Below are 50,892 nucleotides of genomic sequence, written 5' to 3'. Positions count from 1 at the left end.
TTGGTGATTGGTGATTGGTGATTGGTGATTGGTGATTGGTGATTGGTGATTGGTGATTGGTGATTGGTAAAGGCAGGGTTGGGGAAGTAGTGAGTTGTAAACCGTGACGGAGAAATTGGATAAAATCGGGTTGATTAATTAGTAAGCGGTTAAGAACTTGTTGAGTGAGAGAAATAAAACTCTTGCCTGTTTCCTAATTAACTTTTTCCAACACAACACAGCTAACAGAAATATCTTTGAACAACCATAATGCGTATTTTAGAGAATCGAACCACCTCAGAGGTTGATAAATGGGTAACATAAGTCGAATGACCATTGCAAGTGTATATAATACAGGTGTAATGGTAGTTGATTGCACTAAATAACCTCCTGCGAGAATTTCTCCATTGACAATTTTGAAATCGGGAAATAGGCTACTCAATTCCTGGATATCAGGTCGGAACATGGTATCTATAGGATCGCGGTGGTAGGGATATTTATAAGGAACTGTAACGAAAATATAGCCAGATTTAGGGATAATAGAGCTAATTATTTGACATATTTCTTCTCTATTCGTTACGTGTTCCAATAAGTTAGAACACAATACAGATTGAATATTCATTTCTGAAAGTTTCTGTAAAAAATCAAGGTCGCATAAATCCCCCACTAGATCAACACCTGTATCGTTTTTCATGTCCGCATGAATTACTGAGTAGCCCTTTATTCTAGCTGGTTTGAATAATAGTTCATCAATCCAAGGTTGTTCATGTTCTCTAAATTTTTGGTTTGAACTACCAATATTGAGTATAGGGAATACAGTGTTTGGGTCGAGAGAATAGATAATATTTGCCAACCACCTAGCTTCTTCTTTGAACATAATAATTTAATGCACCGTCATTGGACTATATCAACTAAGAACTAGACTACTAACGATAGAATTAGATTAGTAAGATTATTCACTATAAAGCCATCAAGAACCATGCCCTCTGATATTGCTGTCGAGAAGAAAAAGTTAAAAAATCCACCTTTGCAAATGCACTACTTAGGCGATCGCGTGTTGCGACAACCTGCAAAGCGTGTTACCAAAATAGATGACGAACTCCGCCAAATAGTGCGCGAAATGCTGCAAACTATGTATAGCTCAGATGGCATTGGTTTGGCTGCACCTCAAGTTGGTATCAATAAACAGCTGATCGTCATTGACTGCGAACCAGATAACCCAGATCATCCGCCATTAGTATTAATTAACCCGACGATTAAACAGGTTAGCAGTAAGCTCTCTGTGGCTCAGGAAGGGTGTTTAAGTATTCCCAACGTCTATCTAGATGTAAAACGTCCAGAAGTGGTAACAATCGCCTATAAAGACGAGTATGGCCGCCCGCAAACTTTAACAGCCGATGATTTACTGGGTCGCTGTATTCTCCACGAACTGGATCACCTTAATGGCGTGGTATTTGTAGATCGTGTAGAAAATTCCTTGACTTTAACCGAGGAGTTATCGAAGAATGGCTTCTCGTATCAAGCAGTGAAACCAGTAGCATAGGGTGGTCTAGTAGTGTATTTAACTCCAAAAAGCGGTTTATTTTTAGGTGGTGCTTGTTTTACAGCGATTGCGGCTGTTGGTTCGGTGTTTGAATTGAGTTATGGAGAACCAAATTTTGGTTTCCAAACCACTGCCATTATCCTAGCTTTGAGCATTCCTCTCACCGTATTCTTTTTTATTGCCGCAGTGAAGGATGCACGAGCTAATATGAAATAAGCATCAGGTATATGAAAAAGGTAAGAGGATGAACGAGGAATGCACACTTCACCCTTTTACCTTTTATTTTTTACTAAGTAATTGGTAATTGAGAGGAAGATTATAAATCATGAAAATTCAACTTCAACCAGAAACTGAGGAACTGATACGGGCATATATTGCCACAGGTCATTATACCAATGCAGATGATGTGATAATTAAAGCACTTAAAGTATTATCGGAGTGGGAAAAAGGGTATCAGGAATGGGAACAAGAAACACGCAAGAAAGTCGCTGTAGGACTTACCCAAATTGAACGAGGAGAGGTAGTTAGTAGTGATGTTGTTATGGCTAGATTACAGGAAAAAATTAGGATTGCTCGTGAGAATAAAAAATAATGGAATATATTCTATCTGTAGAGGCAAGTCAGGACATAGAAAATATTTTAGATTATTTTCTTCAGCGCAATATTGATGCAGGGGAAAAGTTTGTTAAGGATTTTAATAACAAGTGTTTGAATATAGTAAAATTTCCTAAAATTGGGCGTAGTTATAGCCATATAGATTCTCCATTAAGAGGTATTCCCATTGATGGTTATATAATTTTTTATCAGTTATTAGAAAATAGTATTGTCATTATTCGAGTGGTTAGTGGGTATAGAGATATAGAATCTTTGTTTTTGGATTTAGATCAATAAAATAAAATTATGCTACCAACTTCTACCCAAATACTCCGACTTTCCCAAGGACATCTCAATTTACTCGCAGCTTGTCCGCGCAAATTCCAGCATAGCTATTTAGAACAACTGAATACTCCTTTAGATCCTAAACACGAAGAATATCAAATTTTAGGGAGTCGCTTTCACTTACTCATGCAGCAGCGAGAAATGGGTTTACCTATTAATAACTTACTACAAGCAGATCCTCAATTGCAACATTGGATGACTGATTTTAGTAAAATTGCTCCAGAAATATTTATAACTAATATTGATAATCAAACTTTTCGAGAAAGTGAACATTATCGAACCTTGCAAATTGGAGATTATCTCCTCACAGTTATTTATGATTTATTAATTGCTGATCAAAATCAAGCCCAAATTCTCGACTGGAAAACCTATCCCCAACCACCAAAATCAGAAACATTAGCTCAAAATTGGCAAACAAGACTGTATATGTATGTCATGGCAGAAACTAGCAACTATTTATTAGACAATATTTCCATGACTTACTGGTTTGTGCAATCAAAAGGGCAAACTAAAAAAATCAAATTTTTATATAATGAAAAAGAACATCAAAAAACAGCAGAGGAATTACATCAACTATTAAACAATCTTACAAAATGGATAAAAGATTATGAATATAATATATCCTTACCGCAAATTAAGGAATCTCAGAAAATCTGTGAATCTTGCCAATATGCAGTGAGGTGTCAACGTCAAAAAATCCAACAAGTGAATATAGATATTAATCAACAGTTTCCTAGTTTGGAAAATATTGCAGAAGTATCACTTTGAACTTTTAAAAATGTTAAAATAGAAATAGAAATAATATCCAAAATTATCAACATGGCTCCATTACCCGATTATCGTCCCAAACAAATGTCCCTGGGTCCCCTAGAAGCAGAAATCCTCAGTATTATTTGGGAACTGAGTTCAGTAACAGTCAAAGATGTACATGATCGGATTCTGGCTGATCCTAACCGCGAATTGGCTTATACTTCTGTTACCACCGTTTTGCGTCGTCTCACGGAAAAAGGTTGGTTGGCTTGTGACAAGCACAGCAAAGCCTTTTATTGGCGGCCATTGCTCACTAAGCAACAAGCAGATATTATTAAAGCCCATGATCAATTACAGCGATTTTTAGCAGTAGGAAATCCTGATGTAATTGCGGCATTTGCTGATAGTTTAGATCAAGCTGCTAGTGACCAAATCGAAGCGATCGCTAAACGCATCCAAGCCGCACGGGAAGCCAGAGGAGAAAAATAGAATTATGCTTCACTCACCAAGCAACTGGGAGAAAAATTTATGCACCTACTCATGATTGTCACCGCTGTAACCATTGCTTGCTGGTTACGATCCTCTGGCAGTATCCAGCCAAGAAATTGGCATTTACGATGGCAAAAAACCCTGTTTTTATTCCTTTTTCCCCCCTTACTCATATTCATGACAGTCACTTCTATAGTCTGTATGGGTACACAGGGAAAAATGGGCGGAATGTATACCGACTCTTTTAGCTATCTCCTCGCATTAATTTTTCTAGGATTTTTTAATACCGTAGGTATCAACCTCGCTTTTCAGGGCTGGAAAGCCATTAAATCTGCCCGTGAATGTCCCCAAATTACTCTAGATGGTAAATCAGCCCGACTTCTACAAACAGGAGCTTTATTTGCTGGACAAATGGGTTTTTGGCAACCTGAATTAGTTGTTAGTCAAGGACTACTACAAATTCTCTCTCCAGCCCATCTGGAAAGTGTTTTAGCCCACGAACAAGGGCATTATCAGTATAGGGATACGTTTTGGTTCTTTTGGCTGGGCTGGGTGCGTTCTTGTACCGCCTGGTTGCCGAATACAGAGTCTTTATGGCAAGAATTGTTAATTTTACGAGAATTACGGGCTGATAGTTATGCTGCATCTCAAGTAGATCCTTTAGTATTAGCAGAATCCTTGCTGTTAGTCGTGAGTAATAATTCAATTACATCAGATATTTGTTGTGCTGCTTTGGGTGCAGGCGATCGCTTGGAACAAAGAATAGAGGCTTTATTAACACCATCTGAACCAGTACCAGAAACGCAATTACAATCTTGGCATATTTTTCTCTTAGCGTTTCTTCCTTTGGTTACAGTCGTATTTCATACTTGAATGATTTCCCATCCTCCCTATTTTATGGAGGACAGGGAAAAGGTAGAAGTCACTAAGAGAACTCCACAAAAAAATAATCCAATTTTGTGGGATGGGCATACGTTCGACACGCTCAGTACAAGTCTTGCCCGTCCTTGTATTATTAGCGGGCAAGATGCCCGCACCACAAGAAATTTTAGGATATTTTTTTAATTGGAAGTCTCCAAAATTGCATTAAAACCGAAATGTGGTGCGGAGGAGTCCTGTATAAATGGTGTCGTTATTACTATTACCCTCCGGGTTGAAGATGACAATCAAACCAGGAGTAATAGAGAGGTTGTTATTAACTTGATAACGATATAGTGCTTCTAGATGCAAAGAAGTATCACTATCCAGACGACGGTTGCTAGTAGAAGTGAGAACCGCTGGACCAAAATCATTACTTGTAACTTTCGGTGGTTGACCAATAATTATCCCACCCAAATTACCTTTTTTACCTAAATCTGGGAAAGCTAAGTTAACAGACCAATTCCAAATATCTGCTTTATCTCCCCTATTCACATTAGCACCAGAACTATTTTCAGCTATGGCTTGCGTATACCCAACCCAACCACCAAATGCCAGTTTAGGATGAACACGATAGCTGGTTTCTAGTCCGTAATGATTCGTTGTAGTGTTCACTGGATTAGTGGCACTAGAGTTAAAGGGATTATTGGCAAAAGCACTACCATAGGACCCAGAAACCACAACATCACCATCATTATTAGCACCTCTGAGATAAGAATGTGCATAGGTCAAACCAAGGGTTAAATTACTATTAGGCTGGAATGCTAATTGGGTTAATGCACCATAACTACCATCAAATAAGCCTTTTCCAGCACTTGGATCACTACCTCTTCTAGCAAGATAACCCCCAGACAAGGTAATTTTATCACTTAATTTAAAGACAGCACTTACACCCGAACCTGTATTACTTGCCGAACTGGTATTACTGGCACGGTAGATAGGAGAAAAGCGACCAAAGCGTGACAGTGAACCGATAGGAGTTGAAGATAATAAGGGGTTAATGGTGTTGAAGTTGTCGTAAAATTCACCACCAATGGCATCAACAATCACATTGATTTTATCTCCTACCGGAAACCGATAATACAATTTGCCCATTTGGACACTGTTGGTAGTATCGTTGGTAGAATCCCAGGATGTCCGAGTCATGTTCGTACCGCTGACTGGTGAGTTAAAAGCAATAGAATTATTGGCTTCTAAGCGAGTAAACAACTGGTCTTTACCTGTAAAACTAGTAACCAAATTCAGGCGGATGCGATCGCTAAAAATTGTATTATCTTGTAAACGGCGACCTCCTGCTCCATAGGCAGTGTTTTTCGCGGTTTCTCTGGCTACTCCCGCAGGTGTATTATTAATTGTTCTCCACTGGTCAGAATTTAGCGCCCTATCTCCACCAAACACACCCCCAAGAGCAAAAATTACTTCCCCATTCAACTTGGTAGTAGTGGAAAACTGTTGACTTTCTAGTGTAGCAGTACGACTTTCAAAGCCATCTATTCTGCCTCGTATTTCTACTAATCCATCAGCAAATTCTTGTTGCAGTTTTTGCAGAGTGTCTAAATCTTCCTTTTTCACCAGATCAGCCGTACTGGTGGCAATCAATTCTTGAACCCTATTCAAACAGGCATTTAAACCCGCTGCAAATTCATAGCGCGTTATGGCTCGATTGCCCCGGAAACTGCTATTTGGGTATCCCGCAATACAACCATAGCGTTCAACTAGAGATTGCAAAGCCTGAAAAGCCCAATCTGTCGGTTGCACATCTGAAAGTTGGGAAACAGATGTTACCTGCTCTATTTCCGAGTGAGAATTTTGCTGAGTTTCCGCAACTATACCGTCTTTTACCTGCAAATTAGTGAGGTTGGTATCAATTTCTATAGCCTTAGCTGTAATTGTATTAGCTGCAATCAATAACGGAGTTATCCACAGTGAATTTCGTAGAAAAGTAGACATTTACCTCACACCTCAAATCTTTAATACCAACTTAACAGGTACATATTAATACCAATTAACTTGGTATTTTGTAGCAAAGACTACAAATTTTTCGGAGTTGGTAAAATTTGTTTTTTAGCAGTTTTTAATTGCTTCCAAAGCATTTTAATTTGAGTGTAAGCATCCTCTGGTGACAGCTTACCAGCAGTTTGCAGGCTACAAATATAGCTTACCCGTTGAGAAAATTCCTGTAAATTAGAGTTAAAAACCAAATACTCTGGCTTAAATTGACCACGATATTTGTGGCGAGGATAGAGAAAATCAGTTAAATTAGTTAAAAAATCAGAATCTTTTGCCATTGCTGTTTATATCCATCAGCTAGTAAAAAAAGCTCTTTTTCCCAAGAGAATTTTAGAGCCACACAACAACCAACTTAATTGGTAAGTATCCTCTAGCTCTATTGGAAAAAAAGTAGCTTACGACACAATATTTGAGATTAATAATCTTCACAGGTAGATTTTTGTCAGGAAATATTTACCAGTTATATTGGTAAATATTATGGTAATCTTGGTAAAAGTATACCGAGTGTCAATTCCATGAATAAAAATTTCTCTCAGTCCAGTTTGCCAATCAAAAGAAGAAAGCTACTAGTTTTAATAGCGACAGCATTAGCTACTTTACTACTGGTTATGGGCTTACCAATCCTGACTTCTTCTCCTGTATCAGCACAATCTAATAACAACTTACTCATATCCGCCGCTGCTAGTTTAAAAGAGGCACTGGAAGAAATTAAACCTCTCTACCAACAAAGTAAACCAAACGTCAACATTAATTATAACTTTGGTAGTTCCGGTGCATTACAGCAACAAATCGAACAAGGTGCGCCGGCGGATATTTTTATATCTGCGGCTAAAAAACAAGTAGATGCTTTAGAACAAAAAGGACTTTTAGTTCCAGGGACTCGGAATATAATTGCTAAAAATCGGTTAGTTTTGGTAGTACCTAAAAATGTTGTTGGTATCACCAGTTTCTACAGTCTCAAAGATGCGAAAGTTAAAAAAATCGCTATTGGTGAACCGAGAAGTGTACCCGCAGGACAATACGCACAACAAGTATTAGAAAAGTTGAAAATTTGGTCAGAGATTAAATCAAAACTGGTTTTTGCTAATAACGTGCGTCAAGTTTTAGCATCTGTAGAAAGTGGGAATGCTGATGCAGGTTTAGTTTATATAACTGATGCCAAAATCTCTGATAAGGTAAAAGTTGTAGTTACGGCAGATGAAAAATACCACTCTCCCATTATTTATCCATTAGCAGTTGTTAAACGTAGCAAAAATGTTGATGCTGCTAAAGAATTCTCTCAATTTTTATCTAGCAATCAAGCTAAAACTGTATTTAAGAAATATGGGTTTATTTTGCCTTAATCATAGGTGAAATTTCAGATTCCCGACTTCTGACAAGCAATCATCATTTATTCAGAGGATTAAATAAAGAAGTCGGGGATCTTACTCACGATTTAATAAGGGATTTAAATAAAAATTAAAATTTATTAATTAAACCATCCTTTATAAGCAGATATTTCACTAACTCCAATTTCCCAAGGTGTACCCTTCTCAAAAGGAGGACACAAACGGATAATTGCCTGATGAGAAAACGACTTTAACTTTTTAGCAATATTAGGAATAGCATAGAATATATGCCAATACATTTCTCTATCAGGACAAATAATAATTAAAATAAAATAGCTTGAATTAGTGACTACATACCAATGACACCTTGATAATAAAGCTTGGAGAATAAGACCACAGTTTACATAAAAGTGGTTAGCAATAACTTCTTCTAAATTTCTAATTAGCATTGCATCAATTTGTGTAATCCGAGATGGAGGTAAGTAGGTCGGCGTTAAAAAATCAATCTATGTAACGAAATATAAATTAACGAATACCTTATAAATAGGGTGTTTCACGGTTTTTACAAAACTAAACATATATCGATTTTATTGGGCCGACTTACTTAAATCATCTGGAGACAGAGAATATGGATTCATGGCTGATAAAGTAGGAAAGGAAGTTTGGTCAATTTTTGTATAGCAGATAAAAGGGAATGGGAAACTCAGAATAATTTACCATTCCCTAACAACCAACCAATAGAACGAGGAAACAAGAGACTAAACTATATAGAGTTATTTATGAATCAGCTACACAAGGGAGATAATGGGGGGGAAGTGGACTTTTATAGTCCACTTTTTACATATTAATAGAAGCTGCTATTGCTTCTTTATTCAGGGAAAGTGAGTGCTTCTAGTTTTTACCGCCAGAAACAATTTCTACATCGCCTTTTTTCAGTGCTTCTAGTGCTTCTCCTTCAGCGTCTTCTTGCTTTTTGGCAGCGTCCGCTTGAGCATTGGCAGCATTTGTTAATTTAGCAGCATTTTCTTCACTTTCCAGAATACCAAATTCAATCAACAAATCTTCTAGCTCGTCCATTTCAATAGGTGTAGGAACGGCGAAATTAGTATTGTTGATAATCTTGTTGGCTAATGTCCGGTATTCATTAGCTTGGTTACTATCAGGTGCGTACTCATTAACAGTCATGCGGCGCAATTCTGCGTGTTGCACGATATTGTCACGAGGGACAAAGTGAATCATTTGGGTACTTAATCTAGCCGCAAGTGTGCTAATTAATTCCTCTTCTCGGTCAGTTTTGCGACTATTACAAATCAAACCACCCAAACGCACACCACCAGTGTGAGCATATTTAAGAACACCGCGAGCAATGTTATTAGCCGCAAACATCGCCATCATTTCCCCAGAGGTAACAATGTAGATTTCTTGGGCTTTTCCCTCTCGAATAGGCATGGCGAAACCACCACACACAACGTCCCCTAATACGTCGTAAGATACGAAATCTACATCTTGGTATGCACCGTTTTCTTCTAAGAAATTGATAGCGGTAATGATACCCCGACCAGCGCAACCCACACCAGGTTCAGGCCCACCAGATTCCACACATCTAATATCCCGAAAACCTGTAATTACCACTTCTTCCAGTTCCAAATCTTCCACTGAACCTCGTTCCGCAGCCAAGTGCAGCACAGTGGTTTGGGCTTTACAGTGGAGAATCAACCGGGTAGAATCAGCTTTAGGATCACATCCAACAATCAAGATGCGTTGACCAACTTCCGCCATAGCAGCCAAAGTATTTTGGGAAGTAGTCGATTTACCGATACCGCCTTTACCGTAGAAAGCGATTTGTCTAATTTTTGAGTCGGACATAATATCTCCTATTTGGTGAATTTATGATCATGAAAAGTGAGGGCGTGTAGAACTTCGCAGGAGGTGCGCGTTCCACCGCAAACAGGTGAAAAATCCTGAACATATTGACAGTTTTGGGAAATTTTTATTGGTTATTCAGACCAAGAACTAATAAGTAAAGTAAAGACGAGTTAAACTATCCCGACGCGAGTGAACCCGCCCTTACAAACTCTTACCTTTGCGCCTTTGCTCCTTTGTATCTTTGCGCGAAACCATTCATACTTTCACTTAACAACACCAAAAACCTAAACAGTGGCGACAACTTCCCCAATTTTGCTAATATCATAGCCGCCAAGAATTTGTAATTGAGAGTGAACTAGAGGATGTCCCAAGGTACTTAATAATTGCTGTACTGGTGTTTCTTCCAAATATTCCTTGAGAATTACTAAGTCGTACCGTGATTGACGAACAGGGATAAATCCTAACCCAAAAGCTGCGGCTACGGATGCCGTACTAATACCTGCGTCTGCAAATCCAGAAGCTATGATTTGGGCAACATCTTGATGACTGGTAATGATATGATCAAAGCCTGAAAGATCATGAGATGAAACTTGTTCCTTTTCTAAAGTTTGTTCTAAAAGTAAACGACTACCAGAACCTACTTCTCGGTTAACAATAGTTGCTCCCATTTTCACCAAATCGCTTAAACTGCTGATTCCCTGGGGATTACCAGATTTTACCATCAGTCCCTCTTCCCAAACGCCTAAAGTGATGAGAACGGCTTCTCTTCCAGCCAAAGCCTCGCGCACAAAGGGAGTATTATACTCGTCTGTTTTTGGGTCATATAGGTGCATTCCCGCAATGTGGGCTTCACCTCTGCATAGACTTTGCAATGCAGACATACTATTAGCAAAGTTATATTGTACCCGCAATTGCGGATGCCAACGTTCGGTAGCCCTAGCCCAAAGAGAAATCACAGGGGAACACCCAGTAATAACGACGGTGTGATAAAGCGAGTCCATATTATCGTCGAGGAGTCGGACACGCAATTTATCTGTGTTACTCTGTCTGTGAGCCTCACCATCAGCGGGAATCATGTCTTGGCGAAAGGCATCTTTACCAATTAAGGGATAAGCTATCCATTGACCTCCTACCCGTGCTAAACTAACTCTTAGTTGTTGGACATCGCCAACAGGTTTGGCAATAATGGCTTCAATTTCCGGTAAATCTCGCTCTAGCCAGAATAGATGCTCAACTTGACAGCCCAATGCTTTAGCTAGACGCAGTGTAATCTCAACTGAGGGAGCATATTGTCCCGACTCTACACCACTAATAGTTTGACGAGTTACACCCGCTATGTTTGCCAAGTCTTGTTGACTCATGGCTAACCGGGTTCTAATTGACTTCAAGTTATTACGGAGGCTACTATCCTGCTTCATTGGCTTTATCTCTTTATTTATCAAAGCCGCAGCGGATTTAACTAAAAATCGGCCAAGGCAAAAGCACGGTTAATATATATCATTTCTGTTTGGATGATTTTTGTGCTTTCGCTCTCTTGATTCCCCATATAAAAACAATATCACAACATTTAGCTATTTTGCTTGCTATTTGCAAAATATTTTGCAAAAAAGTAATTTTTATTTAGTTGGTAATGGCTGTAATACTTGCAAATGAAAGCTTTTCAGGATTTGAAATTAGCTGAAAATTTGTGTATTTACCAATTAATTTGATCAATAGTAGTAAAAAATACAGTTTTCTTCATAAAATTCGGTTTTGATGATTTCTATAACGCACCGTTAACCATGAAGGTTTTTTATGTGCAAGTGAAAAGATTTTCAACAATTATTGTCTGCATCAAGATTTAAGGATTTACAGAATTAATCCCTATTTCTTATTCTCTATTCTCTATTCCCTATTCTTATGACTAAACCATATCTATCTCCAGATGATTTGCCTTCTTCTAAAATTACGCAAATCAGTGAAATATTACTCTGTCAATTGGAAGAAGTAACTAAACAGAGATTTTTTCTAGCTTGTAATAGTACGGTACGCATTTCATTATCTAGTTGTCATTGGTATTTCAAAATCAATAGTGGTATTTTGATGTTAATTATGGTGTGTAATGATATTGAAAGTTACCAAAATATTATGACTACTTTCCCCTACTTTGCCAAAACGTTAAAACGGTTTGCTAACGAGGCAAAGATTAGCATTATTTCACCAGTTAATAATGGTATTCCCTGGATGGTAAATATATCTGACATCTTACCAGAAGATGATGTTCCTGATAGATGAAAAGACGAGTATTGATAATTACTCTGGTATTTCTAGTAATTATATTTGATTTCTAAAATCCATGTAGAGACGTTTCATGGAACGTCTCTACATTATTATAATGTCTCTACATTATTAGACACAACCAAATACTCTAATCAATAGCAATTATTACATCAGTTGATTTAACGATTGCATATACTTCTTTACCTTCAACAAGGTTGAGATTTTCTGCTGATGATTTAGTAATGATTGCTGTTACTTCTACACCTGGGCCAATTTCTACTGTTACTTCTGTATTCACAGAACCAACGGCAATTTGTTTTACAATCCCTTTCAGAGCATTACGCGCACTAACTTGCATTTTCAATTTTCCTGTAAAATTTTAATCATACATGAAAAATAGTCGCAGTATCAAATAAATTCACAACGTTTAAGATTTTTACCAAAATTTTTGGTAGCATTGTCCTGAAATATTGCTATTTCAAGGTATAATACCAACTAAATTGACCCAAATCAATTTAACTATGTAGTCAAACTTTAAAAATCATGCCACAGGATTTATCACCGCTTTGGATATCGTTGAAAACGGCTTTACTCGCAACGTTTATCACTTTCTTTTTGGGGATATCTGCCGCTTATTGGATGTTGGGATATCGCGGTAAAGCCAAATCTTTAATTGAGGGGATATTTGTTGCACCGTTGATTCTACCACCTACTGTGGTGGGATTTTTACTGCTGCTATTTTTTGGTAAAAATAGTCCGGTTGGTAAACTGCTAGAACCGTTTGATACCACAATTGTGTTTACTTGGTATGGTGCGGCGATCGCTGCTACAATAGTTTCCTTCCCATTGATGTATAAAACTGCACTGGGAGCTTTTAGCCAAATTGATGCCAATCTGCTGCGAGTAGCGAGAACGTTGGGTGCAAAAGAATTCACAATTTTTTGGCGGATTAGTTTACCCCTAGCATTTCCTGGGATTTTAGCTGCCACTACCTTAGCATTTGCGCGGGCTTTGGGTGAATTTGGGGCAACTTTGATGTTAGCAGGTAATATCCCTGGACAAACTCAAACAATGCCAATGGCAATATATTTTGCTGTGGAAGCGGGGGCAATGAATGAAGCTTGGTTTTGGTCAATTGTAATTATGATTGTTTCTCTTTCAGGAATTATTATAGCTAATTTATGGCAAGAATTTCCAGATAAACGCAAACTCACAAAATTACCAATAAAGCAAATAAAATTAGCAAGTAAATCTGATTCTTTATTAATTGATTCCTCTACATCTAGTTTAGTTTTAGATATTCAAAAAAGACTAGACAACTTTTATCTACAAGTTGCCTTTAATACTGACAATCAACCATTAGGATTATTGGGAAGTTCCGGGGCAGGAAAAAGTATGATTTTGCGTTGTCTAGCGGGGATAGAAACACCGAATAAAGGACGAATAATTTTAAATGGTAGAGTATTATTTGACTCAGAAAAGAACATTAATATTCCTATTCATCAACGACAGATTGGTTTTTTATTCCAAAACTATGCCTTATTTCCACACATGACTGTGGCGCAAAATATCACTTTTGGTTTACCGAAATATCTAAATGCTAAAGAAGAGGTAGAAAAGCAATTAATAGCCATGCAATTACAAGGATTTGGCGATCGCTATCCGCACCAACTTTCTGGGGGACAACAGCAACGGGTAGCATTAGCTAGGGCTTTGGCTAGTAAACCAGAAGCATTACTTTTAGATGAACCATTTTCGGCACTTGATACCCATTTACGCAGTCAATTAGAACAACAAGTTACAGAAATTCTGGATGATTATTCTGGTGTAACTTTGTTTGTGACTCATAATATGGAAGAGGCTTATCGCCTATGTCCCAATTTGTTAGTATTAGAACAGGGAAAACAAGCTCATCATGGTTCTAAATATGAGATATTTCAACATCCTGCTAGTGTAAATGTTGCTCAACTTACTGGTTGTAAAAACTTTTCCCGTGCTAATACTTTATCACCTCAACAGATAGAAGCAATTGATTGGGGTTGTACTCTGGAAGTTAGAGAAAAAATTCCTGCAAAATTATCTCATGTTGGTATTCGCGCTCACCATTTGATTTTCACTAAAGATCCTCAACAAGTAAATACATTTCCCTGTTATTTAGTTCGTACCAGTGAAACACCTCATAGAATGACAGTATTCCTTAAACTTAATTCTGTGGGAAATCATCCCCATGATTATCATTTACAAGGAGAAATTTATAAAGAGAAATGGGTAAATATTCAAGATCAATCTTTTCCTTGGTATGTGCATTTAGAACCTTCTCGGTTACTTTTAATGGAGTAAATAGTCTGTAGCTATTCTTGACTACAGGGAAATGGCCTTTTTTACCAGCAGGGGGGTTATTTGCAATCCGTACCTGTGGCGGTGTGGCTAGGGGGGAGTCACCAGGTGCTGGGGGATGTTAAGGCTAGTAAACAATGGTGGGAAGTAGCTTGTGAGGAATGTCAGGAGGCGTTTAATCCGGCTGCGGCTGATTATTGGTTAGGGAAAGCCTTGGTGGGTTTGGGGGATAAATCAGGGGCTAGACGGGCTTATGAAGGTGCGTTGAGTCAGCAGTTGTTGTATCCCGTGCGTGGGGAGGTGGAGGGAATTTTGGAGAGGCTATAATGTCTTCTAAAGTTTTATTTAATGTTAGTTTACCTAACTGCTGTTTAATTTGTATTTCCCAGAGACTAACAACACTCAATAATCTAAGATTATCTTTATTCGTCAATAGCTCTAAGACTCCTTGAGACAGTTTTGATGGCTGACTATCCCAAAAAATAAAAGTATGTGTATCTAACAGTAATTTCATGGATTTTGCAACCAAAATTCATCGGATAAAGGTTGATCAAAATCATCACTCATAACCATTGCACCTAAATTTAATCCGGGAAGTGGAGTCTTTTTTGATTCCCAGACATTTGGCTCAATAGAATTAAGTAGAGTTAATCTAGCAATGGGAGTATTCCCATCAGTAATTACTATTTCTTGGTCATTTTGAATCAAGGAGAGTAATTGACTAACGCTGATTTGTAATTGTTGAATATCCAGTGTTTTGGTTGACATAGTTGTTACTTTGAATATTATATTTGTCTATTATAGCTTAATCTTTCCAAAGCGTAACTTACCTTTCAGATTAAAAGTAGCTTGCTTCCCTGTAGGGATAAGAGGTTGTTTGAAAAGTATTATATCAAACCAGTAATCTCCAAAAACCTAACCCCCCTGCCCCCCTTCCCTGCAAGGGAATGGGGGTTTTAAAGCCTCTCCCCTGCAAGGGGAGAGGTTTGGAGAGGGGTCAGTCTATACATTCAAAACTTTTCAAACACCCTCTAAGGCGATTCCTGCGGAGCGCTTCGCTATCGCCCTACTTATCCCCAAGAGCGATCACTTATCTTTCATCAAAGTCATTTTACCAAAGCGATCGCTACTTCCTGACCCAACAACCCCAACGCCTACCTCAGCCATTCTGGGACATCCAAATTAGAAAGCCCAAAATTTGATCAACTGGTGGTACTGGATAATCATTCAAGTCAATGGTTACTGTTTGTCCTTCTAGTTGGAGAAACCGCCAAACCGTACCACTTGTCACCGTTCCGTAAATTGTGGAAATCGGCTGCTGCTTCTGTTGATTAAAGCGTTGTGCTGCTACCATTTCGGCTAAACATTGTCCCAGTCCTGGTTTTAGGTCTTCTTTTTTCGCTTCCACCAAAACCACTGCCGGGGCTTTAATATACAATTGCTCTGGAGAGCGACTAATCAGAAAATCAACATAACCCGTCAAATCAACCTCTGGCTGCACGTTGAACTCTTCGCCGGAAAAGACACTAATTTGTCCATGAAGCTGACGTTTGACTTCTAGTAAAACGGGATTGATAATGCCTTCAGAACGCGCTTTTTCACTACCTACTGCAACTGCCCAAGGTATGGTTTCTTTCAATGTGTCTTTGAGCAAAGAACTCGGATTAAATGGGGAAATCTCTGGTAGAAAGCGATCGCCTTCAACAATTGTCAGTTGAAAATCATCTACAGCTTTACTCAAAGTAAATTTACTATAAGGCATAAAAGTTTTCTCGATAATTGGTAATATAAAGATATTTTACCGAAAAGCGATCGCCTTGATAATGGGAAATTGAGGGGCGTAACGTAGCCCGTCCTAGACATCGCGTTGATCTGCGATGGGAATATTTTCCTTGTACCACCGCTTATTACCTGACTTATTGCCTCCAACCAACAAAATAGCCTGTCGCTGAGGATCAAAGGCAAATAAAATCCGCCAACGTAGAATCTGTCAGGCTGTCCGCACAGGAGAACACGGACAAGGCGTAGAAAAATATCAAGATTTTGAGTATTTTAGCTGATTAAAAAAAGCCGCTTTATCGGAAGTGCGATCGCATTTCCTACATCTCCAAAATGCGATCGCCTGTTTAGAGATAGCTTACATTATTATCTAAATATAAAACCAGAGGACTATCTGCTGCTGACAAGAGGGATTCTTCTAAATAAGTTGTACAACTTACCTTTTCTTGACTATAACTAATTTTATTGATGGTTTTCTAATAAATGGGAGAGACTGAAAAATATATCTTGATTATCTTGATTTCCAGCCTCTCTAAAATTAACTTAATTCCAATAAACCTTGATAACCTGTGACAATACGATTTCCATCTTTGAGAATGTGAACTTCAATTTGATCACTAGCCCAAGTAATTTTATCTGCAAATTCTGGGTTAAAGATATTTACATTTTGATTACTAGAAGAAACGGGAGAATCAGGAGAATTAACTGCTAGAGATTTGACAAAGGGACCATCAATTAAAATATCTAATTCTGCTAACAATTCTTTTGCACCTGGAGGGGCAGAATTAGATTGTAATTGTTGAAGAGTGAAACCAGTAAAAGACATGACATTTAAACCCGCTGCTTTTAACTTTTTCGCTAGAATTGTTAATGCAGGTGCTTGCCAAAATGGCTCACCACCGGAAAAAGTTACACCTGTATTCTGGGGATTTTTGAGAATACTTTCAGCTAGGGTATCAATAGCCACTAAATCATTAATCTCAAATGCCCAGGAGTCGGGATTAAAGCAACCAGAACACTCACGGTTACAGCCTTGTACCCAGACCACAGCCCGACAACCAGGGCCATTAACTTCTGATTGGTCAACATAACCCATAATGTTAAGATAACCGGGGGGAATGTCCGCGAGTCCTAGAGATGGGTTCATGGGCTTGGTTTCCATCTTTTGTCAACTCCTTTTCAACTTTTCCTATTACTTGCTAATATAGCGAGACTCTGAAAAAGTGTGGAGAAAGAAATTATAAGCTTTTTTAAAGATTGATTATTTTGTGTAATCAACCTTTAAGTTATCTTAAGATTTTGCCCAGGAGGGAGTTGATGAACGCGCAGCAGAGATAGCATGAAAGAATGCAAATAGCCTGTGGCTGGCTTGACCATAATCCTGGCATTTTTGCAGATCGAAAGACCGTAATTCTTTTTCTATGACGTTTTCGACATCAGCAGCTAAATTTAACCTCCCTTCATTGAGATAACATTCAGTTAAAAATAGCAATTTCTCAACATTAATTTCATTGGTTTCCCATTGAATCTCGACAGGAAACTCATAATTTTTTTCTAATGTTCCCCCATGGTAAACATTTTCCATGAGTTTATTGCTGATAATATATTTAACTTTATGGGTGTTAGCCAATTCTAGCAAATCATCAGCAGTTGGCTTCAATCCCAGACGACGACGGAACACAGAATCAATAATTTCATATTTACTATTGTCTGGAAATACTGTGACAACCACAGCCGCAATTCCTTCAATATTTCCATAACATCCGATGATGTTTTTACTTTCTTCACCGTGAACAAATAAGATATCCATAATATGCACCAACTAAATTAATAACAGGAAATTGAGTTGATAAAATTCTCTTAGATCAGAGTGAGAATGCAAAACTCAATACCGATAATCTACCAGACTTTTTCCAAAAATTGCAGCTTTGTTCAAAAAAAAAGAGCCTTTTTATAAATAGGTTAATTTTAGATTAATTACAAACTAAAATCTATTTCTCTAGATAGATGAAAGCGCAGATTTTATTTTGTTTAATCAAATGTTGCTCAATAAACATCTTTTTGACATCTCTTCGCACGAGTCAGATTCCCGACTTCTTAGAGAAGTCGGGGATCTTATTGTTCATAATCTTAACCTGAATAAGAAATATTCATCAGGTGTCGTTCCGCACCTGCACCTAAAACCCAGCGAATAGTTGTAAAAAACCGAGGCCAATTACCTGTACCATTACCAAAATATTCTGCTGCAACTTTCTCTTCTAAATCATTTATATCAATACTTTCATCATCAAGTTCTTTATTGATTTCGTCAATTACAGCTAATCGTTGATCTTTCAATCGTTGAACATTAAGTTCTAGGGTATCAATAGTAAATTGAACATTTTCTATAGGAATACCAGAATCTTCACAGGCTTTTTTATCAGGTCTAATTTCACCAGTTAAACTACTGAATATAAATAGACGTAATGTTGGTAAATTGAGAGGATTTAATAACCTAATATCAGGAATAAAACCACCCTTGTTTTTGCCACAACATGGTAAATCTTTCAGTAATTGTGGATTTTTCAAATCATCATCTTTCATTCCACCGGGAGGAAGACAGATAGCCAGCATATTTTGCCAATCTAGATCATAATTATTTTCTTTTGTTGATTGGTTACGAGGGATAAAGTGTTCTACAGAACGATTGTTTTCTTGTAGTTTCATTTCACAATAAGCACACAGCCCTTTTTGATCAGCAAATAAAGTATCACGAATTACATTCAAAGTTTCTCGGTTCTTTTTTAAATCACTCCATCGCTTTATCTGTAAAGAAAATCGCCCTTTATACTTTTTAAGTTCCTCTGGTTCTGGGGATTTCAGCACTTTTTTCACACCGCATTCCTCCGTTCCAATTTGCGGATTTGCATATCTGCTCTAGTCATATCTGGATCATAAGATTCCCAGTGTTGTAATTCTTGTCTGAGGCGTTTTGCTTCTTCTAATTGACCATTATCAATTGCTTCAAAAAGCTGTTTAAGAGTTCTTGATTCTTCCGTATCTGGTCTTAAATCACTTAACCCTAAAACATATCTGACAATATCTGAACTTTTCATCCCCCTGGTAGGTGATGGACATTCCTTTATTTGATAATCTTCTAATATCTTCACCTGATTTTGTTTAACTGTTGTCACAACTTCAGGACTGTGAGTAGTGGCGATAATTTGAGTGTTGGGAAATACCTTTTTTAAATCAGGAATAATCTTTTGTTGCCAAGTTGGATGTAAATGCAAATCTAACTCATCAATCATTAAAATAGCTTCTGCTGCTAAGGGGTTTTCCATGTCTGGATTAGCTTGTGCTAAACGTCGCGCAAAATCCATCACCAACGCCAACATATTGCGATAACCTGCACTTAATTGACTTAATAAAAGTTCTCTTTTTTCTCCTGTTTCCATTGTCCACTCAACCATCAATTTGGCAGATGTTGCACCTGAAAAATAAACGCGAGCATTGGGAGCAATAATAGTAGAAATAGCATTTCGCACTTGCTTTAAATCAGGAAGTTCAAAGTTAATATCTCTGCGATTTTTACCCTCTCTCAATTCTTGAAAATCACGTACAAAAAACCAGTTAGCTAAATCTTTGAAGTTAGCAGTTGCATCAAGAGCATTATTCAACGCATCAAATCTGTCAAATGATTTATTTGGAATATTTTCAAGATCAGAGATATTAATTAAATGGCGATCACTTTTATAATAAGCAATTATGGAAAGTTCAGATTGTGGATTCTTCTTCAATGTATTACATTTCTCTCCTATTGCAATATACAGTTCTCTAAATTCATCTGCTACAAAAAATGAATTTATATTCTCTACATTTATATTTTCGTTACCATTATACAGGTTTTGAAAAGCATCCTGTGAAAAATTTAAACTGGTATTGTTCAAATTTATCTTTTCATTATCATTGTCAGATAGCGGGTTTTTATAAACAGTTTTCCAGTTAGGAAACTCTGTCACAGATACATTTAACTCCGCTTGTTTTTTTTGTTCATGTCCCTCTTTTCTGACTGGTAAATCTCGTTGTAAAACAGGTGATTCTTGTCTATTTTGATAGTCTTTATTGACATTTTCCTGAATTTTAGCTACGTAGGGGAACATTGCCGCAGCAATAGCATCCAATAACGCACTCTTACCTGAGCCATTATTGCCAACAAAAATATTGATATCGGGATCTAAATTAACTTCCAAATTCTCAAAGCAGCGAAAGTTTTCGATAGTGACTTTTTGAATGTGCATTGATTTATTGTTACAGTTGATTTTATTTTAACATATTACCTCGTTACCGTTAATTGCATTTCTTTGGTGTTAATAATTCTAAGTTATTCTCTAAAATCGTCCCTTTCAAATTTGCTCCCTGGAAATTTGCACCCCTAATAATTGCACCGTGCAAATTTGCTCCTGCTAAATTTGCACCTTTCAAATTTGCCCAACTTAAATCAGCTTCCGTTAAATTGGCTTCCGTCAAATTAGCTTTAGATAAAAATGCGTTTCCTAAATGAGCTTTGGTTAAATTAGCTTTATGTAAGTTAGCTTGATAAAGTTGAGCAGTCATTAATTCTGCTTCATATAAATTTGCTTCGCTCAAATTAGCAGTAATTAAATTAGCTGCCATTAAAGTTGCAAAACCTAGATTACTACGAATAAGTTGGGACGCTGATAAATCAGCACCTTTTAAATTTGCATTTTGCAAATCTGTACCAATTAAATTTGCATCATTAATCATAGCATTTTCTAGATTTGCACCACTTAAATCAGCACCAATAAAGTTGCCAAAACTTAAATCAGCCTGTGTCAAGATTGCACCACTCAAATTAGCAATACTCAAGTTAGCTTTACTTAAATTAGCTTCGATTAATTTGGCTTGATAACAAATAGCATTACTGAGATTAGCATGACTAAAATTAGTTCGCACTAATAAAGCGTGAGCTAAATTTACTTTATTCAAATTTACTCCTTGAAGATTTGCCCCCCGCAGGTTTTCTCCTAGTAGATTTGCACAGCTAAGATCAATTTCAATGTGGGGATTTTTGTTTCTCCATTCTATCCAAGTAACTGCACCTGATCGTAATAAATTGAGATGTTGCTGATTTGCCATTTTTTACTCCTTTACTCGTTCCGCTTACCTTGAGGATTTTCTCTTCCTGGTGAATTTTCAATTGCTGCTAAAGCGCCCGCTGCTCCTGCTAAAATATCCTGTTCTGAGCCACCTAAATAAAGTCGGCCAAAACTACCTACAGCTTGAACTTCCAGAATATTAATTTGCGCTGCTTTTTCTGCTTCATTAGCCGCTAGTGCAGCATAAGCTGCTGGTTCAACTTCCAACACATAGAGAGTTTGTCCTGCTAATAGCAGTTGTCCCCGACGGGTACGGTTAATCAGTTGGGTTTGGTACGCGTCAATGTTACGGATAATCTGACTAGAAACTACACGAGGTTTGAGACATTCCTCTTTTTTTACACCGAGAAACGCCAAAATTGCATCTCCAGCGGCTCGCGTTTCCCCTTGAGAGCCAGAATGCACTTCTAAAAGTCCATATAGCCGTTCTACTACTTGCACTCCAGGACGAACAGAAGCAGATTTTAGGGCTACGTCCGTAATCTTGTTGATTTCGATACCAGGGGAAATTTCAATCCATAGGGATGTATCCCCCGGTAATGGTAAGAAACCCTGGGCTACTGTTCCCATGTATGCGGCGTGTTGAGGTTGCAGATTGTCTAGAAATACGAAGCTGCGTAATTCTATACCCAAAGTCTTAATTCTCCAGTTATGAGGGTAAACATTTTGGATTTAGATTCCCGACTTCTCAAAGAAGTCGGGGATCTGCAATATATGAGTTTACCGTTAAAGTGGACTGGTTTGGTAATTGGTGTGCCTACCCGCTTTACCCAAGTGCCTAATGCTAGAATAAAAAACAGCCAATTACCCAGAGGCATCTTGTAAAAACCTAGCTTGAAGTTAATAGAGAGGAGTCTGTAAATTTAACAAGTTCTTTACCGTCTCGGCTTTTAATTACTCGTGCTGGTACGCCCACAGCTACGGAAAATGGGGGAATATCTTTAGTGACAACAGCACCAGCACCTATCACACTACCTCTACCGATAGTGACACCATCCAAAACTTTCACTCCATCTCCTAGCCAACAGTCATCCTCAATCACGATTCCTTGACTAGTAATGCCTTGGTATTTGATTAGCTGTGTTGGATCTGTAAAGTTGTGATTATTGGCATATATCCCAGTATGGGCTGCAATTAAACAATGTTTGCCAATTGTAATATTTCCAGGTCCAGCAATACAAGCACTAGGTCCAATAAAAGTATCTTCACCAATGTGAATCCGAGTATTATCTAACGCCCCAATCACCACATTATGCTCAATCACAACTCCATTTTCTAGCTGAATTCTATTATTTTTATGTCCTCTTCCATCTATACGAACTCCTTTGAAAATATAAGTTCCATTCCCAATTTCAATAGCATCAGCACCAAGAAATTCAACGCCATCTTGAAGATAAACTGAGCTACCTATGCGCGAAAAAATAGCGTGATATAGAAAATTGCGTAACTTTACACCACCAAAAATTGTGGGGATATCACCAAGAAAAGTAGTTAAAAGAAGTTCTTGAAATCTTTTCAATCTTGATAAATGTTGTCCGTGATTCATGACTTTATTACTGCTAACTAAATTGTGATATTGGAGATTTGTGGAATTATGAACTGCTCAAATAAAGACATCCCGTATTTGAATCTTGCCGTGTACCATATATATTTCTATGTCTGCATTTTGAGTAAACAGATCAATAGAAAATAATATGGCTAATATGAAGTTTTCCAAATATTTGAAAAACCCAACGCAAGTTTTTAAGGCTAAAAGCTATTAAATACAGGTATTATTTAATTGTTAGACATAATTCTAGAATTACAGCAGTTTGCAACTGTCTGCATTCGTTATGTACTACTTGGAAATTAAAGGCAATACTTTTTTATATTTGGAAATTAATAATAAATACTGAATTTTCATGCTTTAAGGGAACATCAAACTTCTAACTATTGCTGCATATAAGTTAGTAATTTGACAAGCCATTATAATTCAGATATTCAATTACCAAATATCAAAGTATTTATTTCAATTCAATTACATCTATTTATGCTACGCTGAAATAGGCGTGAAATTTCTTCACTACCATCCAGATGTAATTGTTGAATTATTCATTAAATTTCCCAGTAAGTACAATCACTTCAACTTAAGGGGGAGTGTCTCCAACTTCCGCCATCACATTAAAATTAATCATCGGAGCAAACAAATAAATACTTCCCCGATTACTATAACGGCTTACTTGCAGCCAATTTTTAGAATCTGCCGCTGTTGTAATCATAGTATGTCAATAAAATTTACTTATGCACTCTTCTTATAAAACGCCTTGATAGTGACATAAATAATGTCCTTCTACTATCCTAAAAGAAAGTTGCAAAATAAATATAAAGTAATAATAAAGTTTAAACATAAATTATGAAGATTTAAAAGTAAACTTAGTTTTATGATTAGTATGGTTACAGCCTGTATACTCTATCAATAGGACATAAGTATAAATAATACTTACGAAAAAATAGGGTATTGATTATTGCTGTAGTTTGTGATTTATTAGCCCAATTTAATCTAATTAAAAGTAAAAACTGTATCTATTATTACGACTTTAATTTTCCGAAATATACTTTTCATTACAGCTTTAAAAAAAGATAATAGCGAGAATGGGGGCAGAAGAAATGATTGTTTATTTGCTCTTGTGAAATAATGGTAGCCATCTCAGAGAACATTCAGAACCGATTAACTATACAAACTGTAGAAATTGCCCCTAATACCACTGCGATTCGTTCTCTTGACTGGGATCGGGATCGTTTTGATATTGAATTTGGTTTACAAAATGGTACAACCTATAATTCATATTTGATTAGAGGTGAACAAACCGTTTTAATTGATACTTCTCACCAGAAGTTTCGTGATCTTTATTTACAGACTCTCAAGGGTTTAGTTAATCCTAAAACTATTGATTATATAATTGTTAGCCATACTGAACCTGATCATAGTGGCTTGGTAGAAGATATTTTACAGTTAGCTCCCAGAGCCACTGTTTTAGCTTCTAAAGTGGCTTTGCAATTTTTAGAAGGTTTGGTACATGAACCTTTTTCTAAGCGAATTGTCAAAAGTGGCGATCGCATAAAAATTGGCAAAGATCATGAAATGGAATTTGTCAGCGCTCCCAATTTACACTGGCCAGATACTATTTTTAGCTTTGATCGCAAAACCCAAGTTCTCTACACTTGTGATGCCTTTGGAATGCACTACTGTGATGATCGCACTTTCGACGAAAATTTAGAAGCAATTGAAGCTGATTTTCGCTTTTATTACGATTGTTTAATGGGTCCTAATGCTCGTTCTTTGCTAAATGCAATGAAGAGAATGGGTGAACTTGGGGAAATTAAAATTATCGCCAATGGACACGGACCATTACTACATCATAACCTGGATATTCTTAGAGAATATTATTACAATTGGAGTCAAAAACAAGCGAAAACAGAAACTACTGTCGGTTTGTTTTATGTCTCTGGTTATGGACATAGCGATCGCATAGGACACGCAATTGGTGATGGTTTACAAAAGGCTGGTGTTGGTGTCGAAGTATTGGATTTAAACACCGCAGAAAGTCAAGAAATTCAAGAATTAGCTGGGAGAGCATCTGGTTTAATTGTAGGTATGCCTTCTACCAGTGCTATTAAAGCGCAAGCCGCAATTAGTTCTTTATTAGCAGTTGCTAAAAACAAACAAGTTGTGGGTTTATTCGAGTCCTATGGTGGCGATGATGAACCCATTGATACTCTCAGACGTAAATTTATTGATTTAGGTATTAAGGAAGCTTTCCCGGCTATTCGCATTAAAGAAACCCCCACTGATGCTACCTATAAACAATTTGCAGAAGCCGGAAATGGTTTAGGACAATTGTTAGTGCGGGAACGCAATATTAAACAAATAAAATCTCTCGACGTGAACATGGAAAAAGCGTTGGGAAGAATTAGTAATGGTTTGTATATTGTCACTGCCAAAAAAGGCGATATTAGCGGTGCAATGATCGCTTCTTGGGTAACACAAGCCAGTTTACAGCCTTTAGGTTTTACCATTGCTGTAGCTAAAGATCGCGCTTTAGATAATTTATTGCAAGTAGGCGATCGCTTTGTTCTTAACGTTCTTGAAGAAGGCAATTATCAAGACCTGAAAAAGCATTTTCTCAAACGTTTAAATCCCGATGCTGATAGATTTGCAGAAGTAAAAACCCAAACTGCTAAAAACGGTTCACCCATTCTTACCGACGCACTCGCATACATGGAATGTGAAGTTGTTAATAGTATGGAATGTAGTGATCACTGGATTTTATACTGCACAGTTGAAGATGGCAAAGTTTCCAAACCTGATGGAATTACCGCAGTTCGTCATCGCAAAGTAGGGAACTACTATTAATTGGTAATTGGTGATTGGTGATTGGTGATTGGTGATTGGTGATTGGTAATTGGTGATTGGTGATTGGTGATTGGTAATTGGTGATTGGTAATTACTCCCTTCTCTACCTGTTCCCTGTTCCCTGTTCCCTATTACCTATTACCCATTACCCATTACCCATTACCCATTACCTATTACCCATTACCTATTACCTATTCCCTAATTATTAACTAACCATCTTTCATAATTATTATGACACTTCCAGATTCATTTTCTAACGCTGTTGAATCCGCTAAAAATTGGGTTTCTCAAGTTTTTTCGACCCAACAAGCATCCATGAGCGATTCCAGACCAAGAGACGTACAAATCCTACCAATTGCTACTAACACAAAGGTGATGAGAGCGCGGAGTAAATCGCGGTTAAGATTTGAAATTGAGTATGCTCTAGAACGGGGAACTACTTCCAATAGCTATTTAATAGAATCCGATAAAACTGCTATCACAGATCCTCCAGTAGAAGGATTTACAGAAATTTATTTGGAAGCATTACAGAAAACAATCAATGTGCAAAAGTTGGATTATGTAATTTTGGGACATTTTAACCCCAATCGTATTCCTACTTTAAAAGCAATTTTAGCAATCGCACCACAAATTACCTTTGTTTGTTCTCTTCCCGCTGCGAATAATTTACGTGCTGCTTTCACCGACCAAGATATCAAAGTTTTAGTCATGCGGGGGAAAGAAACCCTAGATTTAGGTAAAGGTCATGTTTTGAAATTCTTACCTACTCCTAGTCCTCGTTGGCCAGAAGCACTTTGTACTTATGACCAACAAACCCAAATTCTCTTTACAGATAAGCTATTTGGCGCACATATCTGCGGTGAAGAAGTATTTGATGATCATTGGGAAACTTTCAAAGAAGACCAACGTTATTACTTTAATTGCCTCATGGCTCCTCATGCAACTCATGTTGAGTCAACTTTAGAGAAAATTTCCGATTTCCAAGTCAGAATGTATGCTGTCGGTCATGGACCCTTGGTACGCACCAGTTTAATCGAATTAACAAAATCATACAGTGAGTGGAGTCGCGCTCAAAAAGATAGAGAAATATCCGTAGCACTTCTCTATGCCTCTGCCTATGGTAACACTGCCACCTTAGCACAAGCAATGGCTTTAGGATTAACCAAAGGTGGCGTTGCAGTTAAATCTGTGAACTGCGAATTTGCGACCGCTGACGAAATCCGTACCAGCTTGGAACAAGCAGATGGTTTTATCATTGGTACTCCTACCATTGGTGGACACGCACCTACTCCCATTCATACCGCATTAGGAATTGTCCTCTCTACTGGTGATAATACCAAACCTGCGGGAGTATTTGGTTCTTACGGTTGGAGTGGTGAAGCTTTAGACTTGGTAGAATGCAAACTCCGAGACGCTGGTTATCGTTTTGGTTTTGATACCCTAAAAGTCAAGTTTAAACCTGATGAAGTTACTCTCAAATATTGCGAAGAAGTCGGTACAGACTTTGCTCAAAGTTTGCGAAAAGCCAAGAAAGTGCGTGTTCCTCAACAAGCTGCAACCCCCACAGAACAAGCTGTAGGCCGGATTATTGGTTCTGTATGTGTAATTAGTGCCAAGCAGGGAGAATTTTCTACAGGGATGATGGGTGCTTGGGTATCTCAGGCTACTTTTAATCCACCGGGAATTACTGTAGCGATCGCTAAAGATCGAGCCGTTGAATCTCTATTATATCCTGGTGGTAAATTTGTGCTGAATATCCTCCCTGAAGGTGTTCATCTGGAATACATGAAGCATTTTCGCAAGAGTTTCCAACCTGGAGAAGATAGATTTGCTAACTTCCCCAAAGCCGAAGCGGATAATGGCTGTACCATCTTAACAGAGGCTTGTGCATATCTAGAATGTTTAGTGCAGCAGCGGCTAGAATGCGGTGATCATTGGGTAATATACGCAACCGTAGACAACGGTAAATTACTCAAGCCTGATGCTATGACTGCTATTAACCACCGGAAAACAGGCTCATACTATTAAAGTATATATTATAGCCCCCGTCCTCGCTTGCGGTGAACTGGCGCTGTAGGCGGGTTTCCCACCGTAGGCGACTGGTGAATCCGAAGGGGGAGGGGGTTGGGGGTGGGGTTCTTGTATTTTAACCCACATTCCGCACCCCAAACTGTCACAGAGGAAAATTACGTAGAGAGAAATCAAAGTGAGCATAAAAACAGACGGTGATGTAGAAACCCCTGGCTCAAATGAAGTTAGCCAGGGGTAGTTCATAAAATCTACCGACTATTTTGCATTCTGACTCTTAGAAGTGTAATAAACCTTACTACCTGTATCTGGAACAAAATGACAACCAATAGCGGAATTCCACAAAGACTTCCAAACTGGTTCTTTCGATTCATGGAAATACTCACCCATAATTGGTTTAATTGCTTCAGTCGCTTTTAACAAATTGTAATGAGGCATATTCAAGAAAATGTGGTGAGCAACATGAGTACCGATATCATGGTGAATATGGTTAAAAATCCCATAATCTCGGTCAACACTAGAAATTGCCCCTTTCAGGAAAGTCCATTCTTCCCCACGATACCAAGGAATTCCCGGTTCAGTATGGTGTAAGAAAGTCACCAAATCCAACCAAATAATAAAGACAATGTAAGGGCCAGCGTAGTATTTTAACAACGCCATCCAACCAAATTGATAGGTGAATAAACCTAACAAAACTACCATACTAATCCAAAGTGTGGTGCTGGTGATAATGTCCCATTTTTCTGAAGGCTTAAACAGTGGGCTACTGGGTGAAAAGTGAGAACCTTCTTTACCAGGAGAACGCTTAAACAAATAAACCGGATAAGCCAATAAGAACAGATAAAAACGCCCTATTCTTTGCGCTAAGGGCATTTCATCGTACTCTGATTCAGAGACAGGATACCAGCTTTCATCATTCTCCAAACTGCCTGTATTCTTGTGGTGAGTTCTGTGGCTAATTCTCCAACCATGATAAGGAACGAGAATGAAAGTATGGGTAATATGACCAACTAAATCATTCAACCATTTATGCTTAGAAAAAGATTGATGTCCGCAGTCATGACCAACTACAAATAAAGCCCAAAACATAGTTCCTTGCATGACCCAGAAAACTGGCCAAAAATACCAAGAATCCAGATAATTAGCCGCTGCATACAGCAGTCCCACAATCAGAACATCACGGAAGAAATAATAAAGTGATTTCGTTACACTTGGCTGAAAACATTCAGCGGGAATTGCAGCTTTTAAATCCTGAAGAGTAAACGGTAATTTTTCTTGACCTTCAGTAGATGCAGAACTAGGGTTTTGATTAAACTCGATTGTATCTAATTGCACTGGATTATTTAATTGATTGTAAATTAGAAATTAACAGTGAGGTAATATTTAATGACCTCTAAAATACAAACTTGAGATGTTGGCAATTGACCGAAACCGGGTTAAATTTGGTTAATTGCCAAATCAAAAGAATTGGTGCTAAAAGTAGCAAGAATTACTACTTCACCGTTGATAATTTTTCTTCACGATATTCGTCAAAAGTTATATAACCAATATCAGTTTTATAAAGTTGACATTGATTAGTAATGTCCTTCATTAAACCCCAAGAGAATTTATATTCATCATGGAGATAAGCACCCCAATTTTCTTTGATGCTGCTGTAAGCCAAACGCAAATTATAGGAAGGAATAGCAGTAGAAATATGATGGGGAACATGAACATTAATATCGTGACAGAGAATTTCTACCCAACGAGGATAATCACAATGAATAGTTCCGAATAACTGTGCTAAAGCCTCATTCCATTTATCAGCAGTTGCAAAAGGAACATCTGGAAGAGTGTGGTGAACAATGGTGAAGGTACTCATCCAGAAATGGTAAACCATCCAGGGAATAACCCAGAATTTAATAAAACCCCAAACACCAGTTGTAATAATCAAAGTTGGGAAAACAATCGCTGCAAAAACAGCCACTACAGCCACAGAAAATTTAACACTATCTTGTTCTTTTTTCGGAAAATTGCGCCAATCAAAATGCACAACCGCCCAATGGCCAATAGAACCTACCCACCAGAGACGTTTACTGATAAACAACTCAAAGACAGACTGTCTACTTTTAGACCAACTTGCAAAAGTTTCTGTTCTAATAGGATGCCAAGCGTTGTCTTCGTCTAGCTTGTTAGTATGTTTATGGTGATGATTATGTTTAATGCGCCAGCTATGAAAAGGGTAAATTAAGAACATCATAAAGAAATGTCCCACTAAATCATTTACCCAGCGACGGTTTGCAAATGAACGATGAGCGCAATCATGGCCAATAACAAAAAAACCTGTTAAAGCAGTTCCTGTAAAAATCCACGCTATGGGTAGAAGAAACCAAGGGGAAATGGCTATAAAATAATAGCCTAATGCAGCCATAGATGAACTGATAATTACAGTTGTCCATGCTTTGCGGCTATTTTTCTGAAAACATTCCTTGGGTAGACTTTTGATAATATGTTTTAGTTTTATTTGGTCTTTACCAAGGTCTGTGGAGACCGCTATTTCCTGACCTTTGATGATTGATGTAGTCATGAATACCTGAAAAACAACAGACAGCTAGACAAGGTTACTAAAAAAAGTAACTTGCTGCAAAGTTTTGTAACATTAATTTCTGAGATTATAGCAACTTAACAACCACTTAGGATAGTTAGTCAGCAATTAAAAAAAATAAATTTAAAATTGCTTTATTTACACACAAAAAGTCAATAGTTTTCAGCCAAAAATTGACTATGAAACTATTGACTTTGAGCATGAAATCTGTATTATGCTTTTTTCTCTGCCAGCTTTACGTTTGTAGCTAGACCTAGTAATTGTAATAACTGAATTGTCATCCAAGTCATATCAATTTCCCACCATTCCAAACCATGACGGGCAGAGTATTGAAACGCATGGTGGTTATTGTGCCAGCCTTCACCAAAAACGAGAATGGCAACCCACCAACAATTAGTTGACTGGTCACCAGAATCATAAGTGCGGTATCCGAATTTATGAGTAGCACTATTTACCAACCAAGTACAGTGATAAACCCAAATAATCCGCGCAAAAATTCCCCAAACTACCATTGGCCAGCCACCTAAGAAATATAGGATTATGCCCAAGGCAACTTGTAATAAAATGAAATTTTTCTGTAAAAACTGATAAACTGGGTCATCAATAATGTCTTTAGTGAAGCGAGGAACTTGACTGTGAGCAGGAGCAAAATGAATCATCCAACCCATGTGACTCCACCAGAAACCTTGATTTGAATCATGGGGATCAGATTCAGTATCAGAATGTAAGTGGTGAATTCGATGTGTACCTACCCATTCAATTGGACCACCTTCACAAGATAGTGTCCCAAAGATTACCAAGACATACTCTAGCCATTTAGGCGTTTGAAAACTACGGTGAGTGACAAGACGGTGATATCCCAAAGTAATACCTAAACCTCCAGTCACCCAGTAAAGCAATAAAGCAACACCAATTGCCTTCCAGCTAAAATTGCTCGGAATTAAGGCAAATAGAGCGCCGACGTGCAATGAAACGAAAAATAGGGTATTAACCCAGTTAATGGGAGGTTTAGAAGTAGCAATTGTCATGCAGTAACCTGAATAGAAATTGTTCAGCCTAATCTGCGAGATCCTAAAATCCGCATATCTATTTTATGTTTTTGAATGAGGAAATGATGAACAGCTTTGAACGGCTGCGGGAAGCAGAACAGGCACTATTAGAAATTTTTTCTGGTATTGACGCTCAGGTCAAGCATAATCTTAAAAGAGTATTAGATGCCTTTCGTCATCACCGAGTAGGCGCACATCATTTTGCAGGCGTAAGTGGCTATGGACACGATGATTTAGGACGAGAAACCTTAGATAAAGTTTTTGCCCAAATAATGGGTGCTGAAGCTGCTGTGGTGCGAGTGCAGTTTGTTTCGGGAACTCATGCGATCGCTTGTGCGTTGTATGGTGTACTTCGTCCTGGGGATGAAATGTTAGCAGTAGTCGGTTCTCCCTACGATACTCTCGAAGAAGTAATTGGCTTGAGAGGACAAGGCCAAGGTTCTCTAATTGATTTTGGCATAAAATACCGCCAATTGGAACTAACTGATCAAGGAAAAATAGATTGGCAAAAATTAAGCACCAGCATTACTGACAACACAAAGTTAGTATTGATTCAACGTTCCTGCGGATACTCATGGCGGCCAAGCCTTTCCATAGCCGACATAGAAAAAATTGTTCACATCGTTAAACAGCAAAACCCGAACACCGTTTGTTTTGTAGACAACTGCTACGGCGAATTCATCGAAACCCAAGAACCAACCCATATTGGTGCTGACCTCATAGCCGGATCATTGATCAAAAATCCTGGAGGTACAGTCGTGAGTGCAGGTGGTTATATAGCCGGACGCGCCGACCTAGTAGAAGCAGCCGCTTGTAGACTCACAGCCCCCGGTATTGGTAGCGAAGGAGGAGCAACCTTTGATCAAAACCGCCTGTTATTCCAAGGATTATTTTTAGCCCCACAGATGGTAGGGGAAGCAATGAAAGGAACATACCTGACAGGTTATGTATTTGACAAACTCGGATATCCAGTCAACCCCCCACCATTAGCACCCAGAGGAGACGTGATTCAAGCGATTAAACTCGGTTCAGCCAAAAAACTGATCGCCTTCTGCAAAGCCATACAGCAGCATTCACCCATAGGATCTTATCTAGAACCCATACCCGACGATATGCCCGGCTACGAAAGCCAAGTGGTGATGGCTGGGGGGACATTTATCGAGGGGAGTACCTTAGAATTATCGGCAGATGGACCATTGCGTGAGCCTTATGTGGTTTATTGCCAAGGGGGGACTCATTGGACTCATGTATCTATTGCTTTACAAGCGGCTATTGAGGCTGTGGGGGAGAATTAAGAATAGTTTCGCGCAAAGTCGCTAAGGAGCAAAGGCGCAAAGGAAGAGAGGGAAGAGAAGGAAGAGGTTAAAGTTTGTTGGCTATGCGTTTAATGCCGTCTTTGATGAGGACTTCACCAAAGTTGATGAGTAGTCCAAGGCGTATATTGGCAAGAGTTAGATAGGTGATAAGTTGTTTTTTGTGTACAGGGTGGAGGGTTTCTAGGGATTTGATTTCAATGATGACTTTGTTTTCAACTATGATGTCTGCCCGAAACCCTTCCTGTAAATGAACACTTTCGTAAACTACAGGTATTGCTTGTTGTCTTGCTACCTGTAAACCTCTACTCTCCAATTCATAAGCCAAAACAGTCTCATACACAGATTCAAACAACCCTGGTCCTAATCTGGTATGAATCTTATAAGCAGCATCAACAATCTGAGTCGCAATTTCATTCTCAGTCATATAAACCTCCTTCTTAATACCTTACCTCCTTCTTCTTCCCTTTGCGCCTTTGCTCCTCTGCGCCTTTGCGCGAAATCTTATTCCGGTAACTTATACTGCCCCACTATCCGCTTCGCAAACTCCGGTACATGAGCTTCTAATTTTTCTCCATGATTCCGCTTCACATATAAGTAATTTCTCGCAAAGTGGGAATCTATGGAAAATCTCGCATATTCTAGTCCTTTGGGGCCAATTTTATCTATGACTACTCCCATTAATTTCGCTGCCCACATGGGTAAGGTGACGGCTTGATCATAAGCTGGTATGCTTTGCTGTACTGCTGGTTTGCGGTTTCCTTGGGACGTGACTGGCTGGGTGTGGAGTTGGTCTTTGACGAGTTCGAGCATTTCTTTGCCTGTATCGTTTCTGACTACTATCCATTGCCATTGGTAAGGTGCGCCCATATACCCGACGACGATATCAGCGAGGGAGTTGACGTAATCGAAGCAACTCATACATGATGGGGCGAAGATGTCTTTGAGGACGTTGGTTTTTAAGCCGAAGAAGGGGACTGTTTCTTCTGAACCGTCTTCGTGTTTGAAGTGGACTCGGAAGTCTTGCATAAATTCGTAGCTGACTACTGTTTGGGGGGAACGGCTGGTGGTTTCTAGGAATTTTTGCAGTCCGGCGCGGGTAACGTTATCTACGCAGGGTGTTCCGAGTACGTAGAGTTTTTCTAAGCCGAGTTTTTTCTCTACGGCTCGTAATGCTTGGATTTGACAACCTACTCCGATGACTAATAACCTCTTCATTCCTGATTTTTCTATCTCTTCTAATACAGAAAGATTGGGGGATAGGGTAGGTTTATTGACTTTGGCTGCTAGTATTTCTTCGGCTGTGCGGGCGATAATGGGCATGGGTTGAAAGCGGTCTTCTTTAGTGTTTTGGACACAGACTACGCCTTCTACTAAGCCACGATTGAGCATTTCTATGGCTATGCTGCTTACTATTCCTGTCCATTGCGCGCCTTCTATAGGTTGTTGTTTTCTGGCGGACATCATTTCTTGATGAACTCCAAAATATAGTTCATTTTCGTCTTCTAGGTTGCGGGGGCGTTTATGGGTGCTGGTTTCTAGTTCGTCTATTCTTTGGGTAATGAAGGCGCAGGCTTCTTTGACGTAGTGGATGTAGTAGGTGTCGCATAGTCCGCATTCGCTACATAGTTCTTTGGCGGGGCGCACACTTCCGGGTTTGAGGGCTTTGGCTTTTTTGTGGGATTCTATGGATGTCATCTATTTTGTTTATTTTTACTAAATATGGCTTTTATTACCTTACCGTTTGGGGATGTGAAGTTGGCGCTTTGAGTTGGATAAGATGTTTGATATACAAAAGTACAAGTATACGAAAAACACTAAAAAACCAATGCTCGTAATTTTTACACACACTAAGTAGTTAAATTTGTATAATCTTATCTTAGTTACACAATCATCTTGAGCCTAATTGTAAAACAAGGATAATTAATTGTGAGTAATTCCGATACCAAGTGGTCTGCTAACGGTGAAACAATTCCTGAGATAGAACAGCATACAAAAACTAAACATTTACTAACAGAACAATATGTAACGGATTTAATTTATACACTTCACAGTACAGGTCGTCGTGGTGTTACAAATTTTACTATTATTGATGGTTTTTCTGGTGGTGGTATTTACAATGATAGAGAGTCGCATAGTATTTGGTTTGGTTCACCTATTCGTTTAATTAATGCTGTCCGAAAAGGTTATTTAAAATCAGAAAGAACTTATCCTTTAAATGTTAAATTTATTTTTATAGATAAGAAAAAAGAACATTTAGAATGTTTAAAAAATTTTGTAATGTCTCAAGCGGGATTAGAGCAATTATCTGATGAACAACCACACACTTTTAAAAGTGAATTTGGAGAAAGAATAGAACAGTGTGAGTTTATTACTGATGAGTTTGAAAATAAAGTGAATTACTGTATTTTTCAAGCTAACAATAGAAAGGGACATTCATTATTTTTTCTAGATCCATTTGGTTGGTCTGATGTTTCTATGGAGAGTTTTAGAAAAATAAATAATCTTAATAAATCAGAAATTATTTATACATTTATGATTGATTTTATTAAAAGATTTATTTATGATCCAAAATGGCAAGCAAGAGACACTTTTGCAAAAGTCTTGGAAACAGATGGCTATTTTGATCTAAATCATTTTCAAACATTAGATACTTTTGGAGAACAAGCAGAATTCAGAAATGAATTCATGAGATTATTTAGAAGTAAAGGTAATGCGAAAAAAATCATTACGTTTGCGATGATGCCTAAAAATAATGATAGAGTTTTATACTATTTATTTCATATCTGTAATCATCCAAGAGCATTAGAAGTAATGAAAGACGGTAGTTGGAAATTTAATAATTTAAACTATCAATATCACTATGATATTTATGGATTTGGATTTAAAGCAGCATTATTTTATGAAGATAATCAGTTAGATTTAAAATTAGATATTAATCAAGATAGTCAAACAGCTTGTATTAATAGATTAGGTAAGGATTTGGATGAAATTATACATAATAATCCAGATGGAATTTCCTTTAAAGATTTATGTAATAAAACAATGGAGAGGAATCCAGCAACTAGACAACAATATTTTGAATATCTTAATTTATTGAGAGAAGCTAAAGAGATAGAAGTAATTAGGAAAGGGAAAAAAACAAATAGCAAAATTTTAGAAAATGGGGATATAATTAAAACATCACCAGACCCAATTTTATTTAATATGCGTGGTTATATATCCTATAATAATTTCTAAAACACAACTAACATATAATAAAATCATGATTACTGGAACTGAAAAAATAATTAATCCACTGCAAAAAAGTGCTTTAAACAAAAAAAGTCTGTGTGACTATGTTGTTAATATTGCTTCTGGTTGTTTACATGGATGTACATTTTGCTACGTTCCTTCAACACCAAGTATTAGAACGCAACAAAAAAAATTGCGTCAAAAAGGTGTTGAAGATCCTCAATTGGACTGGGGTAAATATTTATTTATTAGAGAGGAAGTTCCTGAAAAATTAGATCAGATATTAACAAGAAAAAGGAAATGGGAAAAAACACCTTCTGGGAAAGGAGTAATTTTACTTTGCTCTGGAACAGATCCATATCAAAATAAAAAAACAGCAGAAATTACTCGTAGAACAATAGAAGTTTTAATTAAACACAATAAAAACGTAAGAATTTTAACTCGTGGCTTGTTATGGCAAAATGATTTAGATATTTTAACTCATCCAAACATCTCTATAGGAATGAGTATTCCTTGCATAGATGATGAATTACTAAAAAAAATTGAACCACAAGCACCTTTATCATCTGATAGATATAAAGCATTGCAAAAAGGATATGAAGCAAAATGTCGTTTATATGTGGCTATGGCTCCAACTCCACCTATGATGACCTTAGAAAATTTTAAGTTTAATTTAGATCAATTTATGAAAATTAACCCAGAAGTAATTTTTTGGGAACCAATTAATGCTAGAGGAACAAATGGCAAAAGAATGTTAGCTGCTGGTTTAGATTTTGCTAAATCAATTATGAGTAGACAATCTTGGGCAGACACTTTTATTAAACAATGGAATGATATTGAAATAGCTGCTCAACAGGTTGGGTGCTTGGATAAACTACACATTTGGCCAGATCCTTCTTTAAAAGGTTTTGTTAGTGAAGACAAAGTTGATAATTGGTTATATAGACCAACTATAGAGAAATGGAATAGTAAATAATATTATGAAATTACTACCACAATACCCACCGCTAGTAAACCTAGAAATTATTGAAATCTATGAATATTATGATTTTCCCTGTTTATTTAGCTGTCAAAATGCTTCAGGACAGATTTTTTTAGCTGTTTGGATAGATGAAACACCAGATCATAAAACTTGGCTTTATTCTCCCATGTCAAAAAGCAGATTAAAAAATATTCGTTCTGGTAATATTGATTTATATGATGCTTTTAAAAAATCAGAAGATGGTTTTATTTATCAAGCTATAATTCCCGAAAATGCTAATTTGGATGTTGTAGGAATTATATTTTGTGAAAGTCTCAATGATGAATATTTACCCATGGCTGGCGAAACTATTGATTTTTCCGATGCAGTTTTTCCTCTGGAAAATAAGGAAAAAATCAGGATTTAATTGTAAATTAGGGAAGATTTTAGATAAAAGAGCGATCGCTCACCCAAAATACTCTAAATTGATTTATATACCCAACTTATTTAATAAATTGGGTATTTCCGAGTTCACAAATTATTTAAACTGGCTATAAATCAAATAGGAAACTGATAGATAAGCACCTTACCTTGCCAATTCTCTTCGACAAATACGAGATATTCATCATTAACACGACGGAAAGCCCGGATACCATAGGGAATATCAACCCAACCACTTTCTTTCCCAACTTCTGGACCGGGAGTCATCTTTTTCACGAGTTCTCCGGTAGCAGTTTTATAAACAGATACTTCTGCGGTTTTTACACCCACTGCAAATACATAATCACCAGCTACACTCATGGCTGCGGTGGCAATTTCTCCTTTACCTGTGGTGTCGTAGGGAACGACGGTTCGCCATTTGGGAGTGCGATTTCCTTGACTCCAATTATCGAAGCGAGCAATTTCTGATCCTATTACTTTGGCATCATCAGCAAATGCCGGATGTTCAATGGTAAAACCTGATAAATACATAGTATCTGTTTCGGGAAAATATTCAATCCGTCGCAAGTCTTTAAAGGTGCTAGGAGTCCTGATTTTTTTCATTGAACTATAGGTATAGATGGGATTTCCTTTAGCATCTAATCCCTGTAAAGGATAATGACGAATGCCATCTTCTGTTCGCAAAGTTTTCCAAACATCTCCTTTGCTATCTACCCACCAACCTCCGATATAGGGATAGTCTTCGGTATTATCATATTCATTTTTTTCAAATGCACCATTGCCATTGCTATCACGCCAAATCCATTCTCCTTTTGCTGGTTGATTGGGTGGCCAATTGCCATTAATAGATTGTTTATTCTGATCATTAGTACCCACAAACATCCCGGCAGGAATTGCAATTTTACCATCTGTTTTTGGTTCAAAACGATAAATTTGCAAAAAGCTGTTGAACATATTTGTGAGGAATAGAAAAGGTTTTCCTTGAATCCGACGGACAAAAGTTCCATCTGGTGATGTATGCAGCCGTGGATCTTGAGCATATTTAAAGGGATTGACTGTGTAGGCTTTATATGTCCACTGTTTACCAGCAGGCTTGCTATAATCCATGACATATTGTTCTTGTTTGGTGAATATATTTACACCATCTGTTTTTGGATCTGTATCTGCATTATCTACAAATATTAATCCTAGTAATTGCCATTGTATTTTTCCTGCTGGGGAAAATTTTCTTAAATCTGTTCCTGATTTATTGAAGCCATTACTATTTACATAAATATTACCTTTTGCATCTGTACCAACTCCTGTAATGCCGTAGAGTTTGGATGTTTTTATTTCTCCAGGTACACCACCCAAAATACCTTTTTTATCCCCAAAAGTATCTACACGAACCGGCTGATTATTAATATTGTAAATTACCAATTGTTGATTAATCCCATTTTCTGCTACTAACAGTCTGCCGAGATTATCAATGGCTAATGCTGATGGTTTATCAACATCTATTATTTCTTTTGGTAATTTTTTTCCGTCTTGAGAATAATTGACAATTTTTCCAAATTTAGCACCTTTTTGATTTTGAATAATCCACAAACTGCCTTTTTTGTCAATGGTAATTTTTTCGGGACTATTAACGGTAAATTTGTTTATTTCTGCCATTGTTTCGGTATTATAAACCCGAACAATATTCTCCCCAGCATTGCTAACAAATAGGTGATTATTTATTGTTGCTATTCCTGTGACTTCATGACTTTTGCTGGTAATTAACATACTTTTATCCCAGCCATTCCCTTTCTCAAAAGGTGCAGGTTTTCCTGTTAAGTCATAACGTCTGACGCAGTACCAAGTTTGTCCTTGGGGAGGATAATCTTCTTTAGTTTGATCTACTCCACCTTGAGTCATAGAAATATAAATATATTTGCTATTTACTGTTATTGCTTTCCCCCCTAAACGATTCCAACCATGTGTATCTTGGAGGATAAAAATTGGTTTACCATCTTTATATATTCCTGCTTCACTACCAGCTTCATCCCAAGCACTATTTGTGTAAATTGTCCCATCATCTTTGACATACATTCCTTCTATATTATTTTGTACTCGCAATTTACCATTACCAATGGTATTTCCTAACCAAGAAGTAATATATGTAATTTCAGGAGTTTTGACTGCTTTGGATTTTTTAGTTGTGGCTAAATCCATTGTCATTCCGGCAAATGTTATAAGTAGTCCACAGGTTAAACCAAGTAAAATATTGAAAGTTATTTTTTTTCGCCAATATCTACTCTGAAATAAGTTATGAAGATATTGATAAAGTTTGTAGCAAGTTTTACTAATCTGCATAAATAATTCGGTTGCTGTAATATGCTTTTTGAATTTTTAATTTATCCCTGTGGGATAGGCTTTTAAATTCTTACTCATAAATTAACAAATAAATTTTATCTTGCAGTTAATTTCATCAAAACTTTATCAACAATATATATTTTCAAAATAAATAAATTATACTTGATACTTTTGATGTTTTTACGAGTATCTATTATTTGTTATGCAAATATATTTTTTTGATGTATTTTGTTTGTGGAAATAGAATAATTTTTATATTTAAACCGATTTTGATTCTCAGCGTCGTATTAAAAGATTATGCTGAAAATAAATTATCTTGGCATTGACAAAATAAATAAAAGCATAAATCAAAATAACTCATCTCAATTTATCTATCAAAGGGGAGATAAGTAAGTGGCAGGTAAAGATATTGAATTAAGTTCAGCATCGGCATCTATTCTAACTTTAGGTACGGGTTGGTTTCCTAACAATCCTGGAGGATTGGAAAGGTATATTTATGAACTAATTCATAAATTAGCAGCATCTCAAGACCAAGTAGAATTATGTGGAGTGGGTTTACCTCTAGATGCTAAAAATACACAGATTAAGTTGACTAATTTAGCTTGTCCAGATAGTAAAATTAGTTCTCGGTTATGGTCAATTCGTGATAATTTTCAGAAAACAAGATTAGGTAAACCTGATGCAATTAATCTCCATTTTGCATTATATAGTTTTCCAATTTTAGATATTTTACCTAAGGGAGTACCGGTTACTTTTAACTTTCATGGTCCTTGGGCTTCGGAAAGTCAAGAGGAAGTTGTTAATAAAAAGTTGAGTGTTTGGCTAAAGGAAAAAATAATAGAACAAAGCACTTATAATCGGTGCGATCGCTTTATTGTCCTTAGTAAAGCTTTTGGTCAGATTCTCCATCAAAAATACCAAGTTCCCTGGCAGAAAATTCACATCATTCCTGGTGGAGTTGATATTAATCATTTTCAGAATAATCTCTCGCGTCAAGAGGCTAGAATAAAACTAGGTTGGCCAACTAATCGGCCGATATTATTTACTTCCCGTCGCTTAGTTCACCGCATGGGAATTGATAAGTTATTGCAAGCTATAGCTATGATTAAAGTGGGAATTCCTGATATTTGGTTAGCTATAGCTGGTCGTGGTCATATTCAAGCTTTACTTCAACAACAAGCTAGAGAATTAGGTTTAGAAAATAATGTGCAATTCTTAGGTTTCTTACCTGAAAATGATTTACCTGTGGCTTATCAAGCGGCTGATTTAACTGTGATGCCAAGTCAATCTTTTGAAGGTTTTGGATTAGCTATTTTGGAATCTCTAGCCTGTGGTACTCCTGTTTTATGTACTCCTGTGGGGGGAATGCCAGAAATTTTGCAGAAATTTTCTCCAGATTTAATTACTGAGGCGATTACCGTTGAAAGTATTGCTGATAAATTAGCACAAGTTATGTTAGGAAAACTGCCTTTACCTTCTAGGGAAGAATGTCGTAATTACACAATTAAAAATTATGATTGGACTAATATTGCTCAACAAGTTCGGCAAGTTCTCCTAGCTTAAATTGATGATAGAGATTGTATGAAAATTCTATTCTTAGACCAAAGTGGTAAACCTGGTGGTGCTGAATTATGTTTAGTTGATATTGCTAAACCTTATGGTGAAAATTCCCTGGTTGGTTTATTCGCAGATGGTGATTTTCGTAAGTTACTCGAAGAAAACCAAATTCCTGTGGAGGTTTTGACAACTCAAGCTATTAAAGTTGGTAAACAAAGTGGTTTATTTCCAGCATTAGCTAGTTTAGGGCAAATAATTCCTTTAATTAATCAGGTTGTGCAACGGGCAAAGAAATATGATTTAATTTATGCTAATACTCAAAAAGCTTTAGTTGTCGGGGCAATAGCTAGTTTTTTCGCTCGTCGTCCTCTCGTTTATCATTTACATGATATTCTTTCTCTAGAACATTTTAGTAAAACTAATTTGCGAGTTGCTGTTAATTTAATTAATCGTTGTGCTGCTTTGGTCATTGCTAATTCTCAAGCTAGTAAAACGGCATTTTTACAAGCTGGAGGAAAACTGGATATAGTTGAAGTTGTTTATAATGGTTTTGCTATAGAAAATTATCAAGTTGATGAATTAGAAGTTAGAAAAATCAGAGCTAATTTAGAATTAGAAGGTAAATTTGTTGTTGGACATTTTAGCCGGCTTTCTCCTTGGAAGGGACAGCATATTTTAATTGAGGCTCTTTCCCAATGTCCAGAAAATGTGGTAGTAATTTTAGTTGGTGATGCTTTATTTGGTGAACAGGAATATATTCAGGATTTACATCAAAAAGTTGCTGGCTTGGGGTTAGAAAATCGAGTCAATTTTTTAGGTTTTCGCTCAGATATTCCCAAATTAATGGCAATGTGTGATTTAATTACTCATACTTCCACTGCACCTGAACCTTTTGGAAGAGTTATTGTTGAAGCTATGCTGTGTGGTAAACCTGTGATTGCGGCTCAAGCTGGTGGTGCAATAGAATTAGTGGAAGATGGGATTAATGGTTTTTTAGTCACACCCGGAGAACCTCAAGAATTAGCAAAGGTGATTCATAATTGTCTGCAAGAATCTGTAAAAACTGCGAATATTGCCAATAATGCCAGAATTAGTGCCGGTCAACGTTTTGATGTCAAAATTATTAATCAGCAGATTCAAGAATTGCTAGAATCAATAAAATCCCCGACTTCTTGAAGAAGTCAAGGATCTGGGTCTTGGGAAACAATGTATAATATGTAATGTATGGGTGGAGAAATCCCGCCTTTACAAATTAATAAATTTTAAAGTGAATTCTCGTGGCACAAGTTGTATTAGAAAACGTTTATAAAAGTTTTCCCTCTCGCGGTGGGGAAGGTGCAAAAACGCAACCAGACGGTACAGATGGTGTAAGTGTCTTGCGACGGATTAATTTAACCATTGCTGATGGTGAATTTATGGTGCTGGTGGGACCATCTGGCTGCGGTAAAAGTACCCTGCTGAGGTTAATCGCTGGGCTGGAGGTAATGACTGGTGGTAACATTTCGGTAGGAGATACCGCAGGGCTTCGCTTGATTAATGACTTACCTCCCAAGGACAGGGACATCGCTATGGTGTTTCAAAGTTATGCACTCTATCCCCACATGACTGTATATGACAACATTGCTTTTGGCTTACGTCGTCAGTTTCCAGATCAGGAAGTTGGCAAAAAAAGACTGACTCAATGGGGCGAAAATCTACTTGTAGGGTTAACAAAAAAGTTACCTAGTGGATTACGGTATATTTCTCCAAAAGAAAGAATTGTTAATGAACGAGTCCAAAAAGTTGCGGGTTTATTACAAATTGAAACTCTGTTAAATCGGTTACCGAAACAACTTTCCGGGGGACAAAGACAACGGGTAGCATTGGGAAGGGCGATCGCCCGCAATCCCCAAGTATTCTTAATGGATGAACCATTATCTAACTTAGATGCTAAACTACGAGCTGAAACCCGCAGCCAAATTGTTAAATTACAACGTCAATTGGGAATAACGACGATTTATGTTACCCATGATCAAACTGAAGCCATGACTATGGGCGATCGCATTGCCATTATGTCAGAAGGTAAAATACAGCAAGTTGCAGCACCTTTAGAACTATATAATCGTCCTGCTAATCGCTTCGTCGCGGAATTTATCGGTTCTCCACCCATGAATTTTATCCCTGTGGAGTTTCACGCACCTTTATTAATTACCCATACTAACTTTCGCTTTACCCTTCCAGATGTGTGGGGAAGTGCGTTACAAAACTACGACGGACAAACTTTAATATTGGGTATTCGTCCAGAACATCTCAGTTTGGGTGTACCTGCTACTAAAAATTTACCAGTCAAAGTCGACTTAGTAGAAAACTTAGGAAATGACACTTTTTTAGCTGTAAAAATCTCTGATCCTGATTTACAAAATGTAGATGGACAAACTTTACAAGTTCGAGTTCCCCCAGATAGATTTATAAAGATAAATGACCAACTTTGGTTATCATTTGTGCCTGATAAACTGCATTTTTTTGACCCCAAAACCGAGTTAGCAATATTCCAAAAATAAGGGAAGAGGTAAGAGGAAATATATTTTTATTTACCAATTCTCTGCTCCCTGTTCCCTATTTTAATGATATAAAGCACTATGGGGTAATACTCTAAAAACTTCTTCTATAGTTGTTACTCCAGTCATCACTTTTTCAGCAGCAGCCATACTAAAAGAAGTAAAATTAATCGTTTTTAAATAGCGATTTAGTTTCGTCATTGTTCCTTGATAAATCAATTCTCGCACCTGATCATCAACATCTAATATTTCCACAATTGCTTCTCTTCCCAAATATCCAGAATTAAAACATTTAAAATATCTTGTCAGGATTATATCATCGTGTTACAGACTCGATTGCGAGATTAATGATATTTTATTTTTGCACAAACTCTTTTATCCCCATCCTCATCCAAACTATGACACTCAATTTATATTTACTGCGACATGGTGAAACAACTTTTAGTCAAACTGGTAATTTCTGCGGTGAAACTAATGCAGAATTGACACAAGAAGGAATGCAAATGGCATCCAGTTTTGCTGATGTTTATCAAAAATTGAACTGGTCAGCGGTTTATGTTAGTCCGATGAAGCGCACTATTGCCACTGCCAAGCCATTTTGTGATGCTATTGGGATGGAGATGCAGGTGCGGGAAGGACTCAGAGAAGGTAGTTATGGACAATGGGAAACCAAGAGTAAATCCTTTGTTCAGGAAAATTACCCAGAAAACTATGTGAACTGGTTGACAGAACCCGCTTGGAATGCACCCATTGGTGGAGAAACTGCGGTAGATATTGCTAACCGTTCTCTGCCTGTAATTGCGGAAATTCAAGAAAAATATCCCCAAGGTAATGTTTTAGTAGTTTCCCATAAAGCCACAATTCGGATTATGCTTTGCAGTTTGCTGGGAATTGATTTGGGACGGTATCGTTATCGGGTAAATATTTTGGTCGCATCGGTAAGTATGGTTAAATTTGATGTTAATGGTCCTTTGTTGGAAACATTAGGCGATCGCCATCATATACCAGATCATATTCGTTCTCGTCCAGGAACTTAAAGTAATTGCTCTCCCTGACGGTAAATTTCCTGAGCGTAGTCTGTCCAAGTCCCTTGTCCCCAATAACGAAAACAGCTAGTTTGTAATAAGAGATTATGTAATAGCAGTTGGCGGTATTGACTGTCTTGAGTCAGATTTACACCTTCTTGATCTGATAATAAATCGTCAAATTTATCATGAAATAAATTGCTAAGTTTGTACATGGGAGATAAAACATTTTCGTATCCTTGCACCCAACTAATATGATTTGTCCATGATGCCCCATCAATCTGAAAATTGGGGTGATTTTTTTTCAGTTCTTGAATCGCATTTTCTACAGCATCCGGTTGATAATTACCTTCAGGAATTTGCGCCCAGATTTGATGTTGTCCACTTGCTTGACAGCTAGGAAAGTCTTCCAGTTGACAACCTGCTGCTGCTAATAATTCTAAATATTCTGTACCGCAAACACCAACAACACCAGTTTTACCTCCTCCATTTTGCACCATATCCCCCCAAGCTTGTTGAAAACCGCCGGGAAATTCGTTCATCATCACACCACCATTTTCACCATCACCTATTTGACTAACTATGGGAGGTACGACAACATCACCTAATTTTTGTTTAGATAAAGTTTTGGCTTCATAGTATGGCTGCATTTGGGCGACTAATTTAGTGTCTGAACCTTGGGTTTTTATCAATGCAGTAATACTAATTTCTTCTCCTTGGGAATTGCGAGCCATTAACCGATGTGGTAAATGTTTAAAATTTAAAGGCTGACCATTAATTGTTTCTACAGTATGTTCTTGCACTAATAACCAACGATAACCACATTCTTTCAAGGCTTTGATAAATGCAAACAAGGTATCTGGATGGTTTGGTAAGTGCATTTCTGGAGGGGAAAATCCTTTGATTCTTGCTAATGCTTCCCAACCAAAAATTGCCGCAAAATAATGTTGCCAAGCGATAATGTGGAGTTTAATATCTGCTATGGGGGTGGAAGGGATGACAGCATGACTCCACATAGTCCCCAACCATTCTACATAGGGCTGGTAGGTAGGATTGCAGGTGATGCGTTTAAGATTATCTAGAATATCACTTCTGCCCATTTGTACCAGTCCCCATAAAAGATTACCAGAATAATCCAACATCACACGGGGATTACAGCCTTGTGCAACTAATTCAGGAATAAAATCTCCCATGCGACTATAACAATTAGCAAAAGGGGCAGCATTGTGATTATCTCCTTCTTGCTGGTGGGCAAACATATATTGTAAATTGCTGATCAATAAACCATTATTTCCCGCTGGGATAGTGGGTTGGTGCATATGTAGAGCGATCGCAAATACTGCATTAATATCTGCTAATTTCAGATTAGTCGTTGGTAAAAAAATAGGTTCATCGTGGTTAACTACAGTCAACACTTCTTTTTCCCAACCGCAGATATTTGGCTGATCATCAATAATTTCGGGTAAATTAGGGAGATTATCTGGTAATTTAAACATTTATAGCACCTCAAAAATAATGTACAACTAACAATCTTGCCCCAAAATTGAAAAATTTTGTGTTTAACTTCAATTTAAATTTAAGGGAATCATAACCATCTGTATACAAAAAGCAACATTTTTCCGAACTTATACCATAATAATCCTGCCATGCAGCTTCTGTAAATGTGAGTTTCATTCTTCAATTAAGGCTCTTTCAATAACTTCACCTGTTTTTGCTGATTGAATTGAGATCCTTTATCTGTTAAGTAATTAGTCAAATTCTAGCCTAGAAATTTTAGGATTAAAGTAAAAGTAAGGAAGAAATAGTGTTAGGTTTCTTTATAGCAAACCAACCAAAAATATCAGCAATCACTCTGAAAATTCCTGTATTTTCTTTTAATTATTGGTGATTGGTATTTAGAAAGCTTTGCAACACAAGCTTCCTCTTCGGCACTTATACCTAATCATATTAGCTAATTTATGGGAAATTATGCTTATTATTTATACCAAGAATTTCCATTGATTAGACAGGAATAACTCAGGTAGTGAAAGAATTACAACTATTTTATTTTTTAACGATACTATAAATTTTCCAGATAATTATGAAACCATTCGCAAACACTTGAGAATAGAAAGTCTAAAATAAAACCTGTAGTTTCCCCGCAAGCGATCGCGAAGCGCTGTTGTGGATGGAAGCCAAGACGATTAATCCTCTACTTCTGGCTCACCGATTGTCTTCTGTGCTGCATGACGAATGTGGAGAATTCTCACCGTGGGAATAGTCTGGTCTTCAAGAACCGTGAATAGAATGCGATAGGTTTGTTTTCCTTGACGGTAAAGAAGCTGGCGAATTTCTTGGGTAAAGAAGGCATCCTCACGGGCAATTGGACAGCGTTGAGGCATTTTTTGCAAGGAGACGATTGCATTAATCAGTCCTTGATACCAAGTTTGGGCGCGTTCTCCTGTCGTAAACTGAGAAAGAATTAAGAAGGCAGCATCCGCTTCAGCTTTCGCAACACTAGAGAAATCAATATGGTACGTCATGCTTCCAGAGACAGTCCATATTTTTGGTTTTGTTCGGCAATAAAATCCTCTAAACTCGAAAATTGCCCTCTTTCAAAATCATCAAGCCCGCGTTGGATTCCCTTTAAAGCCTCAAAAAAATCATTATCATCCAAACTCAGCCCCAAAGTCAGAACTGCGATCGCCATTTGCGAAATATCTTGTCCGGTGCTTTCAGCCCGCTGTCGCAGCAGCCCCTCAATTTTCGGTGGCAGATCGAGTGTAATGGACATTGTTGATTTTCCCTCAGTGATACTGGTTTTATTATAGCGATCAGCTTCTTTAGGTGTTTTAAATGGAATATATTGCAGATTAAGTTAATTAACGTAAAGTTAAATCAATAATTATTGACAAAATTAATAGATAGTGCTTGGTGTTATATTCCAAATTACTTGAGAATATTGGCGATCGCCCAGTAAAACCCCAACAATAGAAACCCTTGCAAAGCGTTCCATCAATAGTTACACTTTTTAGAATATTCTCATTTTTGTTTAGCAATTACCCAAACACTCAAACAGCTAGTTCTTGACAAAAGAACTCAAACTATGGTAGTGCGTCAGTATTGCCAAACTCAAAATCAGCAATAAAAAAACTCAGAGATTCTTCTGATTGACGGTTTCCGTCATGCAGAACCTCAGTAAGAAAATTGCCTTGTAAACATAACTATCCTGGAGGCTTGTAGTCAATGGGACTACCTTGGTATCGGGTACATACAGTCGTTCTGAATGATCCAGGTCGGCTGATTTCTGTACACTTAATGCACACAGCTTTAGTAGCTGGCTGGGCAGGTTCAATGGCATTGTACGAACTAGCCGTTTATAACCCTAGTGATCCAGTTCTTAACCCCATGTGGCGACAAGGGATGTTCGTACTTCCCTTCATGGCACGTTTAGGTGTAACCGAATCTTGGGGCGGTTGGAGCGTAACTGGTGGCACGGCAGTAGACCCCGGTTTCTGGTCATTTGAAGGCGTTGCTGCGGCTCACATCGTTCTTTCTGGTTTATTATTCTTGGCTGCCGTTTGGCACTGGGTTTTCTGGGATTTGGAACTCTTTCGAGATCCTCGCACTGGTGAACCTGCGCTAGATTTGCCAAAAATGTTTGGTATTCACCTGTTCTTATCCGGTTTACTTTGTTTTGGTTTTGGTGCATTCCACCAAACTGGACTCTTTGGTCCGGGAATGTGGGTATCTGATGCCTATGGCATCACTGGCAGTATTCAGCCAGTAGCACCAGAATGGGGTCCGGCTGGATTTAACCCCTATAACCCCGGTGGCATTGTCGCTCACCACATTGCGGCTGGTGTAGTTGGTATTATCGCGGGTTTATTCCACCTCACAGTTAGACCTCCAGAAAGGCTCTACAAAGCCCTACGGATGGGGAATATTGAAACCGTACTTTCTAGCAGTATCGCTGCTGTCTTCTTCGCTGCTTTCGTAGTAGCCGGAACTATGTGGTACGGTAACGCTGCTACCCCAATTGAACTGTTTGGACCTACCCGCTATCAGTGGGATCAAGACTACTTCCGTCAAGAAATTCAGCGTCGTGTGCAAACCAGTGTTGCTGAAGGTGATTCTTTGACCGCAGCCTGGGCAAAGATTCCTGAAAAACTGGCTTTCTACGATTATGTTGGTAATAGCCCCGCTAAAGGTGGTCTATTCCGTACAGGTCCAATGGTGAAGGGTGATGGTATTGCCGAATCTTGGCAAGGTCACGCTGTATTCACAGATGCCGAAGGACGGGAATTAACAGTTCGTCGTCTACCTAACTTCTTTGAAACCTTCCCAGTCATTTTGATCGATAAAGATGGTGTTGTCCGGGCTGACATCCCCTTCCGTCGGGCAGAATCTAGATATAGCTTTGAACAAACTGGCGTAACTGTCAGTTTCTACGGTGGTAATCTGAATGGTAAAACCTTTACAGATCCCGCTGATGTCAAGAAGTATGCCCGCAAAGCTCAAGGTGGAGAGATCTTTGAATTTGACAAAGAAACCTTGAACTCTGACGGTGTATTCCGCACATCTCCCAGAGGTTGGTTTACCTTTGGTCATGCTGTATTCGCTCTATTATTCTTCTTTGGTCACCTGTGGCATGGTTCACGGACAATCTACCGTGATGTATTTGCCGGTGTGGAAATTGAAGAAGAACAAGTTGAATGGGGTCTTTTCCAGAAGCTGGGTGACAAGACAACTCGCCGGAGAACGGAAGCTTAAAACTTGGATCAGGTGTGAAGTAGATTTTTCTACTTCATGCTTTTTCCCCGGTTTGGTAAACTAAAATTACTGGCTCAACAGGCAGGATCTGAAGAATATGGAAAGTGTTGCTTACATCTTGATTTTAGCCCTAGCAATAGGTGTACTCTTTTTTTCAATCGCCTTCCGCGAACCCCCTCGGTTTGAGAAAAAAGATAAGTAGTTAGTTATTCCCGATTGATCAGGGAATATATGCTAATAATATCCGTTGTTACTGATAATAGTAGCAACGGATATTTTCGTTTAGGTAATAAACCAAAATGTCAGAATCAGGATTAACAGGATTAGAGGATTAACAGGATTTTGTATGAAAAGTTATCTGGTAAGATTTCATATTTTGAATATTAGTGGTTTTTCTTGATCCTGTATCCCTCGCGGGAGCGTTAGCCATACATAAATCTTTAAATCCTGATTCTGACTACCTGAATTATTAAATCTAGTTAATAACAAATATTCTTCATATGTCAACTTTTACAGCACTTTTAGACATTTATTGATACATTTTTTAATATTGTTTAATGAATATAAATAATAGTTTGGCATAACAAGTACCTAAGAGCCTTAATTCAACAAGTCCAAAAATTACCTTTTGAACAACTGGAGGAATTAGGAGAAGCTTTGTTAGATTTTACTTCAGTTACAGATTTACAAACTTGGTTACAATCTACTAATTAATATCACTTTGTTTAGTTTGAGCGATCGCATTTCTAGTAGCGATCGCCATTACCCCAAAAATGTTAAATTAATATATGTATTAGCAAAAGTCGAATAAATGACGAGATTTATACATGACCAATTCGCCAAAGATTATTTAGAAGAACTACTAAAACCTTATGGAAAAGTAGAAGCACCTAGTCATGTATCTGGAGAAGTACGAGAAATAGATGTGTTATTTACACCATTTCCTGAACAAAAAGCCGATATAGCATCATTAGGGTTATTAGGTAAACTAGCCACCACACCTGCCATATTTGAACCATTTCGCAACCCAGCCTCAACAGAAGAAATATGTGATTGTCTATTAAAATTATTAGAAGTTAGAGGTGCATTAAAACGAGAAGCAAAACGTAATGCAACCAAAATAGCAGAAAGTAATTTTCGTGAACTACCTACACTTCCCTTGCGGGTAAGTATAGGCTTCCTACCCAGTTAACAGCTTTTTGCTTGCTCTTCGAGAACAACAAGACTGATGTTAAGGCGATAGGCTGACCCCTCGTTCCAAAGGCAAAATCAAGGTTAATCAACAAAAATGATCATGTATCTAGCTTGGTTATCGCTATTCTCTCGCC

The 50,892-nt window shown here is 37.7% G+C and carries 53 protein-coding genes and 1 pseudogene; 26 read left to right on the top strand and 28 right to left on the bottom strand.

From position 1 onward, the window contains the following. Positions 1-193: 193 nt before the first annotated feature. On the bottom strand, positions 194-856 hold the full coding sequence (locus tag PN450_RS11435; RefSeq protein WP_213718736.1) for a methyltransferase type 11: 663 nt from the start codon (positions 854-856) through the stop codon (positions 194-196). A 102-nt stretch (positions 857-958) separates the two neighbouring features. Here PN450_RS11435 and def point away from each other — a divergent pair, with 102 nt between their 5' ends. The 7 genes from def (at position 959) to PN450_RS11400 (ending at position 4,573) form a co-directional block, all read left to right on the top strand. Then, a complete protein-coding gene (gene def / locus PN450_RS11430) occupies positions 959-1,522 on the top strand; it encodes a peptide deformylase (RefSeq protein ID WP_148759956.1) in 564 nt (187 codons plus the stop codon). Positions 1,523-1,534: 12 nt separating this feature from the next. Next, positions 1,535-1,738 carry a hypothetical protein gene (locus PN450_RS11425; RefSeq protein ID WP_015080159.1) on the top strand — a complete coding sequence of 68 codons (204 nt, stop codon included), beginning with the start codon at positions 1,535-1,537 and terminating at the stop codon, positions 1,736-1,738. 109 nt (positions 1,739-1,847) lie between these two features. After that, positions 1,848-2,114 (top strand): ribbon-helix-helix domain-containing protein, encoded by a 267-nt coding sequence (locus PN450_RS11420; RefSeq protein ID WP_148759954.1) that lies wholly within the window; start codon positions 1,848-1,850, stop codon positions 2,112-2,114. Further along, positions 2,114-2,413 carry a type II toxin-antitoxin system RelE/ParE family toxin gene (locus tag PN450_RS11415; protein WP_148759951.1) on the top strand — a complete coding sequence of 100 codons (300 nt, stop codon included), beginning with the start codon at positions 2,114-2,116 and terminating at the stop codon, positions 2,411-2,413. Before PN450_RS11420 ends, PN450_RS11415 begins: the two co-directional genes overlap by 1 nt. 9 nt (positions 2,414-2,422) lie before the next feature. Next, complete coding sequence (locus tag PN450_RS11410) at positions 2,423-3,229, top strand: PD-(D/E)XK nuclease family protein (protein ID WP_271836372.1); 807 nt, start codon at positions 2,423-2,425, stop codon at positions 3,227-3,229. 51 nt (positions 3,230-3,280) lie between these two features. Beyond that, positions 3,281-3,700, top strand: coding sequence for a BlaI/MecI/CopY family transcriptional regulator (locus tag PN450_RS11405; protein WP_015080163.1), 420 nt, complete (start codon positions 3,281-3,283; stop codon positions 3,698-3,700). A gap of 39 nt (positions 3,701-3,739) precedes the next feature. After that, a complete protein-coding gene (locus PN450_RS11400) occupies positions 3,740-4,573 on the top strand; it encodes a M56 family metallopeptidase (protein ID WP_271836370.1) in 834 nt (277 codons plus the stop codon). Positions 4,574-4,786: 213 nt separating this feature from the next. On the opposite strand, the gene PN450_RS11395 is transcribed toward PN450_RS11400, so the two are convergent. Both PN450_RS11395 and PN450_RS11390 read right to left on the bottom strand, forming a co-directional pair. Next, positions 4,787-6,568: an iron uptake porin gene (locus PN450_RS11395; protein WP_148759945.1), complete on the bottom strand. Its 1,782-nt coding sequence runs from the start codon at positions 6,566-6,568 to the stop codon at positions 4,787-4,789. An 80-nt stretch (positions 6,569-6,648) separates the two neighbouring features. Then, on the bottom strand, positions 6,649-6,906 hold the full coding sequence (locus PN450_RS11390) for a DUF7219 family protein (protein WP_148759943.1): 258 nt from the start codon (positions 6,904-6,906) through the stop codon (positions 6,649-6,651). A gap of 270 nt (positions 6,907-7,176) precedes the next feature. On the opposite strand from PN450_RS11390, the gene modA reads away from it, so the two are divergent. Continuing rightward, positions 7,177-7,971 (top strand): molybdate ABC transporter substrate-binding protein, encoded by a 795-nt coding sequence (modA, locus tag PN450_RS11385; RefSeq protein WP_148766727.1) that lies wholly within the window; start codon positions 7,177-7,179, stop codon positions 7,969-7,971. Between the two features lie 125 nt (positions 7,972-8,096). On the opposite strand, the gene PN450_RS11380 is transcribed toward modA, so the two are convergent. The 3 genes from PN450_RS11380 to PN450_RS11370 form a co-directional block, all read right to left on the bottom strand. After that, the gene (locus tag PN450_RS11380) at positions 8,097-8,405 is read right to left on the bottom strand and encodes a hypothetical protein (RefSeq protein ID WP_271836367.1); all 309 of its coding nucleotides are present in this window, start codon (positions 8,403-8,405) and stop codon (positions 8,097-8,099) included. Positions 8,406-8,847: 442 nt separating this feature from the next. Then, entirely contained in the window at positions 8,848-9,822 is a 975-nt protein-coding gene (gene nifH, locus PN450_RS11375; protein WP_148759939.1) for a nitrogenase iron protein, read from the bottom strand. 284 nt (positions 9,823-10,106) lie between these two features. Next, positions 10,107-11,240, bottom strand: coding sequence for a substrate-binding domain-containing protein (locus PN450_RS11370; RefSeq protein WP_148759937.1), 1,134 nt, complete (start codon positions 11,238-11,240; stop codon positions 10,107-10,109). Positions 11,241-11,721: 481 nt separating this feature from the next. Between PN450_RS11370 and PN450_RS11365 the strand changes: the two genes are divergently transcribed. Then, positions 11,722-12,096, top strand: coding sequence for a hypothetical protein (locus tag PN450_RS11365; protein ID WP_148759935.1), 375 nt, complete (start codon positions 11,722-11,724; stop codon positions 12,094-12,096). A gap of 133 nt (positions 12,097-12,229) precedes the next feature. Here PN450_RS11365 and PN450_RS11360 read toward each other — a convergent pair whose 3' ends face one another. After that, entirely contained in the window at positions 12,230-12,439 is a 210-nt protein-coding gene (locus PN450_RS11360; protein ID WP_148759933.1) for a TOBE domain-containing protein, read from the bottom strand. A gap of 185 nt (positions 12,440-12,624) precedes the next feature. Here PN450_RS11360 and modB point away from each other — a divergent pair, with 185 nt between their 5' ends. Together modB and PN450_RS11350 are read left to right on the top strand one after the other, a co-directional pair. Further along, positions 12,625-14,421, top strand: a complete 1,797-nt coding sequence (gene modB, locus PN450_RS11355) for a molybdate ABC transporter permease subunit (RefSeq protein WP_271836362.1) — start codon at positions 12,625-12,627, stop codon at positions 14,419-14,421. Between the two features lie 60 nt (positions 14,422-14,481). After that, positions 14,482-14,745, top strand: coding sequence for a hypothetical protein (locus tag PN450_RS11350; protein ID WP_271836360.1), 264 nt, complete (start codon positions 14,482-14,484; stop codon positions 14,743-14,745). A 183-nt stretch (positions 14,746-14,928) separates the two neighbouring features. Here the strand turns inward: PN450_RS11350 and PN450_RS11345 are convergent, their stop codons facing one another. The 9 genes from PN450_RS11345 to PN450_RS11300 form a co-directional block, all read right to left on the bottom strand. Further along, positions 14,929-15,186, bottom strand: coding sequence for a type II toxin-antitoxin system Phd/YefM family antitoxin (locus PN450_RS11345; RefSeq protein ID WP_148759929.1), 258 nt, complete (start codon positions 15,184-15,186; stop codon positions 14,929-14,931). A gap of 391 nt (positions 15,187-15,577) precedes the next feature. Further along, a complete protein-coding gene (locus PN450_RS11340) occupies positions 15,578-16,180 on the bottom strand; it encodes a hypothetical protein (RefSeq protein ID WP_148759927.1) in 603 nt (200 codons plus the stop codon). Next, positions 16,170-16,319 (bottom strand): hypothetical protein, encoded by a 150-nt coding sequence (locus tag PN450_RS11335; RefSeq protein ID WP_168204373.1) that lies wholly within the window; start codon positions 16,317-16,319, stop codon positions 16,170-16,172. Before PN450_RS11335 ends, PN450_RS11340 begins: the two co-directional genes overlap by 11 nt. A gap of 416 nt (positions 16,320-16,735) precedes the next feature. Beyond that, positions 16,736-17,359 (bottom strand): 4Fe-4S single cluster domain-containing protein, encoded by a 624-nt coding sequence (locus tag PN450_RS11325; protein ID WP_015080167.1) that lies wholly within the window; start codon positions 17,357-17,359, stop codon positions 16,736-16,738. Positions 17,360-17,488: 129 nt separating this feature from the next. Beyond that, entirely contained in the window at positions 17,489-18,007 is a 519-nt protein-coding gene (locus tag PN450_RS11320) for a hypothetical protein (protein ID WP_168696500.1), read from the bottom strand. Positions 18,008-18,327: 320 nt separating this feature from the next. After that, entirely contained in the window at positions 18,328-19,071 is a 744-nt protein-coding gene (locus PN450_RS11315) for a retron system putative HNH endonuclease (protein WP_271836355.1), read from the bottom strand. Beyond that, positions 19,068-20,477: an AAA family ATPase gene (locus PN450_RS11310; protein WP_271836353.1), complete on the bottom strand. Its 1,410-nt coding sequence runs from the start codon at positions 20,475-20,477 to the stop codon at positions 19,068-19,070. The genes PN450_RS11315 and PN450_RS11310 overlap by 4 nt, the downstream gene beginning before the upstream one ends. Positions 20,478-20,526: 49 nt before the next feature. Then, positions 20,527-21,336: a pentapeptide repeat-containing protein gene (locus PN450_RS11305; protein WP_271836351.1), complete on the bottom strand. Its 810-nt coding sequence runs from the start codon at positions 21,334-21,336 to the stop codon at positions 20,527-20,529. Between the two features lie 11 nt (positions 21,337-21,347). Beyond that, the gene (locus PN450_RS11300) at positions 21,348-21,989 is read right to left on the bottom strand and encodes a microcompartments protein (RefSeq protein ID WP_015080173.1); all 642 of its coding nucleotides are present in this window, start codon (positions 21,987-21,989) and stop codon (positions 21,348-21,350) included. Positions 21,990-22,022: 33 nt separating this feature from the next. On the opposite strand from PN450_RS11300, the gene PN450_RS11295 reads away from it, so the two are divergent. Further along, positions 22,023-22,181, top strand: a complete 159-nt coding sequence (locus PN450_RS11295) for a hypothetical protein (RefSeq protein WP_213718727.1) — start codon at positions 22,023-22,025, stop codon at positions 22,179-22,181. A gap of 4 nt (positions 22,182-22,185) precedes the next feature. Here PN450_RS11295 and PN450_RS11290 read toward each other — a convergent pair whose 3' ends face one another. Further along, positions 22,186-22,902, bottom strand: a complete 717-nt coding sequence (locus PN450_RS11290) for an acyltransferase (RefSeq protein WP_148759913.1) — start codon at positions 22,900-22,902, stop codon at positions 22,186-22,188. Between the two features lie 580 nt (positions 22,903-23,482). Further along, a complete protein-coding gene (locus tag PN450_RS11285) occupies positions 23,483-23,614 on the bottom strand; it encodes a hypothetical protein (RefSeq protein ID WP_015080175.1) in 132 nt (43 codons plus the stop codon). Positions 23,615-24,030: 416 nt separating this feature from the next. On the opposite strand from PN450_RS11285, the gene PN450_RS11280 reads away from it, so the two are divergent. Next, positions 24,031-25,749: a diflavin flavoprotein gene (locus tag PN450_RS11280; RefSeq protein WP_148759911.1), complete on the top strand. Its 1,719-nt coding sequence runs from the start codon at positions 24,031-24,033 to the stop codon at positions 25,747-25,749. A 315-nt stretch (positions 25,750-26,064) separates the two neighbouring features. Further along, positions 26,065-27,777, top strand: coding sequence for a diflavin flavoprotein (locus tag PN450_RS11275; RefSeq protein ID WP_271836377.1), 1,713 nt, complete (start codon positions 26,065-26,067; stop codon positions 27,775-27,777). Positions 27,778-28,035: 258 nt separating this feature from the next. On the opposite strand, the gene PN450_RS11270 is transcribed toward PN450_RS11275, so the two are convergent. From PN450_RS11270 to PN450_RS11260, 3 genes are all read right to left on the bottom strand, one after another. Then, complete coding sequence (locus tag PN450_RS11270) at positions 28,036-29,112, bottom strand: fatty acid desaturase (protein ID WP_271836345.1); 1,077 nt, start codon at positions 29,110-29,112, stop codon at positions 28,036-28,038. A 157-nt stretch (positions 29,113-29,269) separates the two neighbouring features. Further along, entirely contained in the window at positions 29,270-30,343 is a 1,074-nt protein-coding gene (locus PN450_RS11265; RefSeq protein ID WP_271836343.1) for a fatty acid desaturase, read from the bottom strand. Positions 30,344-30,573: 230 nt separating this feature from the next. Beyond that, complete coding sequence (locus tag PN450_RS11260) at positions 30,574-31,389, bottom strand: acyl-CoA desaturase (RefSeq protein ID WP_213713621.1); 816 nt, start codon at positions 31,387-31,389, stop codon at positions 30,574-30,576. An 86-nt stretch (positions 31,390-31,475) separates the two neighbouring features. Between PN450_RS11260 and PN450_RS11255 the strand changes: the two genes are divergently transcribed. Then, a complete protein-coding gene (locus tag PN450_RS11255; protein WP_271836375.1) occupies positions 31,476-32,705 on the top strand; it encodes a methionine gamma-lyase family protein in 1,230 nt (409 codons plus the stop codon). Between the two features lie 67 nt (positions 32,706-32,772). Here the strand turns inward: PN450_RS11255 and PN450_RS11250 are convergent, their stop codons facing one another. Both PN450_RS11250 and PN450_RS11245 read right to left on the bottom strand, forming a co-directional pair. Then, positions 32,773-33,150: a GxxExxY protein gene (locus PN450_RS11250; RefSeq protein WP_015083210.1), complete on the bottom strand. Its 378-nt coding sequence runs from the start codon at positions 33,148-33,150 to the stop codon at positions 32,773-32,775. Positions 33,151-33,227: 77 nt separating this feature from the next. Beyond that, positions 33,228-34,421, bottom strand: coding sequence for a Coenzyme F420 hydrogenase/dehydrogenase, beta subunit C-terminal domain (locus PN450_RS11245; RefSeq protein WP_271836341.1), 1,194 nt, complete (start codon positions 34,419-34,421; stop codon positions 33,228-33,230). A 231-nt stretch (positions 34,422-34,652) separates the two neighbouring features. Between PN450_RS11245 and tcmP the strand changes: the two genes are divergently transcribed. The 3 genes from tcmP to PN450_RS11230 are packed head-to-tail and all read left to right on the top strand — an operon-like array spanning position 34,653 to position 37,345. After that, complete coding sequence (gene tcmP / locus PN450_RS11240; protein WP_271836339.1) at positions 34,653-35,963, top strand: three-Cys-motif partner protein TcmP; 1,311 nt, start codon at positions 34,653-34,655, stop codon at positions 35,961-35,963. Positions 35,964-35,988: 25 nt separating this feature from the next. Next, entirely contained in the window at positions 35,989-36,933 is a 945-nt protein-coding gene (locus PN450_RS11235) for an SPL family radical SAM protein (protein ID WP_271836337.1), read from the top strand. Positions 36,934-36,937: 4 nt separating this feature from the next. After that, complete coding sequence (locus tag PN450_RS11230; protein WP_271836335.1) at positions 36,938-37,345, top strand: DUF6575 domain-containing protein; 408 nt, start codon at positions 36,938-36,940, stop codon at positions 37,343-37,345. 131 nt (positions 37,346-37,476) lie between these two features. Here PN450_RS11230 and PN450_RS11225 read toward each other — a convergent pair whose 3' ends face one another. Next, a complete protein-coding gene (locus PN450_RS11225; RefSeq protein ID WP_271836333.1) occupies positions 37,477-39,693 on the bottom strand; it encodes an NHL repeat-containing protein in 2,217 nt (738 codons plus the stop codon). A gap of 393 nt (positions 39,694-40,086) precedes the next feature. Between PN450_RS11225 and PN450_RS11220 the strand changes: the two genes are divergently transcribed. From PN450_RS11220 to PN450_RS11210, 3 genes are all read left to right on the top strand, one after another. Further along, complete coding sequence (locus PN450_RS11220) at positions 40,087-41,256, top strand: glycosyltransferase family 4 protein (RefSeq protein ID WP_271836331.1); 1,170 nt, start codon at positions 40,087-40,089, stop codon at positions 41,254-41,256. Positions 41,257-41,274: 18 nt separating this feature from the next. Beyond that, entirely contained in the window at positions 41,275-42,426 is a 1,152-nt protein-coding gene (locus tag PN450_RS11215) for a glycosyltransferase family 4 protein (protein ID WP_271836329.1), read from the top strand. A 101-nt stretch (positions 42,427-42,527) separates the two neighbouring features. Further along, entirely contained in the window at positions 42,528-43,790 is a 1,263-nt protein-coding gene (locus PN450_RS11210; protein WP_213798034.1) for an ABC transporter ATP-binding protein, read from the top strand. A gap of 60 nt (positions 43,791-43,850) precedes the next feature. Here the strand turns inward: PN450_RS11210 and PN450_RS11205 are convergent, their stop codons facing one another. Continuing rightward, positions 43,851-44,096 (bottom strand): ATPase, T2SS/T4P/T4SS family, encoded by a 246-nt coding sequence (locus PN450_RS11205; RefSeq protein WP_465249373.1) that lies wholly within the window; start codon positions 44,094-44,096, stop codon positions 43,851-43,853. 89 nt (positions 44,097-44,185) lie between these two features. Here PN450_RS11205 and PN450_RS11200 point away from each other — a divergent pair, with 89 nt between their 5' ends. Beyond that, a complete protein-coding gene (locus PN450_RS11200; RefSeq protein WP_148759889.1) occupies positions 44,186-44,824 on the top strand; it encodes a histidine phosphatase family protein in 639 nt (212 codons plus the stop codon). Here the strand turns inward: PN450_RS11200 and PN450_RS11195 are convergent. From PN450_RS11195 to PN450_RS11185, 3 genes are all read right to left on the bottom strand, one after another. Further along, positions 44,821-46,308 (bottom strand): glycosyl hydrolase family 57, encoded by a 1,488-nt coding sequence (locus tag PN450_RS11195; RefSeq protein ID WP_271836325.1) that lies wholly within the window; start codon positions 46,306-46,308, stop codon positions 44,821-44,823. The genes PN450_RS11200 and PN450_RS11195 overlap by 4 nt on opposite strands. A gap of 687 nt (positions 46,309-46,995) precedes the next feature. Beyond that, positions 46,996-47,334: a type II toxin-antitoxin system RelE/ParE family toxin gene (locus PN450_RS11190; protein ID WP_148759885.1), complete on the bottom strand. Its 339-nt coding sequence runs from the start codon at positions 47,332-47,334 to the stop codon at positions 46,996-46,998. After that, complete coding sequence (locus PN450_RS11185) at positions 47,331-47,585, bottom strand: hypothetical protein (protein ID WP_271836323.1); 255 nt, start codon at positions 47,583-47,585, stop codon at positions 47,331-47,333. The genes PN450_RS11190 and PN450_RS11185 overlap by 4 nt, the downstream gene beginning before the upstream one ends. Before the next feature lie 452 nt (positions 47,586-48,037). Between PN450_RS11185 and psbB the strand changes: the two genes are divergently transcribed. From psbB to PN450_RS11165, 4 genes and pseudogenes are all read left to right on the top strand, one after another. Continuing rightward, entirely contained in the window at positions 48,038-49,564 is a 1,527-nt protein-coding gene (gene psbB, locus PN450_RS11180) for a photosystem II chlorophyll-binding protein CP47 (RefSeq protein WP_148759881.1), read from the top strand. Positions 49,565-49,661: 97 nt separating this feature from the next. Next, entirely contained in the window at positions 49,662-49,766 is a 105-nt protein-coding gene (locus PN450_RS11175; protein WP_015083195.1) for a photosystem II reaction center protein T, read from the top strand. A 365-nt stretch (positions 49,767-50,131) separates the two neighbouring features. Further along, on the top strand, positions 50,132-50,278 hold the full coding sequence (locus PN450_RS11170; protein WP_168697561.1) for a DUF4351 domain-containing protein: 147 nt from the start codon (positions 50,132-50,134) through the stop codon (positions 50,276-50,278). Positions 50,279-50,375: 97 nt separating this feature from the next. Next, positions 50,376-50,744, top strand: a pseudogene (locus tag PN450_RS11165) (DUF4351 domain-containing protein); the annotation flags it as partial. Positions 50,745-50,892: the final 148 nt, after the last annotated feature.

This window comes from Dolichospermum lemmermannii CS-548 (assembly GCF_028330815.1).
Taxonomy (GTDB): Bacteria; Cyanobacteriota; Cyanobacteriia; order Cyanobacteriales; family Nostocaceae; genus Dolichospermum; species Dolichospermum lemmermannii.
The sequence above is the reverse complement of the archived record's forward strand: the minus strand, read 5'-3'. Positions and strand labels throughout refer to the sequence as shown.

Coding starts and splice junctions, on each gene's coding strand:
- PN450_RS11435 (WP_213718736.1), bottom strand. CDS start 856: ATGTTCAAAGAAGAAGCTAGGTGGTTGGCAAATATTATCTATTCTCTC.
- def (WP_148759956.1), top strand. CDS start 959: ATGCCCTCTGATATTGCTGTCGAGAAGAAAAAGTTAAAAAATCCACCT.
- PN450_RS11420 (WP_148759954.1), top strand. CDS start 1,848: ATGAAAATTCAACTTCAACCAGAAACTGAGGAACTGATACGGGCATAT.
- PN450_RS11415 (WP_148759951.1), top strand. CDS start 2,114: ATGGAATATATTCTATCTGTAGAGGCAAGTCAGGACATAGAAAATATT.
- PN450_RS11410 (WP_271836372.1), top strand. CDS start 2,423: ATGCTACCAACTTCTACCCAAATACTCCGACTTTCCCAAGGACATCTC.
- PN450_RS11405 (WP_015080163.1), top strand. CDS start 3,281: ATGGCTCCATTACCCGATTATCGTCCCAAACAAATGTCCCTGGGTCCC.
- PN450_RS11400 (WP_271836370.1), top strand. CDS start 3,740: ATGCACCTACTCATGATTGTCACCGCTGTAACCATTGCTTGCTGGTTA.
- PN450_RS11395 (WP_148759945.1), bottom strand. CDS start 6,568: ATGTCTACTTTTCTACGAAATTCACTGTGGATAACTCCGTTATTGATT.
- PN450_RS11390 (WP_148759943.1), bottom strand. CDS start 6,906: ATGGCAAAAGATTCTGATTTTTTAACTAATTTAACTGATTTTCTCTAT.
- PN450_RS11380 (WP_271836367.1), bottom strand. CDS start 8,405: ATGCTAATTAGAAATTTAGAAGAAGTTATTGCTAACCACTTTTATGTA.
- nifH (WP_148759939.1), bottom strand. CDS start 9,822: ATGTCCGACTCAAAAATTAGACAAATCGCTTTCTACGGTAAAGGCGGT.
- PN450_RS11370 (WP_148759937.1), bottom strand. CDS start 11,240: ATGAAGCAGGATAGTAGCCTCCGTAATAACTTGAAGTCAATTAGAACC.
- PN450_RS11365 (WP_148759935.1), top strand. CDS start 11,722: ATGACTAAACCATATCTATCTCCAGATGATTTGCCTTCTTCTAAAATT.
- PN450_RS11360 (WP_148759933.1), bottom strand. CDS start 12,439: ATGCAAGTTAGTGCGCGTAATGCTCTGAAAGGGATTGTAAAACAAATT.
- modB (WP_271836362.1), top strand. CDS start 12,625: ATGCCACAGGATTTATCACCGCTTTGGATATCGTTGAAAACGGCTTTA.
- PN450_RS11345 (WP_148759929.1), bottom strand. CDS start 15,186: ATGTCAACCAAAACACTGGATATTCAACAATTACAAATCAGCGTTAGT.
- PN450_RS11340 (WP_148759927.1), bottom strand. CDS start 16,180: ATGCCTTATAGTAAATTTACTTTGAGTAAAGCTGTAGATGATTTTCAA.
- PN450_RS11325 (WP_015080167.1), bottom strand. CDS start 17,359: ATGGAAACCAAGCCCATGAACCCATCTCTAGGACTCGCGGACATTCCC.
- PN450_RS11320 (WP_168696500.1), bottom strand. CDS start 18,007: ATGGATATCTTATTTGTTCACGGTGAAGAAAGTAAAAACATCATCGGA.
- PN450_RS11310 (WP_271836353.1), bottom strand. CDS start 20,477: ATGCACATTCAAAAAGTCACTATCGAAAACTTTCGCTGCTTTGAGAAT.
- PN450_RS11305 (WP_271836351.1), bottom strand. CDS start 21,336: ATGGCAAATCAGCAACATCTCAATTTATTACGATCAGGTGCAGTTACT.
- PN450_RS11290 (WP_148759913.1), bottom strand. CDS start 22,902: ATGAATCACGGACAACATTTATCAAGATTGAAAAGATTTCAAGAACTT.
- PN450_RS11285 (WP_015080175.1), bottom strand. CDS start 23,614: ATGATTACAACAGCGGCAGATTCTAAAAATTGGCTGCAAGTAAGCCGT.
- PN450_RS11280 (WP_148759911.1), top strand. CDS start 24,031: ATGGTAGCCATCTCAGAGAACATTCAGAACCGATTAACTATACAAACT.
- PN450_RS11275 (WP_271836377.1), top strand. CDS start 26,065: ATGAGCGATTCCAGACCAAGAGACGTACAAATCCTACCAATTGCTACT.
- PN450_RS11265 (WP_271836343.1), bottom strand. CDS start 30,343: ATGACTACATCAATCATCAAAGGTCAGGAAATAGCGGTCTCCACAGAC.
- PN450_RS11260 (WP_213713621.1), bottom strand. CDS start 31,389: ATGACAATTGCTACTTCTAAACCTCCCATTAACTGGGTTAATACCCTA.
- PN450_RS11255 (WP_271836375.1), top strand. CDS start 31,476: ATGAACAGCTTTGAACGGCTGCGGGAAGCAGAACAGGCACTATTAGAA.
- PN450_RS11250 (WP_015083210.1), bottom strand. CDS start 33,150: ATGACTGAGAATGAAATTGCGACTCAGATTGTTGATGCTGCTTATAAG.
- PN450_RS11245 (WP_271836341.1), bottom strand. CDS start 34,421: ATGACATCCATAGAATCCCACAAAAAAGCCAAAGCCCTCAAACCCGGA.
- PN450_RS11235 (WP_271836337.1), top strand. CDS start 35,989: ATGATTACTGGAACTGAAAAAATAATTAATCCACTGCAAAAAAGTGCT.
- PN450_RS11230 (WP_271836335.1), top strand. CDS start 36,938: ATGAAATTACTACCACAATACCCACCGCTAGTAAACCTAGAAATTATT.
- PN450_RS11225 (WP_271836333.1), bottom strand. CDS start 39,693: ATGCAGATTAGTAAAACTTGCTACAAACTTTATCAATATCTTCATAAC.
- PN450_RS11215 (WP_271836329.1), top strand. CDS start 41,275: ATGAAAATTCTATTCTTAGACCAAAGTGGTAAACCTGGTGGTGCTGAA.
- PN450_RS11200 (WP_148759889.1), top strand. CDS start 44,186: ATGACACTCAATTTATATTTACTGCGACATGGTGAAACAACTTTTAGT.
- PN450_RS11195 (WP_271836325.1), bottom strand. CDS start 46,308: ATGTTTAAATTACCAGATAATCTCCCTAATTTACCCGAAATTATTGAT.
- PN450_RS11190 (WP_148759885.1), bottom strand. CDS start 47,334: ATGACGTACCATATTGATTTCTCTAGTGTTGCGAAAGCTGAAGCGGAT.
- PN450_RS11185 (WP_271836323.1), bottom strand. CDS start 47,585: ATGTCCATTACACTCGATCTGCCACCGAAAATTGAGGGGCTGCTGCGA.
- psbB (WP_148759881.1), top strand. CDS start 48,038: ATGGGACTACCTTGGTATCGGGTACATACAGTCGTTCTGAATGATCCA.
- PN450_RS11175 (WP_015083195.1), top strand. CDS start 49,662: ATGGAAAGTGTTGCTTACATCTTGATTTTAGCCCTAGCAATAGGTGTA.